46 protein-coding genes and 1 pseudogene are annotated in these 45,794 nt (G+C 39.0%); 10 read left to right on the top strand and 37 right to left on the bottom strand.

Annotation, left to right across the window (positions count from 1 at the left end; translation table 11 throughout):
* Positions 1-177: 177 nt before the first annotated feature.
* The 19 genes from QRD39_RS09085 to QRD39_RS08995 all read right to left on the bottom strand — a co-directional run bounded on the left by QRD39_RS09085 (position 178) and on the right by QRD39_RS08995 (position 18,142).
* Positions 178-654, bottom strand: a complete 477-nt coding sequence (locus QRD39_RS09085) for an ECF transporter S component (protein WP_285956287.1) — start codon at positions 652-654, stop codon at positions 178-180.
* The gene (locus QRD39_RS09080; RefSeq protein ID WP_285956286.1) at positions 644-1,405 is read right to left on the bottom strand and encodes a bifunctional hydroxymethylpyrimidine kinase/phosphomethylpyrimidine kinase; all 762 of its coding nucleotides are present in this window, start codon (positions 1,403-1,405) and stop codon (positions 644-646) included. The genes QRD39_RS09085 and QRD39_RS09080 overlap by 11 nt, the downstream gene beginning before the upstream one ends.
* Complete coding sequence (gene truA, locus QRD39_RS09075; RefSeq protein WP_285956285.1) at positions 1,398-2,144, bottom strand: tRNA pseudouridine(38-40) synthase TruA; 747 nt, start codon at positions 2,142-2,144, stop codon at positions 1,398-1,400. The genes QRD39_RS09080 and truA overlap by 8 nt, the downstream gene beginning before the upstream one ends.
* Positions 2,145-2,248: 104 nt before the next feature.
* On the bottom strand, positions 2,249-3,385 hold the full coding sequence (dnaJ, locus tag QRD39_RS09070) for a molecular chaperone DnaJ (protein WP_008536278.1): 1,137 nt from the start codon (positions 3,383-3,385) through the stop codon (positions 2,249-2,251).
* Positions 3,386-3,753: 368 nt separating this feature from the next.
* Positions 3,754-5,577, bottom strand: coding sequence for a molecular chaperone DnaK (gene dnaK / locus QRD39_RS09065; RefSeq protein WP_285956284.1), 1,824 nt, complete (start codon positions 5,575-5,577; stop codon positions 3,754-3,756).
* 478 nt (positions 5,578-6,055) lie between these two features.
* A complete protein-coding gene (gene grpE / locus QRD39_RS09060; protein ID WP_021144896.1) occupies positions 6,056-6,580 on the bottom strand; it encodes a nucleotide exchange factor GrpE in 525 nt (174 codons plus the stop codon).
* 38 nt (positions 6,581-6,618) lie between these two features.
* Positions 6,619-7,653 carry a heat-inducible transcriptional repressor HrcA gene (gene hrcA, locus QRD39_RS09055; RefSeq protein WP_060934206.1) on the bottom strand — a complete coding sequence of 345 codons (1,035 nt, stop codon included), beginning with the start codon at positions 7,651-7,653 and terminating at the stop codon, positions 6,619-6,621.
* 188 nt (positions 7,654-7,841) lie between these two features.
* Entirely contained in the window at positions 7,842-8,426 is a 585-nt protein-coding gene (locus QRD39_RS09050; protein WP_008536272.1) for a glycoside hydrolase family 73 protein, read from the bottom strand.
* A complete protein-coding gene (locus QRD39_RS09045; protein WP_285956283.1) occupies positions 8,423-9,220 on the bottom strand; it encodes a M15 family metallopeptidase in 798 nt (265 codons plus the stop codon). Before QRD39_RS09045 ends, QRD39_RS09050 begins: the two co-directional genes overlap by 4 nt.
* Positions 9,207-9,911, bottom strand: coding sequence for a histidine phosphatase family protein (locus QRD39_RS09040; RefSeq protein WP_285956282.1), 705 nt, complete (start codon positions 9,909-9,911; stop codon positions 9,207-9,209). The genes QRD39_RS09045 and QRD39_RS09040 overlap by 14 nt, the downstream gene beginning before the upstream one ends.
* A gap of 115 nt (positions 9,912-10,026) precedes the next feature.
* Positions 10,027-11,364, bottom strand: coding sequence for a PFL family protein (locus QRD39_RS09035; RefSeq protein ID WP_002888271.1), 1,338 nt, complete (start codon positions 11,362-11,364; stop codon positions 10,027-10,029).
* 18 nt (positions 11,365-11,382) lie between these two features.
* On the bottom strand, positions 11,383-11,649 hold the full coding sequence (locus QRD39_RS09030; RefSeq protein ID WP_002888272.1) for an ACT domain-containing protein: 267 nt from the start codon (positions 11,647-11,649) through the stop codon (positions 11,383-11,385).
* Between the two features lie 379 nt (positions 11,650-12,028).
* Positions 12,029-13,246, bottom strand: coding sequence for a CapA family protein (locus QRD39_RS09025; RefSeq protein ID WP_037609552.1), 1,218 nt, complete (start codon positions 13,244-13,246; stop codon positions 12,029-12,031).
* A 168-nt stretch (positions 13,247-13,414) separates the two neighbouring features.
* The gene (gene srtB, locus QRD39_RS09020) at positions 13,415-14,251 is read right to left on the bottom strand and encodes a class B sortase, LPKTxAVK-specific (protein ID WP_008536263.1); all 837 of its coding nucleotides are present in this window, start codon (positions 14,249-14,251) and stop codon (positions 13,415-13,417) included.
* An 86-nt stretch (positions 14,252-14,337) separates the two neighbouring features.
* Positions 14,338-14,754: an LPKTxAVK-anchored surface protein gene (locus tag QRD39_RS09015; protein WP_008536262.1), complete on the bottom strand. Its 417-nt coding sequence runs from the start codon at positions 14,752-14,754 to the stop codon at positions 14,338-14,340.
* 640 nt (positions 14,755-15,394) lie between these two features.
* Positions 15,395-15,604, bottom strand: coding sequence for a helix-turn-helix transcriptional regulator (locus tag QRD39_RS09010; protein ID WP_002886384.1), 210 nt, complete (start codon positions 15,602-15,604; stop codon positions 15,395-15,397).
* Positions 15,605-15,607: 3 nt separating this feature from the next.
* Positions 15,608-16,189, bottom strand: a complete 582-nt coding sequence (locus tag QRD39_RS09005; RefSeq protein ID WP_285956281.1) for a hypothetical protein — start codon at positions 16,187-16,189, stop codon at positions 15,608-15,610.
* Positions 16,190-16,756: 567 nt separating this feature from the next.
* The gene (locus tag QRD39_RS09000; RefSeq protein WP_285956280.1) at positions 16,757-17,665 is read right to left on the bottom strand and encodes a ribonuclease D; all 909 of its coding nucleotides are present in this window, start codon (positions 17,663-17,665) and stop codon (positions 16,757-16,759) included.
* Between the two features lie 174 nt (positions 17,666-17,839).
* Positions 17,840-18,142 (bottom strand): ArsR/SmtB family transcription factor, encoded by a 303-nt coding sequence (locus tag QRD39_RS08995; protein ID WP_008536253.1) that lies wholly within the window; start codon positions 18,140-18,142, stop codon positions 17,840-17,842.
* 226 nt (positions 18,143-18,368) lie between these two features.
* Between QRD39_RS08995 and QRD39_RS08990 the strand changes: the two genes are divergently transcribed.
* From QRD39_RS08990 to QRD39_RS08980, 3 genes are all read left to right on the top strand, one after another.
* Positions 18,369-19,523: an MFS transporter gene (locus QRD39_RS08990; protein ID WP_008536252.1), complete on the top strand. Its 1,155-nt coding sequence runs from the start codon at positions 18,369-18,371 to the stop codon at positions 19,521-19,523.
* Positions 19,524-19,700: 177 nt separating this feature from the next.
* Positions 19,701-19,889 carry a hypothetical protein gene (locus QRD39_RS08985; protein ID WP_000171299.1) on the top strand — a complete coding sequence of 63 codons (189 nt, stop codon included), beginning with the start codon at positions 19,701-19,703 and terminating at the stop codon, positions 19,887-19,889.
* Entirely contained in the window at positions 19,882-20,493 is a 612-nt protein-coding gene (locus QRD39_RS08980; protein WP_285956279.1) for a Fic/DOC family protein, read from the top strand. Before QRD39_RS08985 ends, QRD39_RS08980 begins: the two co-directional genes overlap by 8 nt.
* A gap of 180 nt (positions 20,494-20,673) precedes the next feature.
* Here QRD39_RS08980 and QRD39_RS08975 read toward each other — a convergent pair whose 3' ends face one another.
* Positions 20,674-21,429: an SDR family NAD(P)-dependent oxidoreductase gene (locus QRD39_RS08975; protein WP_008536250.1), complete on the bottom strand. Its 756-nt coding sequence runs from the start codon at positions 21,427-21,429 to the stop codon at positions 20,674-20,676.
* A 253-nt stretch (positions 21,430-21,682) separates the two neighbouring features.
* Here QRD39_RS08975 and QRD39_RS08970 point away from each other — a divergent pair, with 253 nt between their 5' ends.
* Both QRD39_RS08970 and QRD39_RS08965 read left to right on the top strand, forming a co-directional pair.
* Positions 21,683-22,045, top strand: coding sequence for a MerR family transcriptional regulator (locus tag QRD39_RS08970; RefSeq protein WP_002888280.1), 363 nt, complete (start codon positions 21,683-21,685; stop codon positions 22,043-22,045).
* A 134-nt stretch (positions 22,046-22,179) separates the two neighbouring features.
* Positions 22,180-22,572, top strand: a pseudogene (locus QRD39_RS08965) (tyrosine-type recombinase/integrase); the annotation flags it as partial.
* A gap of 110 nt (positions 22,573-22,682) precedes the next feature.
* Here the strand turns inward: QRD39_RS08965 and rpsI are convergent.
* From rpsI to pnp, 13 genes are all read right to left on the bottom strand, one after another.
* Positions 22,683-23,075 (bottom strand): 30S ribosomal protein S9, encoded by a 393-nt coding sequence (gene rpsI / locus QRD39_RS08960; RefSeq protein WP_002888293.1) that lies wholly within the window; start codon positions 23,073-23,075, stop codon positions 22,683-22,685.
* A 27-nt stretch (positions 23,076-23,102) separates the two neighbouring features.
* Positions 23,103-23,549 (bottom strand): 50S ribosomal protein L13, encoded by a 447-nt coding sequence (gene rplM / locus QRD39_RS08955; protein ID WP_008536246.1) that lies wholly within the window; start codon positions 23,547-23,549, stop codon positions 23,103-23,105.
* Positions 23,550-23,791: 242 nt separating this feature from the next.
* Positions 23,792-23,992, bottom strand: coding sequence for a helix-turn-helix transcriptional regulator (locus QRD39_RS08950; RefSeq protein WP_002886373.1), 201 nt, complete (start codon positions 23,990-23,992; stop codon positions 23,792-23,794).
* A gap of 9 nt (positions 23,993-24,001) precedes the next feature.
* Positions 24,002-24,463: a hypothetical protein gene (locus QRD39_RS08945; RefSeq protein WP_285956278.1), complete on the bottom strand. Its 462-nt coding sequence runs from the start codon at positions 24,461-24,463 to the stop codon at positions 24,002-24,004.
* A 152-nt stretch (positions 24,464-24,615) separates the two neighbouring features.
* Positions 24,616-25,476, bottom strand: a complete 861-nt coding sequence (locus QRD39_RS08940) for a DegV family protein (RefSeq protein WP_285956277.1) — start codon at positions 25,474-25,476, stop codon at positions 24,616-24,618.
* A gap of 8 nt (positions 25,477-25,484) precedes the next feature.
* Positions 25,485-26,000 (bottom strand): NYN domain-containing protein, encoded by a 516-nt coding sequence (locus QRD39_RS08935; protein WP_008536242.1) that lies wholly within the window; start codon positions 25,998-26,000, stop codon positions 25,485-25,487.
* Positions 26,001-26,002: 2 nt separating this feature from the next.
* On the bottom strand, positions 26,003-26,746 hold the full coding sequence (rlmB, locus tag QRD39_RS08930; protein WP_285956276.1) for a 23S rRNA (guanosine(2251)-2'-O)-methyltransferase RlmB: 744 nt from the start codon (positions 26,744-26,746) through the stop codon (positions 26,003-26,005).
* 47 nt (positions 26,747-26,793) lie between these two features.
* The gene (locus QRD39_RS08925; protein WP_285956275.1) at positions 26,794-28,473 is read right to left on the bottom strand and encodes a hypothetical protein; all 1,680 of its coding nucleotides are present in this window, start codon (positions 28,471-28,473) and stop codon (positions 26,794-26,796) included.
* A 285-nt stretch (positions 28,474-28,758) separates the two neighbouring features.
* Positions 28,759-29,160: a Mini-ribonuclease 3 gene (locus tag QRD39_RS08920; protein ID WP_021144836.1), complete on the bottom strand. Its 402-nt coding sequence runs from the start codon at positions 29,158-29,160 to the stop codon at positions 28,759-28,761.
* Positions 29,153-30,496 (bottom strand): cysteine--tRNA ligase, encoded by a 1,344-nt coding sequence (gene cysS / locus QRD39_RS08915; protein ID WP_285956274.1) that lies wholly within the window; start codon positions 30,494-30,496, stop codon positions 29,153-29,155. The genes QRD39_RS08920 and cysS overlap by 8 nt, the downstream gene beginning before the upstream one ends.
* A 376-nt stretch (positions 30,497-30,872) precedes the next feature.
* Positions 30,873-31,490 carry a serine O-acetyltransferase gene (gene cysE / locus QRD39_RS08910; protein ID WP_143566822.1) on the bottom strand — a complete coding sequence of 206 codons (618 nt, stop codon included), beginning with the start codon at positions 31,488-31,490 and terminating at the stop codon, positions 30,873-30,875.
* Positions 31,491-31,562: 72 nt separating this feature from the next.
* Positions 31,563-32,333: an SseB family protein gene (locus tag QRD39_RS08905; RefSeq protein WP_002888305.1), complete on the bottom strand. Its 771-nt coding sequence runs from the start codon at positions 32,331-32,333 to the stop codon at positions 31,563-31,565.
* Positions 32,330-34,567: a polyribonucleotide nucleotidyltransferase gene (pnp, locus tag QRD39_RS08900; protein ID WP_285956273.1), complete on the bottom strand. Its 2,238-nt coding sequence runs from the start codon at positions 34,565-34,567 to the stop codon at positions 32,330-32,332. Before pnp ends, QRD39_RS08905 begins: the two co-directional genes overlap by 4 nt.
* Positions 34,568-34,775: 208 nt before the next feature.
* On the opposite strand from pnp, the gene pbp3 (QRD39_RS08895) reads away from it, so the two are divergent.
* Positions 34,776-36,023 (top strand): D-alanyl-D-alanine carboxypeptidase PBP3, encoded by a 1,248-nt coding sequence (pbp3, locus tag QRD39_RS08895; RefSeq protein ID WP_285956272.1) that lies wholly within the window; start codon positions 34,776-34,778, stop codon positions 36,021-36,023.
* Positions 36,024-36,166: 143 nt separating this feature from the next.
* Positions 36,167-37,423: a D-alanyl-D-alanine carboxypeptidase PBP3 gene (gene pbp3 / locus QRD39_RS08890; protein ID WP_285956271.1), complete on the top strand. Its 1,257-nt coding sequence runs from the start codon at positions 36,167-36,169 to the stop codon at positions 37,421-37,423.
* Between the two features lie 127 nt (positions 37,424-37,550).
* On the opposite strand, the gene QRD39_RS08885 is transcribed toward pbp3 (QRD39_RS08890), so the two are convergent.
* Together QRD39_RS08885 and QRD39_RS08880 are read right to left on the bottom strand one after the other, a co-directional pair.
* A complete protein-coding gene (locus tag QRD39_RS08885) occupies positions 37,551-40,001 on the bottom strand; it encodes an ATP-dependent Clp protease ATP-binding subunit (RefSeq protein WP_285956270.1) in 2,451 nt (816 codons plus the stop codon).
* Positions 40,002-40,457, bottom strand: a complete 456-nt coding sequence (locus QRD39_RS08880; RefSeq protein WP_008536227.1) for a CtsR family transcriptional regulator — start codon at positions 40,455-40,457, stop codon at positions 40,002-40,004. It abuts the gene before it with no gap.
* Between the two features lie 313 nt (positions 40,458-40,770).
* Between QRD39_RS08880 and QRD39_RS08875 the strand changes: the two genes are divergently transcribed.
* Entirely contained in the window at positions 40,771-41,241 is a 471-nt protein-coding gene (locus QRD39_RS08875; RefSeq protein ID WP_002888314.1) for a COG2426 family protein, read from the top strand.
* A gap of 98 nt (positions 41,242-41,339) precedes the next feature.
* On the opposite strand, the gene tsf is transcribed toward QRD39_RS08875, so the two are convergent.
* A complete protein-coding gene (tsf, locus tag QRD39_RS08870) occupies positions 41,340-42,380 on the bottom strand; it encodes a translation elongation factor Ts (protein WP_008536226.1) in 1,041 nt (346 codons plus the stop codon).
* Positions 42,381-42,491: 111 nt separating this feature from the next.
* The gene (rpsB, locus tag QRD39_RS08865; protein ID WP_002886342.1) at positions 42,492-43,259 is read right to left on the bottom strand and encodes a 30S ribosomal protein S2; all 768 of its coding nucleotides are present in this window, start codon (positions 43,257-43,259) and stop codon (positions 42,492-42,494) included.
* A gap of 271 nt (positions 43,260-43,530) precedes the next feature.
* On the opposite strand from rpsB, the gene ahpC reads away from it, so the two are divergent.
* Positions 43,531-44,091 carry an alkyl hydroperoxide reductase subunit C gene (ahpC, locus tag QRD39_RS08860; protein WP_285956269.1) on the top strand — a complete coding sequence of 187 codons (561 nt, stop codon included), beginning with the start codon at positions 43,531-43,533 and terminating at the stop codon, positions 44,089-44,091.
* A gap of 21 nt (positions 44,092-44,112) precedes the next feature.
* Entirely contained in the window at positions 44,113-45,645 is a 1,533-nt protein-coding gene (ahpF, locus tag QRD39_RS08855; RefSeq protein ID WP_285956268.1) for an alkyl hydroperoxide reductase subunit F, read from the top strand.
* The last annotated feature ends 149 nt before the right edge of the window (positions 45,646-45,794 follow it).

Genomic DNA, 45,794 nt, shown 5'->3' with positions numbered 1-45,794 from the left:
CCTCGTGTCTCTGCTTCATCCTCCGATGTAGCCTATTCATATTATCATCTCTTGCTTACCTTGTCAATAACTTTTTTTAAAGTTTTAGAACTCTTTTAAGTTAATGTCAGTCTACTTGAGACAACTTTCATATCTTATCATTCATTACACTGGATGTCAATATGTTTTTAACGAAACTTACTTCCCTTTTCTAGATTGAACCTTTTGGAATCCTTGATATAATATCCAACCGATTAATATCCCTAGAGTGTTCTGACAGAAATTCGGTATGATTTCTGCGACGGCAGATCCTATTCCATACATAAATATTGAAGCAAGAGCATAACCACCAACCATTGAAATTGTAGCAAGTAGCAAACCTACAATACGATATTTTCCCTTAAATCCAGCAAAATATCCTTGCGCACCATGAATCAGTAAACTAATAAACATCCATTGTGGGGCAGACGATAAGAGATCAATCAGAAATGCTGATAAACCTCCTACAATAGCTCCCTCTTTTTTACTTAAATAGAAGGCGGTAAAGTAGATACCTGCATCTACCAAAGTCAACAATCCTGTTGGTGTGGGGATTTTAGCTACAAATCCAAAAGTGACTGACAACGCTGTTAAAACAGCTAACAATGTTAGTTTTTTTGTTTTATCATTTTGCATATTGAACTACTCCAAATTCATTTGATTGCTTAATTGATTCAAAAACAAAGGCTTTAGCATTAGCTACAGCGTCAATTTCTGAATATCCCTTAACTAATTCACTTGCTATACTAGAGGCAAACGTACAACCTGCACCTGTATTATTTTTATCCAATACAGCCTCTTCAAAGATTTTATAGTCTTTTCCATTATAAAAGACATCTATTGCTTTATGATTATTTAAACGATTACCACCCTTAACGATGACTGTCTTAGCACCTAATTCATTTAAAATACAAGCTGCACTCCTCATATCGTCAAGAGTATGGATTTTTTTATCAATAAGGAGCTCAGCTTCTGGTAAATTTGGAGTTATGACTGTAACATATGGGAAAAATTTAACCAATTCATTACGTAGCCGAGAAACCTCAACGTCATGGGTCTCCTTACAAACTAATACAGGGTCCAAAACAATTGGTATTCCAGGATGATTCTTAACAAAATCCAAAGTTAGCTCTGCGATTTCAACGTTTGGTAATAACCCAATTTTAATTGCTGAGAAAGGCACATCTATTAGTGATTCCAGTTGTTGCTTAAAGACCTTGCTATCAATCGGAATGACCTCAAAACCATGTTCCGTCATCGCTGTCAGACAAGTCAAAGCTACAAAGCCATGTTGCTTATTGGTTGTAAATGTTGCTAAGTCTGCGTGAAGCCCTCCACCACTAAAAATGTCATTACCTGAAATGGCTAAAATTAATTCATCACTCATATTTTATCTCCTTCAAATATAATCCATTACCTGATGCTGTCGGTCCCGCAAGCTTACGATCACAACTTTCCAAAACTGTCTTAACTTGAGAAATAGGCATGCGACCATTTCCAATTTTCAACAATGTTCCGACCATGTTTCTAACTTGCTTATAAAGAAAACCATTGCCAGAAAACGTAAAGACATAGAATCCAGTTTTTTCATCAATTGAGACTCGAGCTTGGGTAATTGTGCGCACCTTATTTTCTACAGAGGTACCCGAAGCTGTGAAACCTGTGAAATCATGCGTACCAACCAAATCTTTGGCAGCTTCTTGCATAGGAACTAAGCTTAGTGGATAGGGATAATGGGTGGCATAATTTCGCATCATAGGATTTTTAGGACGGCCTGCATCTACTAGAAACTCATAAGTCTTACTATGTTTATTGTAACGTGCATGGAAATCCTCTGATACAAGTTCGATACTAACAATATCAATATCATCTGGGCATTGCGTATCTAAACCGAAACGCAGCTTCTCTGGATCCCGCTCCTGAGGCAAATCGAAGTGAATAACTTGTCCATAGGCATGAACACCAGCATCCGTTCGACCTGCTCCGTGAATTACTACAGGTGTGCCACTATTTAGCCGCAATAGCGTTTTCTCAATTTCCTCCTGAATAGAGCGAGCGTCTGGTTGTCTTTGAAAACCTGAAAAAAGTGTACCATCATAGGAAATTATTGCTTTGTATCTAACCATAAGCTTATCATATCAAATTTAATTGAGGATAAAAAGTGGTTAGGCTATAAATTGACCCCATACAGTTTTTGTGGTAAAAAAAAGACGCTCAAGGCGTCTTTTCATTACAGGTCTTCTAAAGCATCTTTTACTTTGTTAAAAAACCCTTTTTTCTGTGGGGCAATCTTTTCATCACCACTTGCTTTGGCAAAGGCGAGAAGAGCCTCTTTTTGAGCATCATTGAGCTTCGTAGGTGTCACAATCTTCACTGTAACGTGTTGGTCTCCTTGTGATCCACCACGAAGACGTGGGGCACCCTTACCTTTGAGACGGAAAGTTTTACCTGTTTGAGTTCCGGCTGGAATAGTCATCTCAACATTTCCATGAACTGTTGGTACTTCAACAGTGTCACCAAGAGCTGCTTGAACAAAGGAAATGTTAAGAGTGTAGTATATCGTTGATCCGTCACGAGTAAATTTGTCACTTGGATTTACATTGATGATGACAAAGAGATCTCCGTAAGGACCGCCATTGAATCCGGCTTCACCTTGACCAGCAAGACGGATTTGCTGACCTGTTTCAACACCTGCTGGAATCTTGACAGATACTTTATGGCTTTGTTTTTCATGTCCTGTTCCATGACAAGTTTGACAAGGATCCTTGATTTCTTGACCTGTTCCATGACAGACATCACAAGTTACTTGACGTCGCATCACCCCAAGTGGTGTTTGCGTATCAACATTGATAACCCCTTGACCGTGACAACGGCCACAAGTTACAGGACTTGTTCCCGGTTTTGCACCAGATCCTGAACATGTCTTACATGTCGCTTCACGGTTGTAGTGAACTTCTTTTTCAGCACCAAAAACAGCCTCTTCAAAACTTAGGTTGACACGATACTGAAGGTCATCTCCTTGGCGAGGAGCATTCGGATTGCGAGCAGCACCGCCACCAAAGAAGCTTGAGAAGATATCCTCAAAGCCTCCGAAGCCTGCTCCACCATCAAAACCACCGAAGCCACCTTGACCACCAAAGCCTGCATTAGCGCCATCAGGTCCATATTGGTCATAAGCTGCACGTTTTTGATCGTCACTTAATGTCTCATAGGCCTCTTGGACCTCTTTATATTTTTCTTCTGCGCCTGGTTCTTTATTAATGTCTGGGTGGTATTTCTTAGACATCTTACGATAGGCACGTTTTATTTCATCTTGAGAGGCATCCTTAGATACCCCAAGACGATCGTAATATTCAGTATTGTTCATAATTTAAGATACAAAGGGCATCCAATGAAGAAAGCCAAAACAATAGTTTTTAAGAGGGATAAATGGACCTTTTAATTAGCTATCTTTCTGGCTTGGTTCATAGCCCGTGTTCACCAACGAACACTCTTTGTTCCTTTCTTTTTTATTTTTCACAACATGAAGCAGAAGCATATCTTGCATTTACTTCACTTATTTTACCGAAAAACAGAGGCTGGTTTGCAACCTCTGGATTTCTTTTTATCATTTAGTTGTTAAGCTGAATTGAGCACGCCCTAACCTCTTGGTGAAAAAGATAAATCTTTCTAGAAACTAAAGTTTCTGCGTCAGATTTCCTATTTTCACTGTGAGGTTTTAACGGGCTTTGCATCTTACTTTTCCGTAAACTCTCCGTCTACGACATCGTCACCTGAATTATCTGCTGTTTGTGCACCTTCTGCTCCTGCTTGAGCTTGTTGTGCTGCTGCAGCTTGTTCGTAAAGTTTAACGGCAAGAGCTTGAGCTTTTTCGTTAAGAGCTTCCAATTTAGCCTTCATGTCATCAAGATTGCCTGATTCTTGAGCTTTCTTAAGATCGTCAAGGGCTGATTGAGCAGCATCACGTTCTGTATCGAAACCTTTACCTTCTGTTTCTTTGATTGTCTTTTCAGTAGCAAAGATAGCTTGGTCGACTTCGTTACGAAGATCTACTTCTTCTTTACGTTTTGCATCTGCTTCAGCATTTGCTTCGGCATCTTTCATCATTTTTTCAATTTCTTCATCAGTCAAGCCTGAGTTAGATTGGATAACGATGTGTTGTTCTTTTTGAGTTCCAAGGTCTTTCGCTTTAACAGATACGATACCGTTCTTGTCGATGTCGAATGTTACTTCAATTTGTGGGATACCACGAGGTGCAGCTGGGATATCTGTCAATTGGAAACGTCCAAGCGTCTTGTTATCTGCTGCCATTGGGCGTTCCCCTTGAAGAACGTGAATATCAACGGCTGGTTGGTTGTCTGCTGCAGTTGAGAAGACTTGTGATTTAGATGTTGGAATCGTAGTGTTGCGGTCGATAAGTTTTGTGAAGACGCCACCCATTGTTTCAATACCAAGTGACAATGGTGTTACGTCAAGAAGAACGACGTCTTTAACATCACCAGTGATCACACCACCTTGGATAGCAGCACCCATGGCAACAACTTCATCAGGGTTAACTGATTTGTTTGGTTCTTTACCAGTTTCAGCCTTAACAGCTTCTACAACGGCTGGGATACGAGTTGAACCACCGACAAGGATAACTTCATCAATATCTGACAAGCTCAAGCCAGCATCTGAAAGGGCTTGACGAACTGGAGTTTTAGTACGTTCTACAAGGTCACGAGTCAAATCATCAAATTTCGCACGAGTCAATGTCATTTCCAAGTGAAGAGGTCCAGCATCACCAGCAGTGATAAATGGCAAGCTGATTTGTGTTGAAGTGACACCTGAAAGGTCTTTCTTAGCTTTTTCTGCTGCGTCTTTCAAACGTTGAAGAGCCATCTTGTCTGTTGACAAGTCGATGCCGTTTTCTTTCTTGAATTCTTCAACCATGTGATCAATGATTTTTTGGTCAAAGTCGTCACCACCGAGTTTGTTATCCCCTGCAGTTGCCAATACATCAAAGACACCATCACCGAGTTCAAGGATAGATACGTCGAATGTACCACCACCAAGGTCGAATACCAAGATCTTTTCTTCTTTATCAGTCTTGTCCAAACCGTAAGCAAGAGCTGCGGCTGTTGGTTCGTTGACAATACGTTCTACTTCAAGACCAGCGATTTTACCAGCGTCTTTAGTTGCTTGACGTTGAGCATCGTTGAAGTAAGCTGGAACTGTGATAACTGCTTTGGTTACTTTTTCACCAAGGTAATCTTCAGCATAACCTTTCAAGTATTGAAGAATCATAGCTGAAATTTCTTGTGGTGTGTATTCTTTACCGTTTGCAGAAACTTTTTCAGAAGTACCCATCTTAGATTTGATAGAGATTACTGTATCTGGATTTGTGACTGCTTGACGTTTTGCAGCGTCACCAACGATGATTTCACCATTTTTGAATGAAACAACTGAAGGTGTTGTACGGTTACCTTCTGGGTTTGCGATAATTTTTGATTCAGTTCCTTCAAGAACTGCTACTGCTGAGTTTGTTGTACCTAAGTCAATACCAATAATTTTAGACATATGTTTTTCTCCTTGAATCTATCTTCTTTTTTTCTTTTTGATACTTCCCTTAAGTGGTGGGGACGTGAGCAACTCCCTTCGGGATTTCATCACTTATTTTTGAGCCTACTGTCTCAAAAATCCCCTGTTTCAGTAGCACACGCTACTGAAACTTTCACCACGACGGGAAATATCTGCTTTGCAAGCCTATGGCTTGCTTCTTATCTTTCTTTCATAGTTTAGTGTCGTTTCGGACAAGTTTCCTATTATGTTACAACACGAGGAGTCGAAATCAATATTATTTCGACGACGAGTTAGTAAGGAGGCTAGGCAAACGCCATAGCGACTGCCGTTTTCTGACGAGTCGCTTTAGCTACCGTCAGAATTGCCTAGTTGAACACGCCCTAAGCTCTGGGTAAAAAAGATAGATTTCCTTGTGTTCATCGAACACCTCGTCAATCTCCTATTTTTACTGTGAGCTTTTTACGGGCTTTGTATCCTAGTTATAAACCACTACCATGGCTGGGCGTAGGACGCGTTCATGAAGTTTGTAGCCTTTTTGGAAGACTTGTGCAATGGTGTCTGCTGGATGTTCATCATCTGCTGGCATGGTTTGAATAGCCATATGGAAGTTGTGGTCAAAATCACCATCGGCTGGGATTTCTTCGATTCCTTCCTCTTTGAGAGCATGTATCAAACTTTCTTGTACCATCTCCAAGCCTTTTTTAACATCATCAGTCAAACCTTCAACGGCAAGAGCACGTTCGAGATTATCCAATGATGGCAAAATAGCTTTTGCCAAATCCTGACTACGATATTTTTGCAATTGTTGACGTTCTTCATTTGCACGGCGCTGAATATTTTGCATTTCTGCATGGGCACGGAGGTATTTGTTTTCCAACTCCTCTGCACGCGCTTGTGCTTCTTCAAGTTCAGAAGGGTCTTTTGCTTCCTCTACAACTTTTTCAGTTGTTTCAGTAGTTTCCTCTTCTTTTACTTCTTCTTTTTTAATATCTTCTGTCAAGGCATACACCTCTTTCTATACTTTTTAAACTTTATATATTAGTTAACTTCGTAATGGTTACTATTGAGATACCGATAATAATCCGTCAACTTCATAACCAAAACCCTACCGATAACATTGACCAAACTAATCATGCGATGATAATCCATTTCAACAGGACCAATCACATGCATAAGTGCCATCCCACGATAAGGAATCAGGAATTTATGACTGATGACTGTTATATTTTCAAGAGCTTCTTCAGTTAATTCAGCAACCGAAACCTTGGTCACTTCATCATCGGAGATAGCTGATCGAAGCTCCAGCGCCACATGTTGTGGATTATCCAAAAACTGATAAGTTTTTAAATCGGCATAGGCCAATGATGCAACCTTACCTTCGATGAAAATCAATTCCCTAAAGAGTTGTGAAAAGATATAATCAAACAAATCCAAAACATTATCTGTTGTTTTAAAATACTTTTGCACAATCTGAGGAATCTCTGTCCGTAATCGATAATGGATATCTAAAACAGTGTTCCCCAAGAAACGTTCTTGAACAAGTTTATGAAAAATTTCCAAATCACTAGACAAGAAATTCTTCGGAATAGCAAACTGAACTGTCACCGGCTTAGATTCATCCAAAGTAAGAACTGCTAAAGCGTCATGATTAGACAACTGAACGATTTCAAATCCCGTCAGACGCTGTCTTGTCGGCTCCACATCTTGAATCACTGCTGTGCATCCTGTCATTTCTGCCAGCAACTTTGCCGTTGCGTCCAAAATGTCTTCAAGTTTAAAAGCCTCAAAGTCGAAGGCCTTGACAACTTGATAAACATCCTGCTCATCAATCGTATCAAGATTCAAAGAGTTAGCGACAAAATATTGAAAACCTGCTCGGCTTGGCATACGCCCACTAGAAGTATGGGCTTTTTCAAGATAACCCATTTTTTCTAACTTGGCCATGTCATTTCGAATAGTCGCTGAACTTGAATCGATAGATTCTTGCAAAGCTTTAGAACCAACTGGTTCATGGGTACGAGTGAACATCTCAACAATCAAATTCAAAATAGCATTTTGTCTTTGCGTAATCACGATGTCACCTCATTTCTATTTATTAGCACTCTCATATGCCGACTGCTAACTTATGATTCTATTATACACCTAAACTCTAACATGTCAACACAAAAAACCAAAAAAATTAGCACTCTTTTTACAAGAGTGCTAAAAATACATCTAAAGACCTAGAAAAATAAAAAATACCCTCAAGGGGCATTTTAATCTCAGCGATCATATTTTGACAAATGATAGGTTTCAACAATAGAAATGAGATGCTTAGCATAGTCCGGATCACTGTTGAAACCTGCAGCTTGTAATTTTTCCGCCGCAACTTTATAACTAGTCGTTCCTGCTACCTCTTTATAGGTTGACTCACCCCATCTTCCCTGACGAAGACCTTCCAAATAAGCCAACATAGAACTTGACCAATCCTTGAAGACTGCAAAATCTACCTTTTGATATTGCCATTTACCTTTACTATAAACGTTATCTTTCAGAAGGATATGCTCCTGACCCGGCTGAGCAGATAGACTATATAGATTATGATATTTGACCGACAAAAGACTGCTACCGTAATTAGACTCATACGCCGCTTGACTAAGGAGAATAGAGGCAGGTACACCGTAGGTTTTGGACATCTTTTGCGCTGTAGGAGCCAAGTTGTCAACGAATTCTTTCTGTGTGTAGGCAACTTTGACTGAACGAGCATTGTCATCCGTAGACGCATGCAAGATGAGTGGCAAAAGGATACCTAGAGCGAAAACAGCAACTAAGATTATGAAGGCTTTTAGTTTAAAACGTCGTCTCACTTAGTCTTCTCCTTTAATAGTGCCAGATATTCTTCTAAGGTAAGGTCATGCTTGGTCATATACTCTGCCGACTTTTCACCAACATAACGGAAATGCCAGTCCTCATAATCTACGCCTGTTGATGACGCCTTTCCCTCTGGGAAGCGAAGAACAAAGCCGTATTTTGGTGCTAACTCCTTGACCTTAGCAACCGTATCAGGATCTGCTTCGTTTAGGCTATCAACGGTACTCATATCAATTGCAAGACCTGTTTGATGTTCACTAGCACCAGGAGGTTGTGAGTACGTTTGAACCTTTTTCTCTGCTTGAGATTTCGTCAAACTTGGATCTGTAGCCATTTCTTGTTGAACATAGGTGTTATAAAGTTCTGTTTGATAAGCAACACTGCGGTAACCTGAAATGAGATGATAACTTGGATCAATTTCTTGAGCTGCTGCTAAAAATTCTTTGACGTTCTTAGCAATTCTGGAATCTACGGAAATACCATCAACATCTGCAATCTTTGGATTAAGCTCTTTAGACTTATTATCTCGATTTACCAAAAGCAATTCCCAGTCTTTCGGTGATACATCAGGAAGTCCTTTCGTATCTTTACTCTGAGTTGCACTTGCAGTTTGCTTGTCACTCTTTGTGACTGATGTTCCACTGGTTTGTTGAACCGTATGATGCACACCAAATAGTGAATAGGCTCCCGCCACAACTAGCAATACTACAATCAAGACACTACTAACAATCAAAAACCAATTGGTTTGTTTTTTCGCCTGACGACGACTTGGATACTTATTTGTTGCCATTTTCTTTTTCTATTATCTCTCGTCCAACCTGACGATAAGTCATCTCGCCAAGCGTTTCTAATGTGAATTTTCCATTGTCATATGTAACGACAGTTACCGAACCATTATCTAATGAAGGATGTTCGACAGAAGGGTCAATTAACCAAGCGAGGGTCGCAATAGTCATGCCGTGACTGACGACAATAGCATCACCACCACCAGCTTTTAACACATCCTCTGCAATAGCTGTAAAACCCTCTATAATACGTTTTTTAAGAACTTCCCAAGGTTCTGCCCAACCAGCCGTATCCACATCAAGAATACTCTGTGCAAGCTCGGGGTAGCTCACTTCGTATAAATCCTTACCTTGAAAAGCATCTGTTCTCGGTAGCACACCATAGAAAAGTTCGCCATCGTAGCCACCATCTAAACTACCAAAGCACCACTCACGAATGCGCTTGTCCCGTTTATACGGAATGCTCTCAAAACCAGTCTCACGTAAGATAATGTCCATGGTTTGAATGGTACGTCCCGAATCACTAGAATAGGCAGACTTGAAAGGAATACCTGCCGCTTTTAGACCTACACCCAGCTCACGAATGCCCTCTTCACCAGATGGCGTTAAAGGACTATCGGACCAACCTTGCGCACGTCCAATAGTATTAAACATGGTTTTTCCATGTCTCGCAATATACAACTTAACCTTACTCATGGCGCCCCCTTCTTTCCGTCATTTTGAATTCATTATAGCACAAATCCACCTGACTATCTAGCTAGCGAAACCATCAGAAAATGCTTCACCAATCGGTAAAGCACTTATCATCACTTTAGTTTTTAAAGCTATGAACAGGAGCTGGGATTTGACCACCACGCGCTATAAAATCAGCCGAAGAAGCTTTATTTACCTTCATTACTGGCGCATAGCCAAGGAGACCACCAAGTTCAAGCATATCACCTTCCTTACCATAAGGAATGATGCGAACAGCTGTTGTTTTCTGGTTAATGACACCAATAGCCGCTTCATCAGCAATCATAGCTGCAATTGTTGTATCTGGCGTATCAGCTGGAATAGCAATCATATCCAAACCAACAGAACAGATAGCCGTCATAGCTTCCAATTTTTCAAGGTTGATATGACCAGACTTAACAGCTGCGATCATCCCCTCGTCTTCAGAAACCGGGATAAAAGCACCTGACAAACCTCCGACTTGGTTACATGCCATGATACCACCCTTTTTAACTTGGTCATTAAGAAGGGCAAGAGCTGCAGTAGTACCATGCGTACCAACAACTTCAAGACCCATTGCTTCAAGTACACGAGCCACTGAATCACCTACTGCTGGAGTTGGTGCAAGAGACAAGTCTACAATACCAAATTCAACGCCTAGTCGTTCGCTAGCCATCTGACCAACCAACTGACCAACACGTGTGATTTTAAAAGCCGTCTTCTTAACTGTTTCTGCTAGAACATCGAAGCTTTCACCTGGAACCTTCTCAACAGCACGCTGCACCACACCAGGGCCTGAAACCCCAACATTGATTACAACGTCAGCCTCACCAACACCATGGAAGGCACCTGCCATAAAGGGATTATCTTCAACCGCATTAGCAAAGACGACCAATTTACCTGGGCCCATTGGATCTGCTTCAGAAGCTTCTTTGATGATACGTCCCATGTCACGTACTGCCGTCATGTTAATACCAGTTTTTGTTGAACCGATATTTACAGATGAGCAGACAAAATCAGTCTCAGCAAGCGCACGTGGGATAGAATTAATAAGAATCTCATCACCTTTTTGGTAGCCCTTTTGAACAAGGGCAGAAAAACCACCAATAAAGTTAACACCGATTTCTTTAGCCGCACGATCAAGTGCTCTGGCAAATGGTACATAGTCTGTCGCATCTGTCGCTGCACCAATGATTGAGATTGGCGTAACTGAGACACGTTTGTTAACAATTGGAATACCAAGTTCAGCCGCAATTTCGTCACCAACTGCTACCAAATTCTTAGCTTTAGAAACAATCTTGTTGTATACCTTTTCCGCAGCCTTATCAATATCTGAATCAATACAATCAAGGAGTGAGATTCCCATGGTAATGGTACGAACATCAAAGTTCTGTTCCTCAATCATGGCAATGGTTTCTGTAACCTGTTTAATATCCATTTTTTAGCTACTCCTATCTTACAAGTTGTACATAGCATCAAAAATCGCTGAACTTTGGATGTTGATTTTAACGTTCAATGATTCACCAAAGGCTTCCAATTCACCACGTAGGTGAGTAAAATCCTGCTTATCTTCTGATGATACCACTGCCATCATCGTAAAGAACTCATCAAGGACTGTTTGGGAAATGTCGTCAATGTTCAAGCCAAGCTCTGCAACCTTAGTCGCAACTCCTGCAACAATACCCGCTTTATCCTTACCTACAACTGTAATAATCGCTTTCATGACAAGCCTCCATCATTTTATTTTGTATAATTTTAGCATATTTTACGTAAAAAGGCTATTTTTTATAGAAAATATACCTTTTTAAGCGAAAAAGACGAATATTTTCACCCGTTTTAGCTAGTATCGTTTATGAATTAGATTCATACCAATATCTAAAAACGTGTGGATAACTAAATTTACAGCGTCAGTCTTTTTTATGATTTCTCATCTTAAAAATTCAATGATGCACACTGTCCACTGACTTATCCACAATTGTGGATAACTCTGTGGGTAACTTGTCGATAAATAAAAAATACCACCCCAATTGAACGGCATCCCAAAAGTTAGACAGAAAAAATCTAACTTTTGAGATCAATACAATTCAGGTGATATTATCAATTTATTTCCACTTTAAATTAACATGAGCATTCATTTCTTTATAGGCAGTATCCACACGTTCTTTGGTTTCTTCGTCTAGTTGATTTCTATATTTTCCACCTTTGATGAAATCCTCTAAGATGTAGGTTTGGTAGGTATACAAAGGATAACCTTCCGGTGAAACTGTTCCCTTAGGTGTACGGTTAACCCAGGTTGGGTGCGCTTGAGCTGTCTTAATCGTGGTTTGACCATTTTTCTTTTCAAGAGTCAGGTCCATCAAAACACCTCTCTCCGTCCATTTCGCGCTATCCACACCGTCCATTGTCTCTATACGCTGGTTAGAAATGAAATTCCCCATCGAGTAAATGATAAGCTTTTGCTGTCCATCTTTTTTTACCACCTCAGACGGCTCAACCACATGAGGATGTCCTCCAAAGATAACATCAGCCCCCCAATCAATCATCTTATGATAAAGGGTAATCTGCTCTTTTGTCGGTTCCAAACGATACTCAACGCCCATCTGCGGCATGATAACAGTGATATCAGCTTCTTTTTCAGCACGTTCAATCTCAGCCTTCATACGTTTTTCATCTAGATTCGACAAATAATCCGCAACCTCTTTCTTAGTCAGATTTGAATCCAGACCGTTGTAACCATAAGAATAGGAGAGTATCGCAATCTTGATACCATTAACATTCTTGATGAGTAGGGGTGCCTTGTCACGCACAGGTTTTTCATAAACACCGATAGGGTCAATGCCTACTTTTTTAAAGGCATTAGCTGTTGTAAAAGCCCCCTCTAAACCAGAATCCAAAATATGGTTGTGGGCCAAATCCATGACATTATAGCCAGCATCCTTGATTGCCGTAGTCACTGCTTGAGGAGCATTAAATAAGGGATAACCCGACAGAGGATAATCAGGATTAATGGTCCCTTCGAAATCACCCAAAACCAAATCAGCCTGCTTTAACCACGGTTTCACATAAGTAAAATTTTCCGTAAAATCATAGCTACCATCTTCCTGAAGGGCACTCATATAAAGACCGTCGTGATAAAGCAAGTCACCATTTGCCATGATACGTGCCGTCTTTACTTGATTCGAACCATTTTTCCGCTGTTCATTATTCCCATTAACAATTAAAATTTCAAGAAAAAGCAAACCTAAGACGAGGGCAATCAACCCCATCAAAATCTTATTAGTCATTGCAATGTCACGCTTTTTAGCACGGCTCTGTTCCATAGTAATCTCCTTTTTCACACTTCTAGTGTACCAAAAAAAGTTATCCATAAATCGTAAATAAGATTAATAAACGATTACATCTCACCTCTATAATGATTGACAAGCATAGAAGTTGTTTCGAAACAAGATAAAAACCCTACTTCAGCAGAAGTAGAGTTCTATTAATCATTATCGTGTTGGTGTATATTCCAAATCTTTGCCATGCTTAGCAACAAAATCTGTCATTTCAGAATCTGGAATTTGACGCAAGTAGAGATTAGCACGAATCGTTTCATCCTCCTCACGACAAGTAGAAAGAACGAGGTATTTATCTGAAGCACTAACCTTCAAATCCTTGTTTTTAACACTAGCGTGATCATAAATGATGTCCAACTGTTGTTTAAAGTCTTTATCATTTTCAAAAGATGTACGATAGAACGCTGTATCCTCAGGTACGATGACCATCGCAAGGGCTTCGTAATAATACTTACGTTGAGGTGTTTCTATAACAACATATTTGTGTTTGTCAAAGAATGACTGATCACTGTAGTAGTTAACATCATTGAACATACGGCTATCAGCAACCTTACTTCCTCGAGCATGACCAAAGAGCCAAGTCAAGCGGTCACTGAAGTCTTTCTTATTATCTGTGTCCATGAAGACTGTTCCTAAATAAGGAACATTGCCTCCATCAAATGTTTTGTTCAAATAAGTTGAATTATCTGTTGTTTGAACAACTGGCTCATCTAATTTCGTCCCTGGTGCATAAACATAGGCTATAGTATCAGGGTTAGTTGCAGTAAGGCCATCAAACTTGTTCTTTAGATAAGATTTTTCCTCATCTGAAACCTTATAAGTGCTTGCTTTTTTGGTAGTCAAAGCACTCTTAATACCATTAGAAGATGACGCTGTTGGCGACATGTACTGGAAGCCAAGGAAAATTGCCAAAGCAGCAATCACTAAGGCTGAAATCCCAGCAATCAGTTTTTTGCGAGATCCAGTAGATTTACGATTATGACTACTCATGAAATATGAAATCCTTTTCTTTATCTATAGAAAAATATCACCGAAGCCTAAGCCCCAGTGATATTCTTTTCAGCAATAACGGTTAATTATTTAACTGCTGCTGTGTTTGGAAGAGCTTTAGCGTCAGCTTTAGCTGCTGCTGGAGCTTTTTGTTCTGCAGCTTTAACAGCTTTAGCTTCGTCTTTAGCATCTTTGTTAGCGTTAGCTTTATCAGTAACTACGAATTCATCTTTGATGATGTTTCCGTTAGCGTCACGTTTTGGTTCGATGTGTTCACCAGCATCTTCAAATTTTTGTTTAGTTGAATCTGCGTCAACGTTGTTAAGACCATCTTTAGCAGCTTGAGTAAGTCCACCTTCGTTGTTTGTGAAGAAGTCGCTACCAGTTGCTGCTGTAGTGTTATCAAGGTTTCCTGTGTGAACGTTACCGTCGTTAGCGAATACTGCAGCTGATGATGCGAATACTGCAAGAACTGCAGCTGATGTAAGCAATACTTTTTTCATAATTGTTTCTCCTCTAATGGATTATTATATTTTATATCAGGACCTCCCTGACATTTATAGATTATAACACTATTTAGGGATATGTCAACAATTTTTTAAAAACTTTTTTAAATTTTTAATATATACTACAATTCCTACGAACAAAGGAGTCGACAGGCATGTTATTACCCAAAAACAATTAACAGTTTTTAATCTTAGTGTTATTTTGAACTATTTATTATGCGCTATCTTAAGTTAAAATACACACCTTTCTTCATATATAAAAATAAAACCAGTAAAATATACATTCATTATCATAAAAAACAATGGCTAGAAGAGTCCTATAAAATAACCAAATCTAAGTTATTTGAGGTGTAGAACAATATCAACTTTCAAGTTATCGCACCTACTTATTTTCTGGTATTTTTGGATGATAAATACATAATATGCAGAACTTTAGTTTATTCCATTAGATAAAAATTAGGATTTATGAGAGTCGTTTTGTTTGGGAATCCGTTTACATCAGTTAGAATTATGAAAAAATAAGCTGCTATCTTATTTTTGATAGAGTTTAAACTAAAATTTTTTTAAGAAAATGATTTTGACAATTTTTTCGTATACACTATGAGTAACTCCTAAAATAAGGATTGTTTTACTTCTCTTATTTCAGACGAAATAGTTCTTCCACTTGTTTATTAAAGACTTGTGCTATTTTTAAAGCCATTTCCAACGAAGGGTTGTAGCGATTATTTTCTAAGTGAACAATCGTTTCTCTCCGTATTCCTACTTGATCTGCTAAATCTTGTTGAGTCATCCCATAAGCTTCCCTTACTTCTTTCAAGTTAGTCTTTATTTTACTTTCTTTCGCCATATTTCATCCCCTTTTTTCAGTGATAAAGTAAGTAATGGCAAATAATAAGAGTAAAAAAGCCACCAAAATATAAAGAAATCCAGCATTCAAAACAAAAACTTTACAGACGGCTATCAAGGTTGCAATTCCCAATAATATAAAGATTGCTATTGTAAACAAAATGGAAGAGGACTTTGCAATATTTCTATAAAATCGTTCATCGGGTTCTTCATTAATTCTCTTGAATAAGAAGTAAAACATTAATAACAACTGAACACTTAATCCAATTCCTAACATTATATTCTTAATCAAAGAACCAGGAGTTAGAAGCCAAACTCCAATAGTATAAATCGAGGACGAGAGAAATACAAGCACTGTATATAATTTTGCAGTAATCCCAAACATATTTTTCTCTTTCTTTTGATAGGTTGATTTTGAGAGGACCGATTGCATCGTACAAGCCAAATACGTAGGAAGCCAAGACATCGTCATAATAGCACCTTTTGCTAGAATCGGTAGGTGATTCCCCAGCAATAAAACTAAACATACAACAATAAGCACGCTAGCGATATAAAGGATTATCTTTAAGTTCTTCGACATTTTCATTTTCGTCGCCTTCTTTCACCATGTTATAAATACATCACACCTTATCTGTTATAAATATATCACATTGTTATAAGAATTTCAAGATGAAGACAAAACTCTAGTAAGATTTTGAACATTTTTCAGAAATCTATACAAAAAAGCACCCATAGGGCAAACCTGTGAGTACGTTGAAACGTTGATATAATCGTATCGATTAACGTTTTGAGTGCAGTGGTTGCCATCCAATCAAATGTCGCTTCGCTTATTTTCTTGGGGCAACTATGCATAGCATATCTCTATGCGACTAAAGTCGCTAGAGCTATCCTAATTGCGCACCGCCAATTCTCATACAAAAAACACCTTGCAAGTTGCAAAGTGTTTTCGTTTGTACTCTGCTGTCCAGTAACGAATTAACGTTTAGAGAACTGGCTAGCTTTACGAGCTTTCTTAAGACCTGGTTTGACAAGGCTTTATTTTAAGCAATTTTAAAACAGCTTTACATCAAATTCTAGCAGACTTGTACTGCTTTTTTTATTTTAAAAAAATTGAATAAGTTTGTTTGAAATAGGGAAATTTCAAGTAAACAACTTAGCTGTTATTACTACCGAATAGAGTTTCCCACTGAGTTATTGATAATGGGAGTATGGGTTTATTTTTCTTGTAAAAATCTAATAGGTCATCATTATTTATTCGAATCACATTATCAATCTGATCTATATTAATTACTTGCGGTACATATAGGTAAACTATATATCCCTCTTCAACATATTGTTTAAAATCTAAAGCATCAAGTACTTTCGCTTTCTTGCCCTTCACCTGGACCACAGCTTTCCTAAAGTTACCAACCTCTCTAGAAATCATTTCACACTCGATCTTAATTGTAGTAGATTTATTTGCTATTGAATTAGATAGAACATAGTAGTTCTCTTTTATTTGCAAATAAGATATCACAAGTTCCTCTAAGTCAAAATCTGGTAGATTATCCAAAAGATTATCCTCATATGGAATAACCTTATAATATTTACTGTTCGATAATTGATTAAAAATTGTTTTCGAATACTCAATTATTATTCTATCACGAATTCTTTCAACAGTACCACCTCGAGGTCTATTAAAAGACGATTTAATTTGTCCAGGTACTTGCATTCCAAAATTATAAGCTTCTACTGGTAAGACTGCTCCAATATCCAACCGTTTATCACATAATACTTCAACAGGCGAAATGACTATACAAATCCAATAATTACCATTCAGATCTCGCGTCCAGAATAAGTCGTCTACTTCAGCATCCCTAAAAACGTTAATTGCTGGATTAGCTCTTCCAGACAACTCTTTAACCCTATGATAATACTCTTGAAAACTCTCACGATAGAGATCTTCACTCTGACTACTCCACCCAATAGCAACATACTGTTTTTTACTATTTAAACAGAAATCTACCAATCCCTGCCTGAAGTCAGTCCCAGTCTTCAAATGTAATCTTACTACATAATCCATGAATTTTGCCTCACCTAAGGATATAATGTTTATTTTTTTAATTTCCTAAATTATCAAACACCATACCAAGTTTTTCTGAGTTACATGACATGAAAAATCTAGCTTAATTTGACAATTTAGGTATACCTCCCCGTTAACACAAGAAAACTACTGGTCTAGTTGAAATGCATTTGCTTATTTGTCTAAAGAATTAAGAAAGCCAGGTAAGAAAATATCAAATGTCTCATGATTTAACTTTACAAATTTATTCTGACCTACTTTTCTTGTTGTAGTAAGGCCAGCTTCTCGCAAAGTTTTAAAATGATACGAAGCAGCTGATTTACTAATAATGAGCAAATCGCCAATTTCTCCACAACTTAGTTCAGTATTCGCTCTGTACAGTAATCTAATAATTTTTAGACGAACATTATCTGCTAATGCTTTAAAAATTTTAACTCTTAAATCATCTTCGCTAAGGTTATATTGTTTCATAGTCATAAAGTAATTTTACTATTGAAATAAACACTTGTCAATTTTTTGTACGGCCGTCGTTGACTTTTCTGCATTATAGTGATAATATAAAGTTTAATAGTTAAATAATTGTTTAACTATTAAATTTAAAAAGGAGGTGTTTTATGAAACAGAACTGGATAGCAATTATTACGTAAAGTATCTATTTATAACTTATAACAAAAATATTCTTAGAAAGTGATGTTAATATACAATGAAAAAATACTCTCTTTTGTTCTTCTTAACAATGTTCATTATAGGAACTGATACATTTTTAATTTCTCCACTGCTTCCAACTTTAGCAAACCTATATAATATAAATTCTTCAGTTTCTGGTTGGATGGTCAGCGCATATGCAATAGGTTATGCTGTATTTGCCCTTATCTCAGGCCCAATTTCAGATGGTCGTGATAGAAAAAAAGTAATGACTTATGGGCTGATTGCTTTTACCATTTCAACTTTTCTATGTGGTTTTGCAACAAGTTTTCCTTTAATGCTCCTTTTTCGCTTATTTGCAGGTATCAGTGCTTCATTTATAACTCCACAAGTTTGGGCTTCAATTCCTATTGTTGTTGATAAAAAGTATATTGTGCAGGTTATGGGATATGCGACCGCTGGTTTATCCGTTTCTCAAATGGCTGGGGTACCTATTGGTGGCTATCTGGCAAACTTTTCTTGGCAAACTCCCTTTTATACGATTGCGTTTGCTTCCTTAATACTTCTCATTTTAATCCATATTTTTCTACCAAAACTTGAAATTGGAAAAGCAAATAGAATTTCTTTTACAGAGGCTTATAAAAATATCCTAACTAATAAAAAATCAGTTAGTTATCTAATTGCTTATTTTGTTTTTCAAACAGGTTCTTTTACAGCCATTACCTTCATATCTACATGGTTTACCAATGACTTTAATATGAGTTTAACTAACATTAGTACTGCAATTATAGCTATTGGTGCAGGTAACTTATTGGGTTCTTTATTTGGAAGTCAATTGGTTAAAAAATTTGGTTTACAAAGAACTTTTAAAACTGAATTACTTACATTAATTATCCTCTACCTTATTCTACCTTTTGCTAATAATTTTTGGGTAGCCGAAATTTTATTAATAATTATCTATATAAATAATGGATTTATTTTTCCTTTGTTTATGGCGACTTTGCAAGGTACTGTTGAAAATGCACGAAGTACGATTTCTTCATTATCAAATGCAGTAATGTATTTAGGTGAAACAATTGCAGGTATAGTGGGAGGAGTTCTCTTTGTGAAATTTACAGGATTCTCAGGAATTTCTGTTTTCGCAGCTATTATGATTGCCTTATCATGGTTATTGTATGCACAAGCAGGGGCGTTTAAGAAAGATAAATCTTAAGCTCAATATTTTAATTCTAAAAACAATATAAAATAAAGAGGTTGGAACAAAAGTCTGACCTCAAATATAAAAAGCGAACAAAACTAGTTTTCTGGCTTTAATAACAGTCTCTATCCTTTAGGTGAAAATACCGATTTTATGGTATAATAAGGATAACTCTATACAAGGAGGTGTGCCATGACTCTTGATGTGAATAAAGAAGAATTAACAATTTTAGGGATTCCCTTTGATAACTTTTCAGATTTTGATACTGTCTGGTATGCTATTGGGTCATCAATGATTGAAAATTATGAACCTACTGTTCAAGATGTGATTGATTTAAAAACTTATGTTATCAACAAACGAAAGGAATTGAATATTGGTTAAAAATCAATACGAAGGCTATGAGTACATTGACCCCAATCACCAATATACCTATCCAAATTCTACAGTCTTAATCAACAAACAAAATATTACAAAAATTGAAGAAGCCTACCGGAATGAGCATTTATTCGTTACTAAAAGGCTTGCAGACTTGCGCTTGAAAACCATTGAAGTCTACTCCATTAGTGATATTTTAGCCATTCATAAATATTTATTTCAAGATGTCTATGCTTGGGCGGGGCAATTTCGCAAGGTGAATATCTCAAAAAATGGGAATCCTTTTATGTCAATACAATCTTTCAGTACTGCCCAAAACTATATCAACCATCTTATTCATACCTATTATCAAACTGCTAATTCAAAAGATGAGATTATTAAACAATTAGCAAAAATTCTTGATAATCTTAATTGTTTCCATCCCTTTCGAGAAGGGAATGGACGAACTCAACGAGAAGTTATTCGTTCCTTAGCACTATCAAAAGGTTATTCTGCACAAGTACGCGTGGAACAAGATGATGAAGTTTACAATCTTTATATGGATGGGACAGTCTATGGGGACTTAGGAAAGTTAGAAGAACTACTTGGCAAAATACTGGAAAAATTGTAAATTAATCTACAAAAACACTTGTATATTTTTTAAATATCCTAAATATCACAGAAAATTATAACTTACTCAAAACTTAAAGACAAAAAGCTTCTGAAATCTAACGTTTCAGAAGCTTTCTTCTTATCATAAAACGACTGCAACTATTAATCGATACCACATTATCTATATTTATTAAAATAATTAATGTTTAAGTAGTGGTCCGCTAAGATGAAATTCAAAATTTGTAACATCAACTAAACCAACAACTTTGTCACTTTGATATAATTCCATCAAAAATTGTGCCATCTCTTCACTTGTGTGATATTTAGCAAAATGCTCATCATAATTGTATTCTTTCGAATCTGTAGCAACTTGACCGAATTCCGTTTTTGTGGCAGCTGGAGCTAAAACCTTAGCTTTTAATTGATGTTGATTTGCCTCTAGTTCCAATGCCAAGCCTTCTGTAAAAGCACTGACATAAAATTTACTTGCACAGTATGTAACTGCATTTGGAACCATCATGTATCCGCCTCTAGATGATAAGTTAATCAATTGAGCGCCTTTACAATCTTTATAATCTCTCACATATAGAGTTGATAGAATTGTTAAAGCTTCAATGTTTAGATGGATTAATGTTATTATCTTTTCTAAATCTTGAGATTCAACCTTATCATAATTTCCAAAACCAGCATTATTTATTAGAGTAGTAATGTGATATTTTTTCAAGCTTTCATAAAGATCAAAAACATTACTGGACTTCGATAAATCAACAACTTTAATAACAATATCTAAATCCGGATAATGGTTCAAAATATCTTGCTTCAATTTTTCTAGTCGTTCTTGACGCCGAGCAATTAAAATAAGATTCGTTCCTAATTTTGCAAATTGTCTTGCTGTCTCCGCTCCTATACCAGCACTGGCTCCAGTAATACAAGTATAATTCTTCGTTTGTTCCATACTATTTTCTCCTTTACAGATTGCTATTTGCATTTTTTATAAGAGTCGCTGCTCCCATTCCGCCACCTACACAGAGAAGCGATTCCATAATTTCCTTTATTTTCAATCAACTCATAAATTAGAGTACTTTATATCAAATTCCTTTGATGCTATGTATTTTACATAGTAAAGTGCACTTTATGTCAAGAGAAAACTGAAAATTTTTCGATTTTTTTAAAATTATGCTAAAATATTAAAAAAAGGGGGAAATATTATGGCTCACTATTCTATTGGAGAATTTGCTAAAAAAACTGGACTTTCTATTTCCACACTTCGATACTATGAGCAAGAAAAATTGATTTACTCACACAGAGAAGAAAATAATCGTAGATACTATGATGACTCTGATATAGCGTGGACTCAATTCATTATTAGATTAAAAAAGACGGGAATGTCTATTAAAAATATGCAAGAATACGCTGACCTAAGATATAAAGGAGACTCCACAATTCCTCAACGACTTAGACTGCTATTTTTTCAACTTGATGAACTTCATAAGCAACAAACTGAAATTAACCAACATATTGATTTTCTTGAAAAGAAAATTAAAACTTATTTAGGTATTAATCCTAATTAGCACCATTATTATTTTCTTTATCTAAAAAAGGGATTGAAAATAAAATTTCAATCCCTTTTTATTATGCTATTTACTCTTATTTTCCTAAAAATTAATACAAATCAGCAAAAATAGAATTATTCATACTTATTTTTTTCATTATTCCTATTGAACTAACTGATTTACTCTGTGCTTGGAAAAAACAACAAAAATTGGAATTGGCAAAATTCAATATTATCCAATCTGATGAACAGTATATTTTTACTTATATTGATACAAAAGGGAATGTTAATAGTCCCTTACACGCTGATTATCTTAATAATAAGATGAAGTCAGTCGAACGCCGTCATAAGGAACTAACACACGCTACACCTCATAAATTACGTCATACGGGTGCAACTCTTGCCAAACAATTTGGCACATCACTAGAGGACATTTCAGAAGCTCTAACGCATAGCGATACTCTCACAACTAAGACCTATGTCAACACTTCAAATGTCATACCAATGGCTGTTGGTGAAATTGCCTACCGTAACCTTAAAAAGTAATGGTGTGAATTTGGTGTGAAAAGTGGTGTGAATTTTGCTAAAAAAACATCAAAAAACACCCCATGGTGTGAACCATGAAGTGTTGATAAATGCTGTATTGTAGCCGTTTCTTAACGTTTAGAGAACTGGCTAGCTTTACGAGCTTTCTTAAGACCTGGTTTCTTACGTTCAACCATACGTGCATCACGAGTAAGAAGTCCAGCGCGTTTCAATGAATCACGGAAGTCTGGGTCTACTTGAAGAAGTGCACGAGCGATACCGTGACGGATCGCACCTGATTGACCAGCGTATCCACCACCTACAACGTTAACGTGTACGTCGTATGAACCTTCAGTTGAAGTAACTGCGAAAGGTTGGTTGATAACGAGACGAAGGTCTGCGTGTGGGATGTATTCTTCTACATCTTTTTTGTTAACAGTGATTTTACCAGTACCTGGAACCAAACGTACGCGTGCAACAGCGTTTTTACGGCGTCCTGTACCTGCATATTGTGCTTGTGCCATTATATTAGTGCTCCTTTCCTCTTAGAATTAGATAAGTCCTGAGATATCAAGTACTTCTGGTTGTTGTGCAGCGTGAGTGTGCTCAGCTCCAACGAAGACTTTCAATTTCATACCTTGTGCGCGTCCAAGAGTGTTGTGTGGAAGCATACCTTTAACTGATTTTTCAATCAAACGAACAGCGTTTTTAGAACGAAGTTCACCTGCTGAGATTTGTTTCAATCCACCTGGATACATTGAGTGAGTGTAGTAGATCTTATCAGTTGCTTTTTTACCAGTCAATTTAACTTTTTCAGCATTGATAACAATTACGAAATCACCTGTATCAGTGTGTGGTGTGAAAGTTGGTTTGTTTTTTCCGCGAAGTACGCTAGCAACTACTGCAGAAAGACGTCCAAGTGGCACATCAGTTGCGTCAACGACATACCATTTACGTTCAACTTGGCCTGGTTTAGCCATAAATGTTGTTTTGTTCATGATTTCTCCTATATATAGTTCGATTTTTGTTTACGAGTGATGGGTGTTCCTTCCCATCGAAAAGTATTTGGAAGGTTCCGGGGCCTTTCAAATGGGGTAAACAATACCGTTTAACATAATATCAAAAAAACACGTCCAAGGCAAGTCATTTGGAGGTGTTTTTCTTTTATTTTTTTAGCCTCTGTTTTATAAGGTAGGTAATAGAATTAACCCTCAACAACCTCTCCTCTAAGGGATGCAAACTAATCCTCAGATTCCCAAAAAAGCTGGTCTAAAGTTTTGTCCAGAGTTTTGCAGATAGCAATACACAGATTTATAGTCGGGTTGTAGTCTCCCTTTTCAATAGCAGAGATGGTCTGACGAGAGACCCCTATAGCATCTGCTAAGCCTTGTTGAGTGAGGTCTTTTGCCACACGCGCTGACTTCATTTTTAAATTTTTCATTTAAAAAACCTACTCTTCGTCTTCCTGTTCTTCCAGACGGTTTTTCTTGATTCTGTTAATAATAACCCATCCTTCATAGCATACAGTCAAACTCATTGTCAAAGATGGTACAGTGGCCATAAGATTCTTACCCAATCTAAACGACTGTACTAAAATTAGTAACGATACAAAAGTTCCACCAAGTAACATTACCCAGGAAAATATTAATACTTTCTTCTCAATTTTTTTGTCCAATAAGAATGGGTGCCCATTACGTGATACGCTATGCACTACGACCACGCACATAGAACCAAAGAAAGTGATGAATAATAATGACTGAGCTAATTCTAGGGAGTGTGTCTTACCAGTAACCAGAATCGTTACAAATATACCAAGCATGGCTACCCAATAAGCTATAGCAGCTGATTCTGCACTGATTAATCGAGCACGTTCATCCATCGTGCTAGCTACTTTCTTCTTTGACTTCTTCATTTTATTTCCTCCATTTTCTAGATTAATTATAGCATTATTTTACACAATGTCAACTATATCATTCATTTTGTATAGGTTATGTTTTTATTTGCTATTAACATATCATTTTAGAAAACAAAAAATCAGATAGGAAATCCTATCTGACACTTTTTCTATCTAGCTTCTTTACCAATCGTAAAGACGGCCAAGGTATCCGGTCCAACATGGGTAGAGATGACTGGCCCAAGTGGCATAATGAGAACTTGCTCAATGCCGTCAACTGCTAACAAATCTTCTTTGAGTTTTTCTGCTGATTCGATGTCGTTAGCATAAGCGACAATCGCTGTGCTATGTCCAATATCCTGAGTAGCATGCAGAAACATTTCCTTAATAGCTTTTTTACGTCCACGGATTTTGGCCAAAGGAACCAACTTACCTGAAGCATCCAGCCAAAGAAGGGGTTTGATATTAATCAAACTACCAATAATGGCTGAACTCTTAGAAAGACGCCCCCCACGCATCAAATGGTAGAGATCATCAACTAAGAAATAGGTCCGTAAACGTGGCAAAATAGCCTCAATCATAGCTTTCGTTTCAGATAAGCTCTTACCTTGGTCACGAGCTTCTGCCGCCAAGATAGAGAGATAACCTTCCCCACCTGCTGCCGCCAGGGTATCTACAATCTCAATGACAGCCTCTGGATATTCATCCAAAATCATGTCACGTGCTATAACAGCACTTTGATAAGTACCTGAAAGCACTGATGAGAAGGCAATATAAAGGAGGGCATCACCATTTTTGGCGTGACGATGAAAGACCTCTTCAAATTGACCAACATTCACCTGGCTCGTAGTCGGCTGAGCACCTTCTCGCATACGTTCTAAGAGACGGTCACTGGTTAAACGGTTAGGTCCTACGGTCTCATAGGTAGTCTCATCCAGAGTAATAGTCAAACCAACGAGTTCTACCTCATTTTCCTGAGCCCATTTTTCATCTAAATCTGCTGTTGAATCTGTCAAAATTTTGAATGTCATATGTCCCTCTATTCTATTTCATTTAAAAGATCCTGTAATTGACCTAATTGTGTATCATCCCATGGACCTAACTTAGGTGTTTTTAAGTCAATATGTGCCGACATCTTGTCTAAGTCCGATTTAACGGTATTGACACGTTCTTCCAACTCACGTGCTGAAACACGTAAAGCTCCCTGAGAAAATATAGCCCATTGTTCATTTAGGTCACTGGTTGCTACCTCAACTAGATGTTGAACGGTATTCATCTCAGCTGCTGCTCGCTCAATGTAGCTATCTGCTGTCTCGTCTTCCTCAGTAAAAATAACACTGATACGATATTGGTCATAGCGCTGACGGGTTCCTGGAACGAACTGAGCATCAAATACACAGATGACATCAATATGTTCAAAGTTGGCATAATGATTAAGCTTACGAAGCAGTGTTTCACGAGCTTCATCAAGCTGATTAGTCTTAAAGAGTTGACGGGTTTCTTGCCAAAAGGCAATCATGTTATAACCATCAACCAAAAGTATTCTTTTTTTCATCGTTACAATCGGTTTCGATAAACTTCATACATGAGTACTGCAGCTGCCACGCTAGCATTAAGGCTCTGTACATGGCCACTCATAGGGATAGTAATCATTTCATCTACTTGTTTTTTGATGTTAGCAGAGATACCTTTTCCTTCATTACCGATAATCAGAGCAAGTCTCCCAGCGGTGTTCCATTTATGAGATGGTGTACCATCCATGTCTGTTCCAAATATCCAGAAACCTGCTTCTTTAAGCTTATCAAGAGTTTGACTAAGATTAGTCACTCGAGCAATGGGAATATGCTCCACTGCTCCTGTTGAGGTTTTGGCAACGACAGGTGTTACCCCCACAGCACGGTGCTTAGGAATAATAATACCTGTTACCTCAGTAGCATCGGCCGTACGCAAGATGGAGCCAAAGTTATGAGGATCGTTAAGTCCATCTAAAATAAGAATGAGAGGATTTTCCTCTTGATCAGCCTTGTCCATAATATCTGAGAGCTCAGAATAAGCAAACTCCGACACACGAAGAACAAAACCTTGATGGACAGCTCCACCTGTCATATCAGATAAGGTTTTCTTAGGTGTCCAAGAAATAGATACCTTCTTTTCAGCTGCCAAAGCCTTGATAGCATCAACATTCTTCCCTCGAAGATCATCTTGAATATAGAGTTTATTACCAGTATTAGCCTCGAGACTTTCTGTTACAGCGTGCACGCCATAAACAATGTCTAGACTTGATTCTTTAGTTGTTTTCATAAGCCCATTCTATCATAAAAAAGGCCCTCTTACGAGGGCAAAGCATATTAAATAAACGTAATTGCTGCTAGATAAAGCACGAGAAGAACAAGAACAACGGTTGCAGCAGCCAAGGCTTGTTTACCGACCGTATCTGGATCTGAGATTGTCTCTGCAATCTTTCTAGCAGCCTGAGTAATGGTTTTACTTGCTGCTTGGAAAATATCAATTGAACCAGAGCTTGTTGTATTACTTCCAGAAATCGCTGAAGACCAACCACTCAAAACCTCAGCAATTTGATCTGCTAATTGCTGTGTCAAGGCTCTAGTTGTCTCAGCCAACTCATTAACTGCTGTAGCCTGAATGTGATTAGCTGCTTCAGTATAGTTGTTTACACTAGTATTATAGGTTACCGGTATAGTCATTGTTGTCGTGGTCGATGGGTACTGGGTCCTTGGATAACCACCAGGAGTCACCGGCAGATCTCCATCATTGAAGACGCTAAATGTTTGTGTCAGATAATGGATATTATTATCTGTATCGATCAACTCAAAGGTCATCTTATGGATACCAGTCGTTTGCTCTGCCAAGTGGTAGGCACTCAAACCAGCATTTACTTCATCCAAAGTTCCTTCAACAAAGTAGCTATGGTGAATTTGTTTCCCATCAAGAACAAGATTAAGACCCTTAATCTTCTTACCGTCCATCTTATTAACATCGAAGTTGACGTTAAAGATTTCACCACGTGCCAAATAGAGAATATCTGTATTTCCTGTAACAGCTGGGTGATCTTCAAGAAGAGAACCGGTACTATCACGTTTAGGAACTACAGTGTAAACTTCGGAGGTGATTGGAGTCGCTAGAATCTCTGAGATAAGCCCATCCGTAAAGGTTACTTCTGACGAATAAGTCAAACTCTCGCTCTGCAACATTGAAACCACTACAGAAGTTTCAAAAACTTCAGAAGTTGATGTTGAATCTTTCCATCCAACTGTGAGGACAGTCAGACTCTCCTCTGTATTTTTATTTGACTGACTTGCTTCTGCGTTCGTTGACGCAAGAGAGCTGGCAGTGCTTGCAGCTTCTGAAGCAAGTTCGGAAGTTGCAACGGCTTGGCTAAAATTAGTAGCACTTACAGATGTCGTATGAGAATTTAGGGAAGAAAATTCCGATTTTTCAATAGCATGTGTATTCCCAGCAAGTTCAGAGGTATAAAGTGTACTTTCACTTTTATACATGGATGTCACCGCTTGAGATTCAGCTGTCGCTGTAGCCTCACGAGACTTATCATAAGTAAGCACAATGTTTGGCTTGGCTTGCTCAGAATCAGATGCCGGCTTTGCATCACCTCGCTCAGATGTCGCTGTTGAACTACCTGCACTAAAAGCTTGTACTTGAGCCCCTTCTGAATGAGGTGTAGCCTTAGAAACTCTTGTCTCTACGATATCAACTTGAGAGTGCACTTCAAGAAGTCCCTCATCCGTTTCACTCGAAGAAACGACCATTAGTGATGTTGATGTCACTACTGAAGTTACTTGACTCGCTGGCTCTGCCTTTGCTTCCACTGCTGAAAAATCAACTTGGGAAGCAAGAGGAGCTGGAGCTGGAGCCTCACTATTAACATAATCTATATTAGCTTTGTCAGGACTTGCCTGAACTTCATCTGCTTTACCTGTTTGTAGCGTAAAACTAGATAAAATCAAAGCAGCAAACGTTGTATATAAAACTTTTTTCTTAGCTATTTCCATTCACCTCCTCATTTTTTATATGGCTTTATTTATTAATATTATAGACTTTTTTTAGTTTCTGTCAAATTAGTTTTATTAAAAAACGTTATAATATCAGGGTTTTACACGTGTCAGACCCTCCTTAATTTTCTCATTTTTGACCTTCTAAATATCAGTTTTATCTTATTTTTTATTGGCAAACCGCTTAATTTCTTTGATTCTCAAATCATTTTGATTTTGAGGATTTTATGCTACGACTAATAGGAGTTGTAAGATAAGCAAAAAATCCTGCAATGGCAGAATTTTTTAGATTTCTCTTTCAACTTGATCAATACACCAAGTAATTAATTCTTCTAAGCGAGTCAGGTCTTCGGTCATATGAAGATAGCCCATGACGGCTTCGAAGCCTGTTGACATTTTATAAGTAATAACATCCGTATTTTTAGCCTTGGTGTGACTATGGGCATTACGACCTCGTTTGTAGATGTCCAGTTCTTTTTCAGTCAAGACTTCTTGATCTAGCATTTTTTCAATGAGACTAGCCTGAGCTTTGGCCGAAACATAGCGTGTAGCTAGACGGTGCAGTTGATTTGGCTTGGTCTGACCTTGAAAAATCAGGTGACGACGAATGTACAAGGAATAAACAGCATCTCCCTCAAAGGCAAGTGCAATACCATTAATAAGGTTGACATCAAGGTGTTTAGTCACGTGTCCACCTCACACCATCCTTGGTATCAAGAAGTTTGATACCTTGAGCAGCCAACTCATCGCGAATACGGTCCGCTGTCGCAAAATCCTTGTTAGCACGCGCTGCTTGACGCTCTTCAATGAGTTTTTCGATATCTTCATCAAGGACTTCCTCTTTGAAAACAATTCCAAAGACTTGAAGTATTTTTTCAAAAGCATCTTTAACCGTTTGATCATAATGGCATGAATTAATCCATTTGGCCATGTCAAACAGGACAGTTACACCGTTTGCTGTGTTAAAGTCATCATCCATAGCTTCCTGAAAAGCGTCCAGATAAGTTTGTAACTCAGCTTGGTCCACCTGACCTGTTAATGGAAGACTGTGGGTATTTTTCAAATACTTAAGATTAACTTCAGCATCATGGATAGCTTTTTCGGTGAAGTTAATTGGCTTACGGTACTGTTGTGTCGCTAGGAAGAAGCGAAGCACTTGACCATCAACTGTCTTAAGCATGTCATGAACCGTTACAAAGTTACCCAAAGATTTTGACATTTTCTCATTGTCCACATTGACAAAACCGTTGTGCATCCAGTAATTAGCGAAGGTCTTGCCAGTCTTGGCTTCTGATTGGGCAATCTCATTGGTATGGTGTGGAAACTCCAGATCTGCACCACCACCATGGATATCGATAGTATCTCCAAGAATTTCAGTCGCCATAACGGAACATTCTATGTGCCAACCAGGGCGACCAGGTCCCCAAGGGCTATCCCAAAAAATTTCGCCTTCTTTGGCTGCTTTCCAAAGGGCGAAATCCAAAGGATTTTCCTTACGAGCAGTTTCAGCATCCGTACGACCACTAGCACCAATTTCAAGATCTTCCAAGGTCTTGTTAGCTAACTTAGCATAATTTTTTGACTTAGCTACTCGGAAGTAAACATCACCTTCAGAGACATAAGCAAACCCTTTGTCAACCAAGGTTGACACAAATGCAATGATTTCATCCATATAGTTAATAACACGAGGATTCTGTGTCGCTGGTTTGATGCCAAGCTGTGCAGTATCTTCCATAAAGGCTGCGATAAACTTGTCTGATAATTCTTTGGTCGAAATACCAGCTTCATTGGCTGCCTTAATAATCTTATCATCTACATCTGTAAAGTTAGAAATGTAGTTAACAGTGTAACCACGATACTCAAAATAACGACGAATGGTATCAAAAGCTACTGTTGAACGGGCATTTCCGATATGAATATAATTGTAAACAGTTGGTCCGCAAACATACATATTGACAACATTCTCTGTCAAAGGTACGAAATCACGGAGCGAACGTGTCATCGTATCATAAATTTTAATCACTAGAGATTCCTTTCAATTAACTGGAAGCTATTTTTTATCCCTGATATGGTTTAGGTATAAACATAAAACTACAACAAGGACGATAATCAATAAAGCCGAAACCAACTTACCTTGAGCCAAGAGAGAGACGACTGATACAAAACTTCCCACCATATAGAAGACCAAAAAAGGATTATTTTTGAAAAAATGGTTCATGATTCAGCTCTCACTTATGACGTTGCTTGTAAACAAGACCTGCCCATAAAAGAGAAATACAGAACCATAAAGCTGCCATGCTATAATCAGCTCGGTGTAAAGCAATGTAAACTAGAGCGAGCGGACCTACAACAGTCAGTCGAGTCACCTTTGAACTAAAGAGTTTCATCTTTTTCTTTCCTTATAGACGTGATGAGTGAAAGCTAGCCGCTTTTAAATCTTCTAGCTTTTCGATATAGTACTCACGGCCTTCCTCAATGTCATGAATCACTTCTTCATCTTTTTGACCATGAACACGTACAACCTTAGCAGGAACACCAACGACCGTAACATCTTCTGGAACATCCGCAACAACCACAGCTGCCGCACCGACTTTGGCATTCTTACCAATTTCAATAGGACCTATAACCTGAGCATGGGCTGAAACCAAGGCACCCTCACGAACGGTTGGGTGACGTTTTCCGACATCTTTACCAGTACCACCTAAAGTGACACCGTGGTAGAGCATGGCTCCCTTCTCCACAACGGCTGTTTCACCAATGACAAGACCAGAACCATGGTCAATGAAAACACCTTCGGCAATCTGAGCCCCAGGGTGAATCTCAATCTGAGTCCAAAATCGCCAAAATTGACTATGCATACGAGCTAAAAGTCGGCAATGGTGGCGCCAGAGAAAATGTGAGATACGATGAGCTGCCAAAGCCTTTAGACCAGGATAGGTTAAAAGAACCTCCAAACTTGTCCGAGCCGCTGGGTCATTTTTCTTTACAATATCAATACTTTCTTTCCACCACCCCATATAGGTCACTCCTTATATCATTATTGTTTACTGTGGCCTTATTATCTTTTCAGAGGTTTGATAATAATAGGACTACTTACTATCATCCTCAAAATAAGACCAATCCACTAACTCAGGCTGCTCATCAAAAGGATTGATGACAATACCTTGAACCTTATCCAACTCGTTTTCACCTGTTGAAGGCTTATAAATTTCTGACAACGGCCACTGCAGAATAGTCCCTTTAGCTTTACGGAAAGGTAGACCAAAAGTCTCGTTTCCGTACCATTTGGCAAAGCTCGTCAAGTTCGTAAATACAGGCACATAGCTCTGTCCCTCTGCATTAGACATGGTTGCAAAAAAGCGATCTTCTTGTCCATCCGTCTCACGCTTATGAACAAAGGCCGGAACAAGATAAATCTTATCTTTAGGGGCTGCCTTTTGATTTTCCTCACTCAAAAGATTATTAAGAGTCTGAGTAAAGTAGTTGATAAATTGAATCAATTCACTGCTTGCAAAAAGAGTGGTGTTCGAAAAATCACCATCGGATTTAAGATTGAAAGCAAGGCCAAAAAGTCCTGCCTCAACGAGCTGCGATAGAATATCTAAACTTGAACGTTTTACCCATGCTTGTTCTCGAGCACTCTCTTGAGTATCTTTAAAGGCTTGCAAATCCTGCTCGCTTGTAAAGACAGGAACAACCCTCTTCCCTTCTACTTCAACCGCATAGAGGTCTTGGGCCGCCAATACTGGAGTACGTTGCAGGTGATTAACCAAAGCCAGACTAGTCAAAAAATGGTCTGGTTCTGTTAAAAATTCTCTCAAGGTTTCATCAAAGACTTGCAATTCTTGATTTTCTGTCATTCTTCTGTTTGTTCTTTCGTTTCTGATTGATCAAATTTTTTCGGTGCTTCCCCACTTTCCTTATGGTGGCGTGGTTTATGATGAGAACGACGGCGGTGACGAGACTCTCTTCCATTTTCTCCGTCCTCAATTTTTTCAGGTTTTGGAAGCAGGGTCTTGATTGAAGCATCAACACGGCCTTTTTCATCGATTTTGATGATTTTAACAGTTACCATATCCCCAACCTTAACCACATCCTCGACATGCTCTGTACGTTTCCAAGCTAATTCTGAAATGTGGACTAAAGCATCGGTTTTATTGAATAGGTGAACAAAAGCACCAAACTTTTCAATACGCACAACTGGTACTGTGTAAACCTCACCAACCTTAGCTTCACGTACAAGATCGGAGATGATTGTTTTAGCACGGTCAATAGCATCCTGATCACTAGAGAAAATTTGAACAAGTCCTTCTTCATCAATATCAATTGTGACACCTGTCTCAGCGATAATCTTATCAATGGTCTCACCACCCTTACCGATGACAACCTTGATCTTGTCAACAGGAATCTGAATACTGTCAATCTTAGGAGCCGTTGGTGCCAATTCTGGACGTGGCTCAGCGATTGCTGACTCAATAACATCAAGAATCTCAAAACGAGCTACTTTTGCCTGAGCCAAAGCCTCTTCGAGAATGGCCGGTGTAATACCCGAAATCTTAATATCCATCTGAAGAGCTGTAATTCCTTGACGTGTACCAGCTACCTTAAAGTCCATATCACCAAAATGATCTTCCAAACCTTGAATGTCGGTTAGAACAGTGTAGTTAGTTCCATCTGAAATAAGACCCATGGCAATCCCTGCAACAGGCGCCTTAATCGGCACCCCACCTGCCATAAGAGCCAAAGTGCCTGCACAAATAGAAGCCTGTGAAGAAGAACCATTTGACTCCAAGACTTCGGCTACCAAACGGATAGCATAAGGAAACTCTTCAACGCTTGGGAGAACTTGAGCAAGGGCACGCTCGCCCAAAGCTCCATGACCAATTTCACGACGGCCTGGTGCACCGTAACGCCCTGTTTCACCTACTGAATACTGAGGAAAATTGTAGTGGTGAAGGAAACGTTTCTTGTATTCTGGGTCCAAACCATCAACAAGTTGTGTATCACTCATAGGAGCCAAGGTCAAGACTGATAAAGCCTGGGTTTGCCCACGTGTAAAGAGACCTGATCCATGAACCTTTGGCAGAAAGTCAATCTCTGCGTCCAAAGGACGAATTTCGTCCACACGACGACCATCGGGACGGACCTTGTCTTCGGTAATGAGACGACGCACTTCAGCATGTTCCATCTGTTCAAGAATTTCTGCCACATCACGTAAGATAGTATCTTTATCGTCATCTTCTGCAAAGCGTTCTTGATAAGATGCGAGGACCTCTTCTTTAACAGCTTGGGTTGCTGCTTCACGCGCTAATTTTTCTTCCACCTGAACAGCATTAGCTAACTGATCATAATAAGCTGTTTCAATTTCAGCCTTCAAATCAGCATCAACTTGGAGCAGTTCAACCTCAGCCTTCTCCTTACCAACAGCCGCAACAATGTAATTTTGGAAATCAACCAACTCTTGAATAGCTTCATGCCCTTTCAAGAGTGCCTGCAACATAATATCCTCTGATAATTCTTGAGCTCCTGATTCCACCATATTAATGGCTTCCTTGGTCCCTGCTACTGTCAAGTCTAAATGCGAAACTTCTTTATCTGCTGCACTTGGGTTGATGATAAAATCTTCCGCTGCATAAGCTACTTGAACCCCAGCAATCGGACCATTAAAAGGAATATCAGAAATAGAAAGTGCTAAAGAACTCCCAAACATAGCTGCCATTGGCGCACTAGCATTTTCGTCATAAGAGAGAACAGTGTTAATGACCTGCACTTCGTTACGAAAGCCCTCCGCAAACATGGGACGAATAGGACGGTCAATAAGACGAGCAGTCAAAGTGGCATCAGTTGAAGGGCGTCCCTCACGCTTGTTAAAACCACCTGGGAACTTTCCAGCCGCATACATTTTCTCTTCATAGTTAACTTGTAAAGGAAAGAAATCTGCCGTTGCCATCTTTTTAGACATGACAGCTGTTGATAATACGGTTGTATCTCCATAACGCACGACAACAGCACCGTTAGCCTGCTTGGCTACCTGTCCCACTTCCACAACAAGCGGGCGTCCTGCAAAGGTCATCTCAAAAGTTTGTTTAGCCATGTTTGATCCCTCTTTTTATCCATAACCAGCCCTACAAAAACGAACTGGTCAACTTTATGTCATTCATTTGATATAACTTCCATTTTACCATATTATAGTCGAAAATGGCAGAGCTTCGGCATAAGTTGTCCCCCAAGCTTTTCTCAGTTCCAGATATTTAGGTGGTTTTGTGATATAATAAACACTCATAAGAGACAGAGGAATGAGTATGAAAAAATTACAACACATCATTATGGTTGCCTTAATCCTAATAGGCTTAGTAACACCTGCCCTAGCACAAGAACAGACTGATGATTTCAATGTTGCTGCTAAACATGCGATTGCTATCGAATCAACTACAGGGAAAGTCCTCTATGAAAAGGACGCTACCACTCCCGATGGTGTTGCTTCAATGACGAAAATCCTAACAGCCTACATGGTCTATAAAGCTATTGATCAAGGTAAAATTACTTGGGATACTGAAGTAGATATCTCAGATTATCCATTCAACTTAACAGTTGATTCAGAAGTTTCAAACGTCCCACTAGACTCTCGAAAATACACTGTCAAACAACTCTTAGATGCCACCCTCATCAGTAGTGCTAACAGCGCAGCAATTGCTCTAGCTGAAAAGATCTCAGGAACAGAGAGTGCTTTTGTAGATACTATGAAGGCCCAATTAAAGAAATGGGGAATTACTGATGCAAAACTGTACAATGCCTCAGGGCTCAATAATAAGTATCTAGGAGATAACCGTTATCCTGGCTCTAAACCAGATGACGAAAATACCATGAGTGCTCTGGATGTTGCGATTATCGCAGACCACCTCATCAAGGACTATCCTCAAGTACTTGACATCACCAAGCAAGGCGTAGTTGATTTTGAAGGTGACAACAAATTAACCACTCATAACTATATGTTGGAAGGTCAAGACAACTACCGTGAAGGGGTTGATGGACTTAAGACCGGAACAACCGAACTCGCAGGAGCATCCTTTGTTGCTCACTCTAATGAAAATGGCATGAGCTTGATTACAGTGGTTATGAACGCTGACAATGATGGGGAGGATGAAGCCGCCCGTTTCACAGCTACCAATGACCTCTTAGATTATGTCGTCCAACACTGGAAGATAAATAAACTCAACACTAAGGGACAAATCGTCAAGAAAAATGATATCAAGGTAGCCGATGGAGTCAGTAAGACCGTCTCTGCTAAACTTGAATCAGACCTTACTGTTGTCCAAAAGATAAATAGCCAAAATGACACTGTTAAAATCAAAGCAAAAACGGTAACAGCACCTATCAAAAGAGGAGATACCATCGGAACAGCAACCTATGATGATAAAGACCTCGTAGGAACAGGATATATCTCTGATCCACCTCAAGTTGCTGTAACAGCCAACCAGTCCATTAAGAAAAGCTTCTTCTTAAAAGTTTGGTGGAATCATATCGTTAATTTCTTTACCGGAAACAAGTAGGCACTGAACTCCCTTTTGATATCAAAAGGGAGTTTTTTTGCCTTATGAATTAATGATGAAATCGTAAAAGCTTCTTCTCAACACCTTAAGTTCCTCTCAAAATGTGGTATAATGAATATCCAAAATACACGAAGGAACAAGCCATGAAGAAACTAATTACGCTTATTATGACCTTCTTACTCTGTCTGGGAAGCGTAGCTCCTGCTTTTGCAGCAGAGAAGAAAAAAGGATTTGACGCCGCAGCCAAGCATGCTATCGCTGTAGAAGCAACTACTGGTAAGATTTTATACGAAAAAGATGCCACTACTTCTACAGGAATTGGTTCTATCACCAAACTCCTAACAGCCTATATGGTTTATCAGGCGGTAGACAAGGGAGAGCTTAAATGGAACACAAAGGTTAATATTTCCGACTATCCCTTTGAATTGACTGTTAGTACTGGAGTTTCCAACATCCCATTAGATGCCAGAAAATACACCGTCAAACAACTACTTGACGCAACTCTTATTTCCAGTGCCAATAGTGCATCCATTGCCCTAGCTGAGGAAATCGGAGGAACAGAAAGTAAATTTGTCGACAAAATGAAAGCCCAACTTAAAAAATGGGGAATCACTGATGCTAAAATTGTCAACGCCTCTGGTCTCAATAATTCCTATTTGGGTGATAATATCTATCCAGGTTCTAAATCTGACGAAGAAAACACCATGAGTGCCAAGGATGTTGCTATCATTGCACAACATGTGATTAAAGAATATCCTGAAATTCTCGACATCACTAAAAAAACAGAAGCCAAATTTGATGGTGTTAATAAACTCAAAACCTTTAACTATATGCTTAAGGGGCAACCTAGTTACCGCAAGGGTGTTGATGGCCTCAAAACAGGTACCACTGATTTGGCCGGAGCTGCCTTCGTAGCCCATTCAAATGAAAGTGGTATGAGTATTATCACAGTCATCATAAATGCTGAGCACACCGATACGGATGACTATGCCCGGTTTACCGCAACCAATGACTTGCTTAACTATGTGGTCTATCATTGGGAAAGCAAGACCATTGCCAAGAAAGGTCAAGACATAAATAAGAGTCAAGCCAATGTCCTTGATGGTAAATCTAAACAGGTACCTGCTGTAGCCAAGTCTGACTTTAATATCATCCAAAAAATAGACGACGACAACACTAAACATATTAAAGTCTCCACCAACCAGATTCAAGCCCCTGTCAAATCAGGAGACAAGTTGGGAACAGCTACCTTTGAAGATAATACCCTTATAGGAGATGGCTACCTACCGGATCAGGGCATGCCTAGCATGGAACTTGTTGCTGGTAAAGAGGTTAAGAAAAGCTTCTTCCTCAAGGTCTGGTGGAATCACTTTGTCACCTTTGTCAACGAGAAACTTTAACCGTTACAGTCGAGCTTTGCTCGACTTTTTCTTTTACACCCGCTTGACTGAAACCTTTACACTCACTTGACTCCCATTGACACAAAAAGACAGATTACAAGCGCAATCTGTCTTTGTTGTTTAGCCTTTACACTACTGTAAAGGTCAATTTATCTTTAGAGCAGCCAATTTTAAGGGTCTGTCCACTCACTACTTGGCCACCTAGTAAGAGCTCAGACAACTTATCCTCCACTTGAGTTTGAATCGCACGACGCAACGGACGAGCACCCATCTCAACATCATAGCCATCTTGAGCTAAATACTTGAGGGCAGCTGGTTGGAATTTCAATTCAATCCCTTTTTCAGCCAAAGCTGATACCAACGGTTTTACCATAATCTTGACAATTTCACGAAGCTGTTCTTCCTCTAGACTATGGAAGACAACCTTCTCATCGATACGGTTGAGAAATTCTGGACGGTAGGCCTTCTTAAGTTCTTCCATGATACGTGCCTGCATGGCTTGATGGTTATGAGAAATGTCTCGAGCACCAAAACCAACAGTTTTGTCATCACGAAGAGCCGTCGCTCCCAAGTTTGAAGTCATGATGATAATGGTATTTGAAAAATCAACTTTACGTCCACGGCTATCTGTCAGAACACCATCATCCAAAACCTGTAAGAGAATATTAAAAATATCAGGGTGAGCTTTTTCGACCTCGTCAAAGAGTAGGACTGAGTAAGGCTTATTGCGAACTTTCTCTGTTAATTCACCACCCTCATCATATCCAACATACCCGGGAGGGGCACCATTAAGACGACTAGCCGCAAATTTTTCCATGTATTCTGACATGTCAAAACGAAGCAAAGCCGACTCATCATCAAAGAGGACTTCTGCCAAAGTTTTAGCCAATTCCGTCTTACCAACACCAGTAGGTCCAAGGAACATGAAGGAACCAATCGGACGTTTTCCAGTACGAATACCTGACTGGTTACGACGAATAGCACGACTAATCGCTGAAACTGCTTCGTCTTGACCAATAACACGTTTGTGAAGCTCAGCTTCAAGATTCAGGTAACGTTTGCTATCTGCCTGAGTCATCTTCTCAACAGGAATACCTGATAGGCGACTAAGGGTTTGCATAATCTGGTCCGTATCCACCAAAGCTGGTTTTGGTAATTTTGCCTTTTGACTAGCCTTATATTGTTTAATAGCAGCTTTCATATCACCAGCTAAAAGTGCTTCATCCAAAGGCGTTATCTCACGTTTGGCTTCTTTTTTGATACGACCTTGAACAGTTGCACTCGCTTCATCTAGAAGGTCAATAGCCGAATCAGGTAAGTTTTTACTCGTCAAATAACGGTGTGCTACCTTGACAGCTGTCTCAACGGCTTTATCAGTGATAGTCACACGATGGTAGACTTCATACGACGAACGCAAGCCTTTTAAAATATCAATAGCTTCAGATACACTTGGCTCCTCAATCGTAATCTTAGCAAAACGACGAGAAAGGGCTGCATCTTTCTCAATATGCTTTTGGTACTCAGCTTGTGTGGTTGCTCCAACCATGTGAAGTGTTCCACGTGCTAGAGCAGGTTTCAAAATATTTGCCGCATCCAAGGTACTATCAATACCAGAACCAGAGCCAATAATCGTATGCAATTCGTCAATAAAGAGAATGATTTTTCCATCAGCTTCAATCTCATCAATGATTTGATTCATACGCTCTTCGAAATCACCACGAAAACGGGTTCCTGCAACCACACTCATCATATCAAGTTCTAAGATACGCATATCAGCTAATTCGAAAGGTACGTCACCCGAAGCAATACGCTGTGCCAAACCAAGGGCAATGGCCGTCTTACCAACACCTGCTTCACCTACAAGAACAGGATTATTCTTCGTTTTACGACTCAAGACCTGAATCATGCGTGAAATTTCTTCGTCACGCCCAATGACTGGATCAAGGGCTCCCGATTCTGCTACTGCAGTCAGATCTTTTGTATAATCTGACAGTTCTCCAGTAGAAGATTGAGGAGGCTGCATCATATTAGCAAAATTTCCAGATGCTTTTGCTTTTTTAGGCTTACGCAGGTCATGAATCGCCTTTAAATCTTGCTTACTAAGACCTGCATAACGCTCCAAAGAACGTCGCAAATCAATAATACGAGGCTTGTCACTGTCATCCTTATATTGAAAACCAGCAACTTCAAGGAGACGGCAAACCATCAAATCCTTATGGAGCAAAAAAGCCATCAAAACATGTTCAGAACCCACCTCTACGGCACCAGTCACCTTAGCAATTCCCTCTGCCTCTTGCAGCATAGCCTCTAAAGCATGTGACTGTGCCCGTAAATCAATAATATCTGATTTGGACAACTCTGTTGGACTCTTCTCCAAAGCCAAGACAGCAGCCGTCTCAATTTCTTCCGCACGAATACGGTCTTCAAAATCAGTAAAGGTTAGGTAGGCTACAGTTCCTGGAACTTCAAGCATAGCTAGAAGCACATGCCAAGTCTCCAGAAAAGGACTACCAAAGCGCTCTGCTTCAAGCTGAGCACGATGGAAAATGGCTTGCATTTTTCTTGAATATGTCGTCATCTAATTTCCTTTTCTATCCAATCTAAGTAAAAGCGAGCGTAAGATACGCGAACGAATTGTAGCAGCGTCCTCACCGAGAATATCATCACTAGCAGTTGCTAAAATCAAATTCCCCTCACGTTCTGTGATAATTTTTTCATCAAATAGCAACTGAATCAAATCCGTAAAAACCTGTTCGCTGAGCTGATCTGCTAAGTTTTGAAGTAGAGCATTGATTCTGTGATGTTTATCAGAGAATCTGACCTTGACGATACGAATATAACCGCCACCACCACGCTTACTCTCAACGATATAACCACGACTCTCTGTAAAACGTGTCTTAATAACATAGTTAATCTGACTCGGTACAACTTGAAAAGTATCTGCTAAATTCGAACGTTGAATCTCAGCAATCCCAGACTGGCCCAGCAATTCTTTAATATATTCTTCTATACTGTCTGATGTATTTCTTGCCATCTTAATTCCTCCAGTCTAATTTGACTATAACTGACTATTATTATACCAAAAATGTCAGCACATGGGAAACTATAGTCTCAAAAAGCTTTTTAAAGTTGTCATTAGAGGTCATATAAGATACAATAAATAAGACAAAATGAAAAGACAACCTAGGTATTCTGCTGAAACAACTTGAACAATCGAAGAAGCTAATCCTCATCCGAACAAGAGCCTTTCACTTTATACCATGGTAATATTCCTCTTACCACTATCGAGAAATACTCACTTCACCTGAGACTTCTCACTAATTTTATTTCCCTATGAAAGGTTATTCATGAAATACATCATTGCATTTTTAATCTCTATGATTCCCCTTGTTGAGCTCCGTGGAGCCGTACCTGTCGCTATTGCCTCAGGTATTCCTTGGTGGCAAGCCCTCATTCTTTGTGTTATCGGGAATATGCTTCCAGTTCCAATTATTTTCTTCTTCGCCCGCCGTGTTCTCGAGTGGGGTGCTGACAAACCTCTTATTGGTGGCTTCTTTACCTGGTGTCTTAAAAAAGGCCACAGTGGGGGGCAAAAGCTTGAAAAAGCCGCTGGAGACAAAGGTATCTTCTGGGCCCTCCTACTCTTTGTGGGTATCCCACTTCCAGGAACAGGCGCTTGGACAGGTACGCTTGCAGCATCCATCCTAGATTGGGACTTTAAACGCAGCGTTTTAGCTGTTATGCTTGGAGTTATCCTTGCAGGTATTATCATGGGAACGCTCTCTCTTCTCCTTGGTGTCAATACCTTCGCTCATTAATATTTTTTACGTCTGGGGAATACTCAGACGTTTTCTATTTACGACAAAAAAGAAGCTACGATTACGTAACTTCTTTTCTTTTTATCTAGCAACTAGAATTAGTTGTTAAGGGCTGCTGCCATTGTAGCTGCAACTTCTGATTCAAAGTCGTTAGATGCTTTTTCGATACCTTCACCAACTTCAAAGCGAACAAATTCTACTACTGAAGCATTTACTGATTCAAGGTAAGCTTCAACCGTTTTGCTGTCGTCCATGATGTAAACTTGAGCAAGAAGAGTGTAAGCTTGGTCAACTTTAGTGTTGTCAAGCAAGAAGCGGTCCATTTTACCTGGGATGATTTTATCCCAGATTTTTTCTGGTTTACCTTCAGCAGCCAACTCAGCTTTGATATCTTCTTCAGCTTGAGCAAGAACAGCATCAGTCAATTGAGCTTTAGAACCAAATTTAAGGTGTGGAAGAGCTGGTTTGTTAACCATTGCACGGCTTTCGTTATCTTGATCAATTGTGTGGTTAAGTTGTGCCAATTCATCTTTAACAAATTGTTCATCCAATTCAGTGTATGAAAGAACAGTTGGTTTCATTGCAGCGATATGCATTGAGATTTGTTTAGCAAGAGCTTCATCTCCACCTTCAAGAACTGTAACAACACCGATACGTCCACCGTTGTGTTGGTAAGCTCCAAAGTGTTGTGCATCTGTTTTTTCAAGCAAAGCAAAACGACGGAATGAAATTTTTTCACCGATAGTAGCTGTTGCAGATACGTATGCAGCTTCAAGAGTTTCACCTGAAGGCATAGTCAAAGCAAGTGCTTCTTCGTTGTTTGCTGGTTTACCCTCAGCGATTACTTTAGCTGTTTCGTTTACCAATTCAACGAATTGAGCATTTTTCGCAACGAAGTCAGTTTCAGCGTTAACTTCAACGACTGCTGCAACATTACCGTGAACATAAACACCAGTCAATCCTTCAGCGGCAACACGGTCAGCTTTCTTAGCTGCTTTAGCCATACCTTTTTCACGAAGCAATTCAATCGCTTTTTCGATATCACCATCAACTTCAACCAATGCTTTTTTAGCGTCCATGACACCAGCACCAGATTTTTCGCGCAATTCTTTAACAAGTTTAGCTGTAATTTCTGCCATTTTGTGTTTTCTCCAAATTTATTTTATCAAACTAAGGGGCAGGGCTGAGCCCCGCCCCTTAGGTGTTTGTCTTATTTTTAGTGGGCATCAAGCCCTAACTAACCTTAAAGATTAGTTGTTGTCACCTTCGACAACTTCAACGATTTCTTCGATTGAATCAGCTGCAGCTGCTTCTTGGAAATCTGCAGAAGCATCTTCACCTTGGTTACCTTCGATGATAGCATCAGCCATTTTAGAAGTGATCAATTTAACGGCACGAATAGCGTCATCGTTAGCTGGGATGATTACATCAATCTCATCTGGATCAGCGTTTGTATCAACCATCGCTACAACTGGAATACCAAGTTTTTTAGCTTCTTTAACAGCGATTTGTTCTTTGTGTGGGTCAACGATGTAGATTACATCTGGAATGCGAGGCATATCTTCGATACCACCCAAGAATTTTTCAAGACGTGCACGTTGTTTGTTAAGAAGTGCAACTTCTTTCTTAGGAAGAACTTCGAAAGTTCCATCAGCTTCCATTTGTTTGATTTCCTTCAAACGAGCGATACGTTTTTGGATAGTATCCCAGTTTGTAAGAGTACCACCCAACCAACGGTGGTTGATGTAGTATTGACCAGCACGAGTAGCTTCTTCAGCAACTGCTTCAGCTGCTTGTTTTTTAGTACCAACGAACAAGATTACTGCATCGTTAGCTGCTGCTTCACGAACAAATTCGTAAGCTGTATCAGCCATTTTTACAGTTTGTTGCAAGTCGATAACGTGGATTCCGTTACGTTCTGTAAAGATGTATTTAGCCATCTTAGGATTCCAGCGACGAGTTTGGTGACCGAAGTGAACACCAGCCTCAAGAAGTTGTTTCATTGAAATTACTGCCATGAGTATTTCTCCTTAAAAATTGTTTTTTTCCTCTTCTAAGCTTTAGACTTGCAGTCCCACCCTGCGGCAACAAGACCACAATCGGCTTAGAATGAGTATTTGTTACTTTACGCAACTATAGTAGTTTATCAAAAAAAGTGACATTTGACAAGCTATAAAATCACTATCCATTAGCAGAGCATCCCCTCCTTATAAAATGTAATCGTTTCCTTTGAGATTCGAAAATATTTCGTTTATAATTAGGCTATCAAAAATAGAGGAGGACATTATTTTGTCATTAGTCGGAAAAGAAATTATTGAATTCTCAGCACAAGCTTATCACAATGGAGAATTCATCACTGTTACAGATGAAGATGTTAAAGGAAAATGGGCTGTTTTCTGCTTCTATCCTGCAGATTTTTCATTTGTTTGCCCAACTGAACTCGGTGACCTTCAAGAGCAATATGAAACACTTAAATCTCTTGATGTAGAGATTTACTCTGTCTCTACAGATACTCACTTTGTTCACAAAGCTTGGCATGATGACTCAGATGTTGTTGGAACTATCACTTATCCTATGATTGGAGATCCTTCACATCTCATCTCTCAAGGTTTTGATGTTCTTGGTCAAGATGGTCTTGCACAACGTGGAACATTCATCGTTGATCCAGATGGCGTTATCCAAATGATGGAAATTAACGCTGATGGTATCGGACGCGACGCAAGCACTCTTATTGATAAAGTTCGTGCTGCTCAATATATTCGCCAACATCCAGGTGAAGTTTGTCCAGCCAAATGGAAAGAAGGAGCTGAAACATTGACTCCTAGCTTGGATCTTGTAGGTAAAATTTAACAACCAGGGGGTATAGTATCCATGGTCTTAGATAAAGAAATCAAGGCTCAATTAGCACAATATTTAAATTTACTAGAATCTGATATTGTATTACAAACCGATTTGGGAGATGACGATAATTCTCGAAAAGTAAAAGACTTTCTAGATGAAATTGCCGCTATGTCCAATCTTATTAGTCTTGAACCAGCTCATTTCAAACGTCAACCTAGCTTTGGGATTGCACAGAAAGGGCAACAAAGTCGTATTATTTTCTCTGGCCTACCGATGGGGCACGAATTTACGTCTTTCATTTTAGCTCTTTTGCAAGTTTCTGGTCGTCCACCAAAAGTTGATGAGGATATTATTGAACGCATCAAAAAGATTGACAAAACTATCAATCTTGAAACTTATGTTTCACTAACATGCCATAATTGTCCAGACGTCGTTCAAGCCTTTAATATAATGGCTGTTTTGAACCCAAATATCACCCACACTATGATTGAAGGTGGTATGTATCAAGATGAAGTCAAAGCCAAAGGTATCATGTCTGTTCCTACAGTTTACAAAGACCAAGAAGAATTTACATCTGGTCGTGCAACCATTGAACAGCTTGTAGAAAAATTGGATGGTCCACTTGATGCTGATGCTTTTGCCGATAAAGGGGTCTATGATGTCTTGGTCATTGGTGGGGGTCCTGCTGGAAACAGTGCTGCAATTTATGCTGCCCGCAAAGGACTAAAAACTGGTCTTTTAGCAGAAACCTTTGGTGGACAAGTTATTGAGACAGTCGGTATTGAAAACATGATTGGTACGCTATATACAGAAGGTCCTAAGTTAATGGCCCAAGTTGAAGAGCATACGAAATCTTACAATGTTGATATCATCAAAAGTCAATTAGCTACTGGTATTGAGAAGAAAGAACTCATTGAAGTCACACTAGCTAATGGTGCTGTTCTACAGGCTAAAACTGCTATTCTAGCCCTAGGAGCCAAATGGCGTAATATCAACGTTCCTGGTGAAGATGAATTCCGTAACAAAGGGGTTACTTACTGTCCACACTGCGATGGTCCTCTATTTGAAGGAAAAGATGTTGCTGTTATCGGTGGTGGTAACTCAGGTTTGGAAGCCGCTTTGGATTTAGCGGGTATTACTAAACACGTTACGGTCTTAGAGTTCTTACCTGAACTAAAGGCAGACCAAGTTTTACAAGAACGTGCTGCTAAAACTGATAATCTAACCATTCTTAAAAATGTTGCAACCAAAGAAATCGTTGGTCAAGATCATGTGACTGGTTTGAATTATGTTGAGCGTGATACAAATGAAGAAAAACATCTTGATCTTGAAGGTGTCTTTGTTCAAATTGGTCTTGTACCAAGTACTGCTTGGCTCAAAGATAGTGGCATTGAACTCAATGAACGCCAAGAAATTGTCGTTGATAAATTTGGTTCAACAAACATCCCTGGCATTTTTGCTGCAGGTGACTGTACTGATAGCGCCTACAAGCAAATCATTATCTCCATGGGATCTGGCGCTACAGCAGCTATTGGTGCATTTGATTACTTGATTAGACAATAATCAAAACTTACGTGTTAGTAATCTGTCTGCAACAGTTATAATTACTATAAAGAGGTTGACTAAATTTCAGCCTCTTTTTCTACCATTTGTCAAGTATAATACGGTTTCTGACTCAACATTATTTCTGATAGAGTATAAAAGGAATTTAT

The sequence above is a fragment of the Streptococcus raffinosi genome (assembly GCF_030284685.1).
Lineage (GTDB): Bacteria > Bacillota > Bacilli > Lactobacillales > Streptococcaceae > Streptococcus > Streptococcus raffinosi.
Note: the sequence above shows the minus strand (reverse complement) of the source record. Positions and strands in the feature narration are given on the sequence as shown.

What these genes read in the sequence shown, in the direction of transcription:
- QRD39_RS09085 (WP_285956287.1), bottom strand. Translation starts at nt 654, where the DNA reads ATGCAAAATGATAAAACAAAAAAACTAACATTGTTAGCTGTTTTAACA.
- QRD39_RS09080 (WP_285956286.1), bottom strand. Translation starts at nt 1,405, where the DNA reads ATGAGTGATGAATTAATTTTAGCCATTTCAGGTAATGACATTTTTAGT.
- truA (WP_285956285.1), bottom strand. Translation starts at nt 2,144, where the DNA reads ATGGTTAGATACAAAGCAATAATTTCCTATGATGGTACACTTTTTTCA.
- dnaJ (WP_008536278.1), bottom strand. Translation starts at nt 3,385, where the DNA reads ATGAACAATACTGAATATTACGATCGTCTTGGGGTATCTAAGGATGCC.
- dnaK (WP_285956284.1), bottom strand. Translation starts at nt 5,577, where the DNA reads ATGTCTAAAATTATTGGTATTGACTTAGGTACAACAAACTCAGCAGTA.
- QRD39_RS09045 (WP_285956283.1), bottom strand. Translation starts at nt 9,220, where the DNA reads ATGGCAACAAATAAGTATCCAAGTCGTCGTCAGGCGAAAAAACAAACC.
- QRD39_RS09040 (WP_285956282.1), bottom strand. Translation starts at nt 9,911, where the DNA reads ATGAGTAAGGTTAAGTTGTATATTGCGAGACATGGAAAAACCATGTTT.
- QRD39_RS09035 (WP_002888271.1), bottom strand. Translation starts at nt 11,364, where the DNA reads ATGGATATTAAACAGGTTACAGAAACCATTGCCATGATTGAGGAACAG.
- QRD39_RS09030 (WP_002888272.1), bottom strand. Translation starts at nt 11,649, where the DNA reads ATGAAAGCGATTATTACAGTTGTAGGTAAGGATAAAGCGGGTATTGTT.
- QRD39_RS09025 (WP_037609552.1), bottom strand. Translation starts at nt 13,246, where the DNA reads ATGGAACAGAGCCGTGCTAAAAAGCGTGACATTGCAATGACTAATAAG.
- srtB (WP_008536263.1), bottom strand. Translation starts at nt 14,251, where the DNA reads ATGAGTAGTCATAATCGTAAATCTACTGGATCTCGCAAAAAACTGATT.
- QRD39_RS09015 (WP_008536262.1), bottom strand. Translation starts at nt 14,754, where the DNA reads ATGAAAAAAGTATTGCTTACATCAGCTGCAGTTCTTGCAGTATTCGCA.
- QRD39_RS09010 (WP_002886384.1), bottom strand. Translation starts at nt 15,604, where the DNA reads ATGGCGAAAGAAAGTAAAATAAAGACTAACTTGAAAGAAGTAAGGGAA.
- QRD39_RS09005 (WP_285956281.1), bottom strand. Translation starts at nt 16,189, where the DNA reads ATGAAAATGTCGAAGAACTTAAAGATAATCCTTTATATCGCTAGCGTG.
- QRD39_RS09000 (WP_285956280.1), bottom strand. Translation starts at nt 17,665, where the DNA reads ATGGATTATGTAGTAAGATTACATTTGAAGACTGGGACTGACTTCAGG.
- QRD39_RS08995 (WP_008536253.1), bottom strand. Translation starts at nt 18,142, where the DNA reads ATGACTATGAAACAATATAACCTTAGCGAAGATGATTTAAGAGTTAAA.
- QRD39_RS08990 (WP_008536252.1), top strand. Translation starts at nt 18,369, where the DNA reads ATGAAAAAATACTCTCTTTTGTTCTTCTTAACAATGTTCATTATAGGA.
- QRD39_RS08985 (WP_000171299.1), top strand. Translation starts at nt 19,701, where the DNA reads ATGACTCTTGATGTGAATAAAGAAGAATTAACAATTTTAGGGATTCCC.
- QRD39_RS08975 (WP_008536250.1), bottom strand. Translation starts at nt 21,429, where the DNA reads ATGGAACAAACGAAGAATTATACTTGTATTACTGGAGCCAGTGCTGGT.
- QRD39_RS08970 (WP_002888280.1), top strand. Translation starts at nt 21,683, where the DNA reads ATGGCTCACTATTCTATTGGAGAATTTGCTAAAAAAACTGGACTTTCT.
- rpsI (WP_002888293.1), bottom strand. Translation starts at nt 23,075, where the DNA reads ATGGCACAAGCACAATATGCAGGTACAGGACGCCGTAAAAACGCTGTT.
- rplM (WP_008536246.1), bottom strand. Translation starts at nt 23,549, where the DNA reads ATGAACAAAACAACATTTATGGCTAAACCAGGCCAAGTTGAACGTAAA.
- QRD39_RS08950 (WP_002886373.1), bottom strand. Translation starts at nt 23,992, where the DNA reads ATGAAAAATTTAAAAATGAAGTCAGCGCGTGTGGCAAAAGACCTCACT.
- QRD39_RS08945 (WP_285956278.1), bottom strand. Translation starts at nt 24,463, where the DNA reads ATGAAGAAGTCAAAGAAGAAAGTAGCTAGCACGATGGATGAACGTGCT.
- QRD39_RS08940 (WP_285956277.1), bottom strand. Translation starts at nt 25,476, where the DNA reads ATGACATTCAAAATTTTGACAGATTCAACAGCAGATTTAGATGAAAAA.
- QRD39_RS08935 (WP_008536242.1), bottom strand. Translation starts at nt 26,000, where the DNA reads ATGAAAAAAAGAATACTTTTGGTTGATGGTTATAACATGATTGCCTTT.
- rlmB (WP_285956276.1), bottom strand. Translation starts at nt 26,746, where the DNA reads ATGAAAACAACTAAAGAATCAAGTCTAGACATTGTTTATGGCGTGCAC.
- QRD39_RS08925 (WP_285956275.1), bottom strand. Translation starts at nt 28,473, where the DNA reads ATGGAAATAGCTAAGAAAAAAGTTTTATATACAACGTTTGCTGCTTTG.
- cysE (WP_143566822.1), bottom strand. Translation starts at nt 31,490, where the DNA reads ATGGGGTGGTGGAAAGAAAGTATTGATATTGTAAAGAAAAATGACCCA.
- QRD39_RS08905 (WP_002888305.1), bottom strand. Translation starts at nt 32,333, where the DNA reads ATGACAGAAAATCAAGAATTGCAAGTCTTTGATGAAACCTTGAGAGAA.
- pnp (WP_285956273.1), bottom strand. Translation starts at nt 34,567, where the DNA reads ATGGCTAAACAAACTTTTGAGATGACCTTTGCAGGACGCCCGCTTGTT.
- pbp3 (WP_285956272.1), top strand. Translation starts at nt 34,776, where the DNA reads ATGAAAAAATTACAACACATCATTATGGTTGCCTTAATCCTAATAGGC.
- pbp3 (WP_285956271.1), top strand. Translation starts at nt 36,167, where the DNA reads ATGAAGAAACTAATTACGCTTATTATGACCTTCTTACTCTGTCTGGGA.
- QRD39_RS08885 (WP_285956270.1), bottom strand. Translation starts at nt 40,001, where the DNA reads ATGACGACATATTCAAGAAAAATGCAAGCCATTTTCCATCGTGCTCAG.
- QRD39_RS08880 (WP_008536227.1), bottom strand. Translation starts at nt 40,457, where the DNA reads ATGGCAAGAAATACATCAGACAGTATAGAAGAATATATTAAAGAATTG.
- QRD39_RS08875 (WP_002888314.1), top strand. Translation starts at nt 40,771, where the DNA reads ATGAAATACATCATTGCATTTTTAATCTCTATGATTCCCCTTGTTGAG.
- tsf (WP_008536226.1), bottom strand. Translation starts at nt 42,380, where the DNA reads ATGGCAGAAATTACAGCTAAACTTGTTAAAGAATTGCGCGAAAAATCT.
- rpsB (WP_002886342.1), bottom strand. Translation starts at nt 43,259, where the DNA reads ATGGCAGTAATTTCAATGAAACAACTTCTTGAGGCTGGTGTTCACTTC.
- ahpF (WP_285956268.1), top strand. Translation starts at nt 44,113, where the DNA reads ATGGTCTTAGATAAAGAAATCAAGGCTCAATTAGCACAATATTTAAAT.